General features: G+C 73.5%; 58 protein-coding genes and 1 pseudogene (1 of these 59 running past the window's edge). 28 read left to right on the top strand and 31 right to left on the bottom strand.

Annotation, left to right across the window (positions count from 1 at the left end; genetic code table 11):
• The 5 genes from AB0J71_RS16670 to AB0J71_RS16690 form a co-directional block, all read left to right on the top strand.
• Positions 1–124, top strand: partial view of a hypothetical protein gene (locus AB0J71_RS16670; RefSeq protein WP_364414789.1) — the 3' portion only. It extends 644 nt beyond the left edge of the window; the window shows 124 of its 768 coding nt (coding positions 645–768); the start codon falls outside the window, past its left edge; the stop codon is at positions 122–124.
• Between the two features lie 477 nt (positions 125–601).
• The gene (locus AB0J71_RS16675; RefSeq protein WP_352330772.1) at positions 602–802 is read left to right on the top strand and encodes a hypothetical protein; all 201 of its coding nucleotides are present in this window, start codon (positions 602–604) and stop codon (positions 800–802) included.
• 37 nt (positions 803–839) lie between these two features.
• Positions 840–1,580 (top strand): hypothetical protein, encoded by a 741-nt coding sequence (locus AB0J71_RS16680; RefSeq protein WP_352330774.1) that lies wholly within the window; start codon positions 840–842, stop codon positions 1,578–1,580.
• Entirely contained in the window at positions 1,577–2,761 is a 1,185-nt protein-coding gene (locus AB0J71_RS16685) for an FAD-dependent oxidoreductase (RefSeq protein WP_364414791.1), read from the top strand. Before AB0J71_RS16680 ends, AB0J71_RS16685 begins: the two co-directional genes overlap by 4 nt.
• Positions 2,762–2,788: 27 nt before the next feature.
• The gene (locus AB0J71_RS16690) at positions 2,789–4,627 is read left to right on the top strand and encodes a hypothetical protein (protein ID WP_364414793.1); all 1,839 of its coding nucleotides are present in this window, start codon (positions 2,789–2,791) and stop codon (positions 4,625–4,627) included.
• A 31-nt stretch (positions 4,628–4,658) separates the two neighbouring features.
• On the opposite strand, the gene AB0J71_RS16695 is transcribed toward AB0J71_RS16690, so the two are convergent.
• Positions 4,659–6,581, bottom strand: coding sequence for a Xaa-Pro dipeptidyl-peptidase (locus AB0J71_RS16695; RefSeq protein ID WP_364414795.1), 1,923 nt, complete (start codon positions 6,579–6,581; stop codon positions 4,659–4,661).
• A gap of 76 nt (positions 6,582–6,657) precedes the next feature.
• On the opposite strand from AB0J71_RS16695, the gene AB0J71_RS16700 reads away from it, so the two are divergent.
• Positions 6,658–7,647, top strand: coding sequence for an ADP-ribosylglycohydrolase family protein (locus AB0J71_RS16700; RefSeq protein WP_364414797.1), 990 nt, complete (start codon positions 6,658–6,660; stop codon positions 7,645–7,647).
• Positions 7,648–7,678: 31 nt separating this feature from the next.
• Positions 7,679–8,338 carry a FadR/GntR family transcriptional regulator gene (locus AB0J71_RS16705; protein ID WP_364414799.1) on the top strand — a complete coding sequence of 220 codons (660 nt, stop codon included), beginning with the start codon at positions 7,679–7,681 and terminating at the stop codon, positions 8,336–8,338.
• Positions 8,339–8,351: 13 nt separating this feature from the next.
• On the opposite strand, the gene AB0J71_RS16710 is transcribed toward AB0J71_RS16705, so the two are convergent.
• The 9 genes from AB0J71_RS16710 to AB0J71_RS16750 form a co-directional block, all read right to left on the bottom strand.
• The gene (locus AB0J71_RS16710; RefSeq protein WP_364414801.1) at positions 8,352–9,701 is read right to left on the bottom strand and encodes an NADH-quinone oxidoreductase subunit N; all 1,350 of its coding nucleotides are present in this window, start codon (positions 9,699–9,701) and stop codon (positions 8,352–8,354) included.
• Positions 9,698–11,161, bottom strand: a complete 1,464-nt coding sequence (locus AB0J71_RS16715; RefSeq protein WP_352322755.1) for an NADH-quinone oxidoreductase subunit M — start codon at positions 11,159–11,161, stop codon at positions 9,698–9,700. Before AB0J71_RS16715 ends, AB0J71_RS16710 begins: the two co-directional genes overlap by 4 nt.
• Before the next feature lie 3 nt (positions 11,162–11,164).
• Positions 11,165–13,054 carry a proton-conducting transporter membrane subunit gene (locus AB0J71_RS16720; protein ID WP_364414803.1) on the bottom strand — a complete coding sequence of 630 codons (1,890 nt, stop codon included), beginning with the start codon at positions 13,052–13,054 and terminating at the stop codon, positions 11,165–11,167.
• The gene (nuoK, locus tag AB0J71_RS16725; protein WP_352322753.1) at positions 13,051–13,356 is read right to left on the bottom strand and encodes an NADH-quinone oxidoreductase subunit NuoK; all 306 of its coding nucleotides are present in this window, start codon (positions 13,354–13,356) and stop codon (positions 13,051–13,053) included. The genes AB0J71_RS16720 and nuoK overlap by 4 nt, the downstream gene beginning before the upstream one ends.
• Entirely contained in the window at positions 13,353–13,850 is a 498-nt protein-coding gene (locus tag AB0J71_RS16730; RefSeq protein ID WP_364414805.1) for an NADH-quinone oxidoreductase subunit J, read from the bottom strand. Before AB0J71_RS16730 ends, nuoK begins: the two co-directional genes overlap by 4 nt.
• Positions 13,847–14,755 (bottom strand): NADH-quinone oxidoreductase subunit H, encoded by a 909-nt coding sequence (locus tag AB0J71_RS16735; protein WP_364414807.1) that lies wholly within the window; start codon positions 14,753–14,755, stop codon positions 13,847–13,849. Before AB0J71_RS16735 ends, AB0J71_RS16730 begins: the two co-directional genes overlap by 4 nt.
• 4 nt (positions 14,756–14,759) lie before the next feature.
• Complete coding sequence (locus AB0J71_RS16740; protein WP_364414809.1) at positions 14,760–15,818, bottom strand: hypothetical protein; 1,059 nt, start codon at positions 15,816–15,818, stop codon at positions 14,760–14,762.
• Positions 15,809–16,147 carry an NADH-quinone oxidoreductase subunit A gene (locus tag AB0J71_RS16745; RefSeq protein WP_352322749.1) on the bottom strand — a complete coding sequence of 113 codons (339 nt, stop codon included), beginning with the start codon at positions 16,145–16,147 and terminating at the stop codon, positions 15,809–15,811. Before AB0J71_RS16745 ends, AB0J71_RS16740 begins: the two co-directional genes overlap by 10 nt.
• Before the next feature lie 263 nt (positions 16,148–16,410).
• Complete coding sequence (locus AB0J71_RS16750) at positions 16,411–17,358, bottom strand: hypothetical protein (RefSeq protein WP_364414811.1); 948 nt, start codon at positions 17,356–17,358, stop codon at positions 16,411–16,413.
• A gap of 177 nt (positions 17,359–17,535) precedes the next feature.
• Here AB0J71_RS16750 and AB0J71_RS16755 point away from each other — a divergent pair, with 177 nt between their 5' ends.
• Positions 17,536–17,778 carry a hypothetical protein gene (locus AB0J71_RS16755; RefSeq protein ID WP_352322747.1) on the top strand — a complete coding sequence of 81 codons (243 nt, stop codon included), beginning with the start codon at positions 17,536–17,538 and terminating at the stop codon, positions 17,776–17,778.
• Positions 17,779–17,852: 74 nt separating this feature from the next.
• Here AB0J71_RS16755 and AB0J71_RS16760 read toward each other — a convergent pair whose 3' ends face one another.
• From AB0J71_RS16760 to AB0J71_RS16770, 3 genes are all read right to left on the bottom strand, one after another.
• Positions 17,853–18,494: a class I SAM-dependent methyltransferase gene (locus AB0J71_RS16760; RefSeq protein WP_364414813.1), complete on the bottom strand. Its 642-nt coding sequence runs from the start codon at positions 18,492–18,494 to the stop codon at positions 17,853–17,855.
• A 42-nt stretch (positions 18,495–18,536) separates the two neighbouring features.
• Positions 18,537–18,818: a metal-sensitive transcriptional regulator gene (locus tag AB0J71_RS16765; protein WP_352322745.1), complete on the bottom strand. Its 282-nt coding sequence runs from the start codon at positions 18,816–18,818 to the stop codon at positions 18,537–18,539.
• 72 nt (positions 18,819–18,890) lie between these two features.
• The gene (locus tag AB0J71_RS16770; protein WP_364414815.1) at positions 18,891–19,466 is read right to left on the bottom strand and encodes a nuclear transport factor 2 family protein; all 576 of its coding nucleotides are present in this window, start codon (positions 19,464–19,466) and stop codon (positions 18,891–18,893) included.
• A 375-nt stretch (positions 19,467–19,841) separates the two neighbouring features.
• On the opposite strand from AB0J71_RS16770, the pseudogene AB0J71_RS16775 reads away from it, so the two are divergent.
• Positions 19,842–19,955 (top strand): annotated as a pseudogene (locus tag AB0J71_RS16775) (hypothetical protein); the annotation flags it as partial.
• Here the strand turns inward: AB0J71_RS16775 and AB0J71_RS16780 are convergent.
• The 8 genes from AB0J71_RS16780 to AB0J71_RS16815 are packed head-to-tail and all read right to left on the bottom strand — an operon-like array spanning position 19,919 to position 30,230.
• Positions 19,919–21,007: a glycosyltransferase family 2 protein gene (locus AB0J71_RS16780; protein WP_364414817.1), complete on the bottom strand. Its 1,089-nt coding sequence runs from the start codon at positions 21,005–21,007 to the stop codon at positions 19,919–19,921. The pseudogene AB0J71_RS16775 and the gene AB0J71_RS16780 sit on opposite strands and share 37 nt — an antisense overlap.
• Positions 21,004–21,987 carry an iron-containing redox enzyme family protein gene (locus AB0J71_RS16785; RefSeq protein WP_352322742.1) on the bottom strand — a complete coding sequence of 328 codons (984 nt, stop codon included), beginning with the start codon at positions 21,985–21,987 and terminating at the stop codon, positions 21,004–21,006. Before AB0J71_RS16785 ends, AB0J71_RS16780 begins: the two co-directional genes overlap by 4 nt.
• Entirely contained in the window at positions 21,987–22,724 is a 738-nt protein-coding gene (locus AB0J71_RS16790; protein ID WP_352322741.1) for a class I SAM-dependent methyltransferase, read from the bottom strand. Before AB0J71_RS16790 ends, AB0J71_RS16785 begins: the two co-directional genes overlap by 1 nt.
• 47 nt (positions 22,725–22,771) lie before the next feature.
• A complete protein-coding gene (gene nirD / locus AB0J71_RS16795; protein ID WP_352322740.1) occupies positions 22,772–23,092 on the bottom strand; it encodes a nitrite reductase small subunit NirD in 321 nt (106 codons plus the stop codon).
• Complete coding sequence (gene nirB / locus AB0J71_RS16800; protein ID WP_352322739.1) at positions 23,089–25,518, bottom strand: nitrite reductase large subunit NirB; 2,430 nt, start codon at positions 25,516–25,518, stop codon at positions 23,089–23,091. Before nirB ends, nirD begins: the two co-directional genes overlap by 4 nt.
• Positions 25,515–26,909, bottom strand: coding sequence for an FAD-dependent oxidoreductase (locus AB0J71_RS16805; RefSeq protein WP_352322738.1), 1,395 nt, complete (start codon positions 26,907–26,909; stop codon positions 25,515–25,517). The genes nirB and AB0J71_RS16805 overlap by 4 nt, the downstream gene beginning before the upstream one ends.
• Positions 26,906–28,918, bottom strand: coding sequence for a molybdopterin oxidoreductase family protein (locus tag AB0J71_RS16810; RefSeq protein ID WP_364414819.1), 2,013 nt, complete (start codon positions 28,916–28,918; stop codon positions 26,906–26,908). Before AB0J71_RS16810 ends, AB0J71_RS16805 begins: the two co-directional genes overlap by 4 nt.
• 1 nt (position 28,919) lies before the next feature.
• Positions 28,920–30,230 (bottom strand): MFS transporter, encoded by a 1,311-nt coding sequence (locus AB0J71_RS16815; RefSeq protein WP_364414821.1) that lies wholly within the window; start codon positions 30,228–30,230, stop codon positions 28,920–28,922.
• Positions 30,231–30,443: 213 nt separating this feature from the next.
• Between AB0J71_RS16815 and AB0J71_RS16820 the strand changes: the two genes are divergently transcribed.
• On the top strand, positions 30,444–30,734 hold the full coding sequence (locus tag AB0J71_RS16820) for a hypothetical protein (protein ID WP_352322735.1): 291 nt from the start codon (positions 30,444–30,446) through the stop codon (positions 30,732–30,734).
• Positions 30,735–30,798: 64 nt separating this feature from the next.
• Here the strand turns inward: AB0J71_RS16820 and AB0J71_RS16825 are convergent, their stop codons facing one another.
• Entirely contained in the window at positions 30,799–31,305 is a 507-nt protein-coding gene (locus AB0J71_RS16825; protein ID WP_364414823.1) for a GNAT family N-acetyltransferase, read from the bottom strand.
• Positions 31,306–31,389: 84 nt separating this feature from the next.
• Between AB0J71_RS16825 and AB0J71_RS16830 the strand changes: the two genes are divergently transcribed.
• The 3 genes from AB0J71_RS16830 (at position 31,390) to AB0J71_RS16840 (ending at position 34,769) form a co-directional block, all read left to right on the top strand.
• The gene (locus AB0J71_RS16830) at positions 31,390–33,312 is read left to right on the top strand and encodes a hypothetical protein (RefSeq protein ID WP_364414825.1); all 1,923 of its coding nucleotides are present in this window, start codon (positions 31,390–31,392) and stop codon (positions 33,310–33,312) included.
• A gap of 85 nt (positions 33,313–33,397) precedes the next feature.
• Entirely contained in the window at positions 33,398–34,375 is a 978-nt protein-coding gene (locus AB0J71_RS16835) for an aldo/keto reductase (protein WP_352322732.1), read from the top strand.
• A gap of 88 nt (positions 34,376–34,463) precedes the next feature.
• Positions 34,464–34,769: a hypothetical protein gene (locus AB0J71_RS16840; protein WP_352322731.1), complete on the top strand. Its 306-nt coding sequence runs from the start codon at positions 34,464–34,466 to the stop codon at positions 34,767–34,769.
• Between the two features lie 86 nt (positions 34,770–34,855).
• On the opposite strand, the gene AB0J71_RS16845 is transcribed toward AB0J71_RS16840, so the two are convergent.
• Together AB0J71_RS16845 and AB0J71_RS16850 are read right to left on the bottom strand one after the other, a co-directional pair.
• Positions 34,856–35,074 carry a PLDc N-terminal domain-containing protein gene (locus tag AB0J71_RS16845; protein ID WP_352322729.1) on the bottom strand — a complete coding sequence of 73 codons (219 nt, stop codon included), beginning with the start codon at positions 35,072–35,074 and terminating at the stop codon, positions 34,856–34,858.
• Between the two features lie 202 nt (positions 35,075–35,276).
• Positions 35,277–35,972, bottom strand: a complete 696-nt coding sequence (locus tag AB0J71_RS16850; RefSeq protein ID WP_352322728.1) for a GntR family transcriptional regulator — start codon at positions 35,970–35,972, stop codon at positions 35,277–35,279.
• A gap of 113 nt (positions 35,973–36,085) precedes the next feature.
• Between AB0J71_RS16850 and AB0J71_RS16855 the strand changes: the two genes are divergently transcribed.
• Entirely contained in the window at positions 36,086–36,868 is a 783-nt protein-coding gene (locus tag AB0J71_RS16855) for an N-acetylmannosamine-6-phosphate 2-epimerase (RefSeq protein ID WP_352322727.1), read from the top strand.
• Between the two features lie 233 nt (positions 36,869–37,101).
• Positions 37,102–38,178, top strand: coding sequence for an ROK family protein (locus AB0J71_RS16860; RefSeq protein WP_364414827.1), 1,077 nt, complete (start codon positions 37,102–37,104; stop codon positions 38,176–38,178).
• A gap of 31 nt (positions 38,179–38,209) precedes the next feature.
• Here AB0J71_RS16860 and AB0J71_RS16865 read toward each other — a convergent pair whose 3' ends face one another.
• Entirely contained in the window at positions 38,210–39,139 is a 930-nt protein-coding gene (locus tag AB0J71_RS16865) for an ankyrin repeat domain-containing protein (protein WP_364414829.1), read from the bottom strand.
• A 341-nt stretch (positions 39,140–39,480) separates the two neighbouring features.
• Between AB0J71_RS16865 and AB0J71_RS16870 the strand changes: the two genes are divergently transcribed.
• The gene (locus AB0J71_RS16870; protein ID WP_364414831.1) at positions 39,481–40,167 is read left to right on the top strand and encodes an excalibur calcium-binding domain-containing protein; all 687 of its coding nucleotides are present in this window, start codon (positions 39,481–39,483) and stop codon (positions 40,165–40,167) included.
• Between the two features lie 81 nt (positions 40,168–40,248).
• On the opposite strand, the gene AB0J71_RS16875 is transcribed toward AB0J71_RS16870, so the two are convergent.
• Complete coding sequence (locus AB0J71_RS16875) at positions 40,249–40,479, bottom strand: hypothetical protein (protein ID WP_352322723.1); 231 nt, start codon at positions 40,477–40,479, stop codon at positions 40,249–40,251.
• Between the two features lie 139 nt (positions 40,480–40,618).
• On the opposite strand from AB0J71_RS16875, the gene AB0J71_RS16880 reads away from it, so the two are divergent.
• The 3 genes from AB0J71_RS16880 to AB0J71_RS16890 are packed head-to-tail and all read left to right on the top strand — an operon-like array spanning position 40,619 to position 42,450.
• Positions 40,619–40,999, top strand: coding sequence for a metalloregulator ArsR/SmtB family transcription factor (locus tag AB0J71_RS16880; protein WP_352322722.1), 381 nt, complete (start codon positions 40,619–40,621; stop codon positions 40,997–40,999).
• Positions 40,996–41,688 carry a cation transporter gene (locus tag AB0J71_RS16885; RefSeq protein WP_364414833.1) on the top strand — a complete coding sequence of 231 codons (693 nt, stop codon included), beginning with the start codon at positions 40,996–40,998 and terminating at the stop codon, positions 41,686–41,688. Before AB0J71_RS16880 ends, AB0J71_RS16885 begins: the two co-directional genes overlap by 4 nt.
• Positions 41,689–41,721: 33 nt before the next feature.
• Complete coding sequence (locus tag AB0J71_RS16890; protein ID WP_352322720.1) at positions 41,722–42,450, top strand: sulfite exporter TauE/SafE family protein; 729 nt, start codon at positions 41,722–41,724, stop codon at positions 42,448–42,450.
• Positions 42,451–42,531: 81 nt separating this feature from the next.
• On the opposite strand, the gene AB0J71_RS16895 is transcribed toward AB0J71_RS16890, so the two are convergent.
• The 3 genes from AB0J71_RS16895 to AB0J71_RS16905 all read right to left on the bottom strand — a co-directional run bounded on the left by AB0J71_RS16895 (position 42,532) and on the right by AB0J71_RS16905 (position 45,037).
• The gene (locus AB0J71_RS16895) at positions 42,532–43,668 is read right to left on the bottom strand and encodes a DUF6596 domain-containing protein (RefSeq protein WP_364389872.1); all 1,137 of its coding nucleotides are present in this window, start codon (positions 43,666–43,668) and stop codon (positions 42,532–42,534) included.
• Between the two features lie 38 nt (positions 43,669–43,706).
• A complete protein-coding gene (locus tag AB0J71_RS16900; RefSeq protein ID WP_364414835.1) occupies positions 43,707–44,114 on the bottom strand; it encodes a YciI family protein in 408 nt (135 codons plus the stop codon).
• 323 nt (positions 44,115–44,437) lie between these two features.
• The gene (locus tag AB0J71_RS16905; RefSeq protein ID WP_352323174.1) at positions 44,438–45,037 is read right to left on the bottom strand and encodes a hypothetical protein; all 600 of its coding nucleotides are present in this window, start codon (positions 45,035–45,037) and stop codon (positions 44,438–44,440) included.
• Positions 45,038–45,367: 330 nt separating this feature from the next.
• Between AB0J71_RS16905 and AB0J71_RS16910 the strand changes: the two genes are divergently transcribed.
• The 3 genes from AB0J71_RS16910 (at position 45,368) to AB0J71_RS16920 (ending at position 47,666) form a co-directional block, all read left to right on the top strand.
• Complete coding sequence (locus AB0J71_RS16910; RefSeq protein WP_364414837.1) at positions 45,368–46,252, top strand: DUF2268 domain-containing putative Zn-dependent protease; 885 nt, start codon at positions 45,368–45,370, stop codon at positions 46,250–46,252.
• Between the two features lie 10 nt (positions 46,253–46,262).
• Positions 46,263–47,021 (top strand): TipAS antibiotic-recognition domain-containing protein, encoded by a 759-nt coding sequence (locus tag AB0J71_RS16915; RefSeq protein ID WP_352323176.1) that lies wholly within the window; start codon positions 46,263–46,265, stop codon positions 47,019–47,021.
• Between the two features lie 87 nt (positions 47,022–47,108).
• Positions 47,109–47,666 carry a DUF6624 domain-containing protein gene (locus tag AB0J71_RS16920; RefSeq protein ID WP_364414839.1) on the top strand — a complete coding sequence of 186 codons (558 nt, stop codon included), beginning with the start codon at positions 47,109–47,111 and terminating at the stop codon, positions 47,664–47,666.
• 57 nt (positions 47,667–47,723) lie between these two features.
• Here AB0J71_RS16920 and AB0J71_RS16925 read toward each other — a convergent pair whose 3' ends face one another.
• Both AB0J71_RS16925 and AB0J71_RS16930 read right to left on the bottom strand, forming a co-directional pair.
• Positions 47,724–48,983, bottom strand: a complete 1,260-nt coding sequence (locus tag AB0J71_RS16925) for a serine hydrolase domain-containing protein (protein ID WP_364414841.1) — start codon at positions 48,981–48,983, stop codon at positions 47,724–47,726.
• A gap of 138 nt (positions 48,984–49,121) precedes the next feature.
• A complete protein-coding gene (locus AB0J71_RS16930) occupies positions 49,122–49,532 on the bottom strand; it encodes a hypothetical protein (RefSeq protein WP_352323179.1) in 411 nt (136 codons plus the stop codon).
• A 434-nt stretch (positions 49,533–49,966) separates the two neighbouring features.
• Here AB0J71_RS16930 and AB0J71_RS16935 point away from each other — a divergent pair, with 434 nt between their 5' ends.
• The 6 genes from AB0J71_RS16935 (at position 49,967) to AB0J71_RS16960 (ending at position 55,071) form a co-directional block, all read left to right on the top strand.
• A complete protein-coding gene (locus AB0J71_RS16935; RefSeq protein WP_352323180.1) occupies positions 49,967–50,881 on the top strand; it encodes a DMT family transporter in 915 nt (304 codons plus the stop codon).
• A 139-nt stretch (positions 50,882–51,020) separates the two neighbouring features.
• Entirely contained in the window at positions 51,021–52,508 is a 1,488-nt protein-coding gene (locus AB0J71_RS16940) for an AMP-binding protein (protein WP_364414843.1), read from the top strand.
• A 75-nt stretch (positions 52,509–52,583) separates the two neighbouring features.
• Positions 52,584–52,853, top strand: a complete 270-nt coding sequence (locus tag AB0J71_RS16945; RefSeq protein ID WP_352323182.1) for an acyl carrier protein — start codon at positions 52,584–52,586, stop codon at positions 52,851–52,853.
• On the top strand, positions 52,850–53,224 hold the full coding sequence (locus tag AB0J71_RS16950; protein WP_352323183.1) for an ectoine synthase: 375 nt from the start codon (positions 52,850–52,852) through the stop codon (positions 53,222–53,224). Before AB0J71_RS16945 ends, AB0J71_RS16950 begins: the two co-directional genes overlap by 4 nt.
• Positions 53,225–53,239: 15 nt before the next feature.
• The gene (locus AB0J71_RS16955) at positions 53,240–54,406 is read left to right on the top strand and encodes an acyl-CoA dehydrogenase family protein (protein ID WP_352323184.1); all 1,167 of its coding nucleotides are present in this window, start codon (positions 53,240–53,242) and stop codon (positions 54,404–54,406) included.
• Complete coding sequence (locus tag AB0J71_RS16960) at positions 54,403–55,071, top strand: transglutaminase-like domain-containing protein (RefSeq protein WP_352323185.1); 669 nt, start codon at positions 54,403–54,405, stop codon at positions 55,069–55,071. The genes AB0J71_RS16955 and AB0J71_RS16960 overlap by 4 nt, the downstream gene beginning before the upstream one ends.
• The last annotated feature ends 10 nt before the right edge of the window (positions 55,072–55,081 follow it).

The raw sequence follows: 55,081 nt of genomic DNA on the forward strand, positions 1-55,081 counted from the left end.
GCCGCGTGCGGGGCTGACCGAGCGCATGGTCTGCGTCAGCGTGCCCGACAGCGTGCCCGACAGCGTGTCCGACAGCGTGTCCGACAGGGCCGCCACCGCGCTCGACCCGGAGACGGCGCGATGACGCCGCTCCCCCTCCCCCGCCGGGCCTGGCCGCCCACCGGCCCGCCCGCACCGCCCGCGCCGCGCGCGGCCGTGCCGGCGGCCCTCATGCGGCCGGCTCCGGCGCTACCCCATCCCTCCGGCACCGTGCGTCACGTGCCCGACAAAGTCGGCACGGTGCTGTCGGCCGGCGCGGTAGCGGCTGGCGTGCCGGCCAAACCAAGGGGTAGTGCCTGGGGCCGGCTTTCCTCGCGGCCGTCCGCCCGTGATCGGGCGACGGCCTCCCCGGCCGGGGAGGCGGGCCCGCCCGGCTCCCCGGCCGGCGCCACCGGCACGGCGGCGACGCCGGGCGCGACGATCGGCGTGACGGGCGCCACGGCTCTGATCGACCGCCCCCTCAGGGGGCCGGCGCCCGCGCGGGCCCCCGTGCCGGTGGCCACGACGTCCGCGGGCCGCGCCCGGCCCGCGTCCCCCGGATCCGCGACCGACAGGAGTGATCATGCTTACCGACGAGGTGTCCAGGCGGCAGCCGCACGAGGTGCACGCCCGGGGCGCACGACCCCAGCCCGCCGAGCCGAGGAGCGAGGGCCGGGACGAGCCGCCGCGGGCCGAGGCCCCGCCGCGCACCGTCCACCGGCTGCGCCGGATCCGGCAGGTGTCCGTGCAGGCGATCGGCGAGATCGACCAGGCGCTGGCCTGACCGTCATGCGGACGGTCCCCGACCCGGAAGGTACGAGATGAGCCGCGGCAGGGTGGGCGTGATCGTCGCCCCCGCCAATCCCTCGGCGGAGCCCGAGCTGACCCGCCTGCTCGGCTCGCGTGCCGACATGCACGTCACCCGCTTCCCCGTGCACCGGGGAGTGTCGCTCGCCGAACGGCTGGAGAGCTACAACGAGGCCCTGCCCGGCATGGTCTGCGCGTTCGACGGCCTGCCGCTCGACGCCCTGGTCATGGCCTGCAGCGAGTCCCGCTACCTGCTGGGCCCCGACGACGACGCCGACCAGTGCGCGCGGCTGTCGGCCTCGACCGGCGTGCCGTTCGCCTCCTCCACGCAGGCCACCAGGGAGGCGGTGGAACACGCCGGCGTGAGCGACATCGTGCTGGTCTCGCCGTACCAGCCGTGGCTGACCGAGCTGGCCGAGCGTTTCTGGAAGACGGCGGGGCTCAACGTCACGCAGGTCGTGCAGGTGCGGGCGGCCAAGGGCGGCTACTCCTCCTACGCGGTCACCCCGGCCGAGCTGATCACCCAGGTCGAGCGGGCCGAGGTGCCCGGCGACGCGGTGCTGCTGTTCACCGGCACCGGCATGGCCACGCTGCCCGTGCTCGGGCCGCTCAGCGCCGGCAACGACCGCATGCTGCTCACGTCCAACCTCTGCACCGCCTGGTGGGCCCTGTCGCGGGCCATCGGCGAGCACGTCACGCTCAGCCGCGTGCCCTACCGCCGCCAGATGGCGGAGCAGGGGAGGCGCCCCGCATGAACGGCGTGATCGTCGTCGGGGCCGGCCCGGCGGGGCTGACCGCGGCACTCTCGCTGGCCAGGGCCGGGATCCCGGTCACCGTGCTGGAGCGGGAGAACGAGCTCGCCGGGCAGGCGCGGGCCTGCACCTTCCATCCGGCCACGCTCGACCTGCTCGACGAGCTGGGCGTGGCCTCGCAACTCGTCGCCAAGGGCCGCGTGGTCGACCGGGTGCAGTGGCGCGACCGGTCAGGGATCGTGCTGGCCGAGATGGGCATGAACCGGCTCAACGGCCTGACCAAGCACCCGTTCAGGGTCCACGCCGACCAGACCGCGCTCACCCCGCTGCTGCTGGCGGCCCTGAACGCCTACCCCGACGTCGACGTGCGCTTCGGCACCCGCGTCGACGGCGTCTCCGAGGGCGGCACCGGCATCCGGGTCCGCGTCGGCCAGACCTGGACGCGGGCCCGGTACATGATCGCCGCCGACGGCGGCCACAGCACGGTGCGCGGCTCGCTGGGGCTGCCCTTCCCGAGGTCGGCCTACCCGACGCAGGCGCTGCGGGTGTTCACCGACTCGCCGCTCGACCGGCTGCTGCCCAGCCTGGCGCCGCTCACCTACGTCCGCGACGTGCAGCAGTCGTGCACGCTGCTCGCGCTGCCCGACCAGTGGCGGATCATCTTCAGGATCCCCTGCGACGCCACCGAGCCGCTGTCCTCGCCCAACGTCTCGATGCTGGTCCGCCGCGCCCTGCCGGGGGCGAGCGGGCCCATCCACGTGACCGGGGCCGACCGGTTCGGGCTGTCCAGGGGCGTGCTGACGTCCTACCGCTGCGGGCGGGTGCTGTTCGTCGGCGACGCCGCGCACCTGACGTCCACGGTCGGCGGCCTGAACATGAACGCCGGCATCCACGACGCCGTCGAGGTCGGCCAGGTGATCGCGGCCGTGCTCGGCGGTTTCGCGCCGCCCACCGCGCTGGAGGCGTGGGCGTGGCGGCGGCGGGCCGTGCTGCTGCAGCGGGTGATGCCGCGCGGCGAGACGCGGCCGGCCGGCGTGCGCGAGCGCGACAGCGCCCGGCTGGCCGCGGCGATGGCCGGGCTGCGGGCCATCGCCGGCGATCCGGAGGCCACGCGGGCCTATCTCGCGCAGGCCTCGCTGCTCGACACCGTTCCCGGCTCCGCCGGTGGGGCCCGGCCCGTCTGAGACACCGCTGAGGAGGTGCGACACCGCATGTGGCGAACGCTCTCGGACGAAGCGCGCCAGGCCATCCGCGAGCTGTGCGACACGCACGGCTCCCGCCTCTACGACTACTGCCGCACCGAGCTGGCCGCGGGCGACGCCGAGCAGGCGGCCGCCGGCGCGCTGGTGTCCGCCCACCTCTACGCGGACCGGCTGCGCGACCCCGCCCTGCACCGGCCCTGGCTCTACGCCCTGGCCCGCGCCCACCGCGCGTTCGTGGCCAAGCCGGCCAGCATCGGCTCCTGGTCGCGTCCGGGGCGGATGTCGGAGCTGCTGCCCGAGGCGCTGCTGTCCCTCGACCGCCCGCTGCGCGAGCTGCTGGACCTGTCCCTGCGCCACGGCCTGTCCGACGCCGAGCTGGCCACCGTCTTCAGCCTGAACCAGGACGAGGTCAGCGCCGTGGTGGCGCGGGCGGCCGACGCGCTGGAGGGCTGGTTCGCCGCGATCATCGCCGCGCGCGGCCGTACCGGATGTCCTGATCTGACCACGCGGGTGGCGGCCTGGGTCACCTCGCCGGGCCGCCGGGCCCGCGCCCGGATCAGCCGGCACATCCAGGGCTGCGCCGCCTGCCGGGCCGCGCCCCGCACCATGTCGGCCGCCACGCTGCTGCGCCGGCTGCCGATCGCGGAGCTGCCCGGCACACTGACCAACCGGCTCGCCTCGGCGCAGCCGCTGCCCGGAGAGGGACCCCTCTGGCGGGCGGACGGCTTCCCCGTGCTGGCACGCACCCTGGTGGAGCCGTTCGCGGCCCCGCCGGGCGTGGGGGCGACGTCGATGCCCCCGGTCGCCGACCCCACGACGGCGACACCGGGAAACCCCTGGTCGGCGGCGGGCGCGGCCGCCGCCGACCAGGAGCCCCCGGGGCGGGCGGCACGCGGGCGGCACCCGTTCACGCCGACGAGCCGCGCCCGGCCCTTCCGCGGCGGCTCCCCGGGCGACAAGCTCGTCTACGACAACCGCGCAGAAGGCGGCCTCAGCGGCACCGTGGTCGGCGGCCCGGTGAACAGCCCGGTGAACAGCCCCGTGACCGGCCCGTTGAGCGCGCCGATCGGCGGCGGTGAGGCCGGTGGCGGTGACGGCGCCGCCGCCCCGCCCGGCGCGATGATCATCCGGTACGGCGGCATCGGCTGGAACGGCGAGCCGGGCGGACTCGACCGGCTCGACGGCGAGGCGCCCTGGCAGGAGTTCTGGCGGGAGCAGCCGGAGGAGCCCGAGGAGGAGAGCGAGGCCCCGATCCGCACGGTGGCCAGGCTGGGCCTGCTGCTGGGCGTCGGGCTGCTGGTGGTGGGCCTGGTGTGGGCCGTGCTGAACGCGCGCGCGCATCCCGCGGTGGTCACCAGGGCGGCGGCGCAGGCGGCCGTCCCGGCCGAGACGCCGACGCGCTGGACGGCCGCGATCGGCCCGGCCGCCGGGTCCGCGCTGTCGTCCCTGGACCGGAAGGCCGACCTGCCGAAACCGGCGGCGCCCACGGCCCGGGTGTCGCCCCGGTCGGCGTGGCTGGGGTCCGGGCGGGCCGGGGCGTTCTCGCTGGCCTGCACCGCGACGTGCCGGGTCGTCTCGGCCACCGGCACGCGCGGCATCGTCGTCGACGGCACGACCTTCCGCGTCCTCGACCCGCGTTCGCGGCCCGGTTGCCCGGGAGGGCCCGACGTGCGGCGCGGCCGGATCACCATCGTCTGGACGGGCCGCGCCACCGGCGACGGCCTGCGCACCGGCGGCACGGCGACCGCCGGCGGCACGCTCACCCTGAAGGTGGCCTGGACGGTCGCCAGGGACAAGGGCGTGCGGCGGCTCGACGCCGGCGGCGTCCGCTGGAGCAACTGCCGATGAGGCCCCGGACCGGCCGGGGCCCCACGCGCGGCTAGAAGAACCGGAACCCGGGCTCGGGCTCGGGCAGGTCGAGCTGTCGCGGCCCTCTGAACGTGGCGCTGTCCTCGGGCACGTCGGCCAGCGGCGTCCCGAGCACGAACGGCACGGACACGCTGCTGCGGGTCAGGTCGACGGTGACGGTCGCGCCGGTGCCCTCCTCACTGGTGTAGGTGGTGTCGGTCCCGGCCAGCACCAGGCCGATCCGGTGGCCCTTCCTGAAGGTGTAGTCCTGCGGCAGCGTCTGCCACCTGACCGTCCCGTACGTGCCGACGGGCAGCGGCTGGGGCCGGCTGAGCGAGTCGCGGTTCTGGACGTCGATCCAGCCGCGGGCGACGATCTCCAGCGGCCGGGTGGCCACGTTCGTGGTGACCTTCTTGTAGCAGGCGTCGTCGGCCGCGGTGCTCTCGCCGTGGCAGTCCTCCTCGGTGAGCGTGGTGACGCCCTGGCCGCGCCGCCAGTCGACGCGGGTGTCCTCGCCGAAGTCGACGAGCAGGGCGGTCAGGTTGGCGGTGGGCTTGTCGAGCTTGACCCGCAGGTCAGCGGTGGGGGTGCCGGACAGGCGCAGGTCGAGCGGGAGCGCGCCGGTGGTGAAGGCGGCGCGGCCCGGCTTGGCCGTGCCGACGTCGGCCACCATCTCGGTCTCGCTCAGCGCGAGGTCGGTGAAGGTGGCGGTGCTGTTTCCGCGGGCCTTGAGCAGGCCGAGCGAGCCGTCGGCGGCGGGCCGCAGCACGGCCTTGAGCGCGTACGGGGCCGGCCAGTCGCGCTGGGTGGTCCACTGCGCCGGGCCGAGCTGCACGTCGGCGCGGGGCTCGTTGGTGATCCCGTTGCGGACGCCGTGCAGCCAATGGTCGAACCAGCGGTGCAGGGTGTCCACCCACAGGTCCCTGCGGCCCTCGAAGTCGAACGGGTCCACGTGCTGGTACTGGCCGACCCAGATCTTGCGCGGCACGTTCCGCTGGGCCAGGGCCTGCCACCAGGCGGAGAAGTTGTCCGGCCGGACGTTGAGGTCGTTGACCGTGTGCACGACGAAGACGCTGGCCCTGACCTTCGAGACGTCGCCGAGCAGGCCCTTGAGGTAGTCGCGTTCGTTCCAGAAGGCGTTGTAGTCGCCGGTGTCGTCGCCGTCCTCGGCGTCCATGCGGTCGCGGACGGCCTGGCACTTGGCCTCGGGGTCGGTGTCGACGTAGTTGGTCAGCCAGGAGGCGTAGTCGTAGTTGTAGACCACGCCGTTCGAGCGCTGGTACTTGTACCAGGAGCTGATGGCCGAGATGGGGACGATCGTCTTCAGGCCCTCGACGCCGGTGGCGGCCACGGCGTTGGCCAGCGTGCCGTCGTAGGACTTGCCGATCATGGCGGCGTCGCCGGTGGTCCAGTCGGCCACGGCGGGGGTGCCGTCGGCCCTGACCGCCTTGGCGCGGCCGTTCAGCCAGTCGATGACCGCCTTGCCGCCCAGCACGTCGGCCTTGCCGCCCATGTCGGGGCAGCCGTCGGACCTGGTGGTGCCGAGCATGTCCACGTTGAGCACGGCGTAGCCGCGCGGGACGAAGTAGTTGTCGTAGAACAAGGGGAATTTCGTGACATTTCCGGAGGCGTCGTACTGCTTGCGCTCCCCCTCGTTCCCGCGCCCGGAGTTGTCGTAGTACGGACTCTCGTCGATGATCACGGGCACCTTCAGGCCCGGACCGGACTCCTTGGGACGGATGATGTCCACCCTGACCCGGTCGGGCGCGCCGTCGAGGTCGCTGTCCACGGTGGACTCGACGTACACGTGCTCGCGGACGGCGTCGGCGTAGGAGAAGACCGGCTGCGTCCGGCCGTCCTTGACGGTGATCGTGGGTCCGGCAGCGGCCTGTGCCGGGGTCGCGATCGCCAGGGTGAGGGCGACCGCGAAGAGGGCCGGGCGTAATTGTGGCACGCGTGACCTCCGTGACAAGTGTCGTAATTTCTCCCGCAATCTCTCACTCGCCCAGAAAGCTGACAAGATCCCACCTATGGAGGCACAGGATCGGATCCGGGGCTGCCTGCTCGGCGGCGCGATCGGCGACGCCCTCGGGGCGCCCATCGAGTTCGAGTCGTTGCGGGAGATCCGCCGGCAGCACGGCCAGGACGGCGTCACCGGCTATGTCACCACCTGGCGGGGCAGGCGCGCGCTCGTGACCGACGACACCCAGATGACCCTGTTCACCGTCGAGGCGCTGATCCGCGACCGCACGCCCGGCGAGGTGCGGCAGGCGTACCTGCGCTGGCTCGACACCCAGGAGCACCAGGCCCCGCCGCCCGCCGACCGGCCGCACCGGACCGGCACCCTGCGCGAGGAGGGCTGGCTGTACTCCCGGCGGGCCCCGGGCAACGCCTGCCTGTCCGGGCTGCGGCAACCCTTCCCCGGACCGTCGCCGTCCGGCGCGACCGGCCCGGTGAACCCCGGCTCCAAGGGCTGCGGCACCGTCATGCGCTCGGCGCCGTTCGGGCTGCTCGCGCCGTACGACGCGGACGCCGCGTTCGAGCTGGCGGCGGTCTGCGCGCAGATCACCCACGGCCACCCGACCGGCTACCTGGCCGCGGGCGCGTTCGCCGCGATCGTCGCCCGGGTGATGGCCGGCGAGCCCCTGGAGGCCGCCGTCGGCCACGCCCTCGGCCTGCTCGGCGGCCGTCCGGGGCACGAGGAGACGTCCCTCGCCCTGCGCGCGGCGCTCGACCTGGCCGCCTCAGGCCCGCCCTCCGCCGAGCGGGTCGAGACGCTGGGCGGCGCGTGGGTGGCCGAGGAGGCGCTGGCCATCGGCGTCTACTGCGCCCTGGCCGAGCCCTCGCCCGAGCGGGCGCTGCTGCTGTCGGTCAACCACTCGGGCGACAGCGACTCGACCGGCTCGGTCTGCGGCAACCTGGTGGGCGCGCTGCGCGGCGCGGACGCGCTGCCGGCCGCCTGGGTGACACCGCTGGAGGGCCGCGAGACGATCGAGCGCCTGGCCGCCGCGCTCCTCTAGGCTGGAGGCTCACCGGGACGGAAGAGATCGCATGCGAAACGTCGCGCGGACCTCGCTCGTCGATGCCGCCATCGAGGAGCTCCGCAGGGAGATCACCAGTGGGGTGTGGCCGGTCGGGACGAAGATCCCGTCCGAGAGCCGGCTCGCCGAGAGCCTCGGCATGAGCCGGTTGTCGGTGCGCGAGGCGGTGCGGGTGCTGGCCCACGCCGGGCTGCTGCAGACCAGGCAGGGCGACGGCACGTACGTCACCGCCACCGACGAGTCGCAGGTGGCGCTGCGCCGGCGGCTCGACCGGGCGGCCGCGATGGACATCATCGACGTGCGCCGCGGGCTCGACCTGGTGGCCGCCCGGCTGGCGGCGGTCAAGCGCACCGGCGACGACGTGGCCGCGATGCGCGAGGCGCTGGCCCGCCGCGGGTCGGCCGCGGGAGCGGGCGACCTCGACGGGTTCGCCGACGCCGACGCCGACTTCCACCTGCTGGTGGCCGACGCCGCGCACAACCCGCTGCTGGCCGACCTCTACCGCAGCATGCGCGACGCGCTGCGCGACAGCGTCCGGGACCAGGAGCAGGCCGCGCTGGCGCCCGACCCGTCGCACGACGACCTGCTGGCGGCGATCGAGGCGGGCGACGCGGCCAGGGCGGTCGAGGTCTCGGTCGCCATCCTCGACGCCCAGGAACGCGACCTGTGACCCGCGCGCCGGGTCAGCGGGCGATCAGCACGGCGAGCCCGGCGGCCGGGCCGAGCAGGATCGAGGCGGCGGCGCACACCTGCGCGACCGGGCTCGATCCGGCGGGGTGCGCCGGGCCGTCCGCGGCGAAGACCGGGCGGATCCAGCGCAGGTAGTAGAACAGGCTCGCGACGGTGTTGGCGGCGGCGACCACCGCGAGCCAGGCGTACCCGCCGTCCCAGGCGGCCGCGAACATCAGCAGCTTCCCGGCGAAGACCGCGGTCGGCGGCGTCCCTACCAGGCCGAGCAGGCACACCACCAGCGCGAACGCCGTCCAGGGCGAGCGGCGGCCGAGCCCGGCGTAGTCGGCCAGCCGTTCGGCCCCGGTGGCGACCACGACGGCGAACGCGCCCAGGTTGGTGACCGCGTAGGCGGCCAGGTAGACCAGCAGGGCGGGCGCGGCCAGGGCGGTGCGTCCGGCCACCGCGACCGGGACCAGCAGGTAACCGGCCTGGCTGACCGTCGAGTACGCCAGCAACCGCCGCACGTTCTCCTGCTGGAAGGCGGCCAGGTTGCCCAGCGTCATCGTCACGGCGGCCAGGACCGCGAGCAGCGCGGGCTCGTCCAGCACCGTCGTCGCCAGCCGGTACAGCGCCACCAGCGCGCCGATCTTGGGCACCGTGGTCACGAACGCGGCCACCGGCGCCGACGTGCCCTCGGTGACGTCGGGCACCCAGAAGTGCGCGGGCGCTCCGCCGGCCTTGAACAGCGGCCCGGCCAGCAGCAGCACCGCGCCCACGGCCGGGGCCCGCGCGGCGGGGTAGGCGGTGGCGCCGGACCAGCCGTACACGACGGTGGCCCCGGCCAGCATGAGCACGCCGAGGAAGGCGCCCATCAGGTAGTACTTGAGCGCCGCCTCGGTGCCGGACGCGTCCTTGGCGAACCCCGCCAGCGCGTACGCCGGAACGCTCGCCAGCAGGTACGCCGCCACCAGCACGAGCAGGTCGTCCGCCCCCGCCATGAGGACGGACCCCAGCGCCGCCAGCACCATCAGGACGTACAGCTCGCTCTCCCTGCCGTCCCCCCTGACCCGGCCGGTCGCCAGCCACACGGCCAGCAGGGTGGCCAGGCAGACGATCAACCGGGCGGCTCCGGTCGGCGGATCGACGGCGTAGGCGTCGAAGGCCACGACGGCGGGGCGCGGCAGGGCGGCGGCGCTCGCCGCGGCGGCCCCGGCCAGCGCCGCCATGCACGCCCAGGCGGCGACGCGCTGCCGCCCGCGGGCCACGAACAGCCCCGCGAGCAGCGCCGTCACCGCGCCCAGCAGCATCAGCACCTCGGGCAGCATCGCGGTCACCGCCGCGCCGCCGTGCGGTGCGCTCATCGGCCCGCCAGGGCGACGACGGCACGCGCGGCGGGCTCGATCAGGTCCAGCAGCGGACGCGGCGCCAGGCCGATGACCAGGGACAGGACGAGCAGCGGGGCGATCGCGCCCAGCTCGCGCGGCCGCACGTCGGTGACCCGCGGCGTCAGCTCGCCCGGCTCGCCGAGGAACGCGCGTTGCAGCGCCCGCAGGAACAGCGCCGCGGTGACCAGGATGCCGGTCACGGAGAGCGCGCCCGCGACCACGGCCCCCGAGCCGATCACCCCGGTGAAGATCTGGAACTCGGCGATGAACCCGGACAGTCCGGGCAGCCCGAGCGAGGCGAACACCGCCACCGCCGTCAGCCAGGCCAGCACGGGCGCCCGTCCCGCGATGCCGCCGTAGCGGCCGAGCGCGTAGCCGCCCGCGCGGTCCCACAGCACGCCGGTGATCAGGAACAGCGCGCCGGTGACCAGGCCGTGGCTGACCATCTGGGTGACCGCGCCGCTGACCGCCAGCTCCTTGGCCCGCGCCGGCCCGCCGGCCAGCCCGGCGGCGCCCAGGGCGAGCACGACGTAGCCCATGTGGTTGACCGAGGTGTAGGCGACGAGCCGTTTGAGGTTCTCCTGGGCGAGCGCCACCAGGGCGCCGTACAGGACGCTGACCAGGCCGATCACGATGACCAGCCAGGCGTAGGCGCGCCACGGGCCGGGCAGCAGCGGCACGGCGATGCGGGCCAGCCCGTACGCGCCCATCTTGAGCAGCACCCCGGCGAGGATGGCCGACCCGGCGGCCGGGGCGTCGGTGTGCGCGGGCGGCAGCCAGGTGTGCACGGGCACGACCGGCGTCTTGACCCCCAGGCCGATCCCGATCGCGAGCAGCACGGCCGCGCCCGCGTCCGGCGGGCGGCGGGTGAGGTCGGCCAGGTCGAACGTGTGCGGGTCGGCGGCCAGGTAGAGGCCGATGAAGCCGAGCAGCAGCGCCAGCGAGCCCAGGAAGGTGTAGAGGAAGAACGTCAGCGCGGACCTGGCCCGGTCGCCGTGCCCCCAGCCGACGATCACGAAGTACATGCCGACGATCGACAGGTCGAAGAAGACGAAGAACAGCAGCAGGTCGAGTGCCGCGAACAGCCCGGTGGAGACGGTCTGCAGGAACAGGAACAGCGCCGCGTGCGCCTTCGGCCTGGTGGGCTCGCCCAGCGAGTGCACGGCGCAGAGCAGGAACAGCACCGCGGTCATGGCGATCAGCGGCAGCGACAGGCCGTCCACGCCGACGTGGTAGCCGGCCCCGGCCGTCGGGATCCAGCGCAGCCTGGTCTCGTACGCCAGGCCGCCTCCGTACCCGGCCCACAGGGCGACGACCAGGGCGAGGTCGGCGGCGGACGCGGCCACCCGGATCAGGCCGGCCGCCCGTGCCGTGACGCCCGGCAGGAGGAACAGGGCGGCGGCGGCCAGCGGCAGGAACACGACGACGTCGAGCACGCCTCACCTCACGATCGCGAACACGACGGCCAGCACGACGAGGGCGACGGCGGCCTGGGCGAAGTAGGTGTGGACCTGCCCGGTCTGGGGGCGTCTGGCCAGCCCGCCGAGGCGTCGCACCGCGCCGCCGGCCCGCCGGACGAGCGCGTCGAGCCCCGACTCCAGGGGGCTTCCGGCCAGCCGCGCGGCCCGCAGCCCCGCCCGCGCGACGGCCTCGACCGCGCCCTGCACGACCCGCTCGTCGAACCAGGCCGCCCACCGCGCCGCCCCCAGCAGCGGCCGCCACACCCCGGCCCGCGCCGCCCGCTCCAGCCCCAGCCAGCCCCCGAGCACCCCGCGCACGCGCGGAAGCACAGCCGTCCCGGGCGGCGCCGCGATCGCGGCCTCGCCGGGCCGCACCGCGATCATGAGCGTCCCGGGCCGCACCGCGATCACGCCGGTCACCAGGGCGAGCGCCAGGACTCCGGACAGGGCCAGCTCGCCCGCCGTGAGGCCGGGCGCGCCCGGGTCGCCCACCAGCCGGGACCACCAGCCGTGCACCGCGGGCAGCCCGACGACGCCGAACCCGGCCGCCACCAGGGCGAGCACCGGCAGCGGCAGCAGCTCGGGCCAGGCCACCCGGCCGGTGGCCCGCCGCTCGCTCCCGGCGCCGGTCGCCGCGTCGGCGGGCCGCCAGACCGCGGCCAGCGCCTTCCCCGCGTACAGGGCGGCCGCCAGCCCGGCGGCGAAGGCCACCACGCGCGGTCCGGGTTGCCCGACCCCGCCCAGGACGGCGTCCTTCGTCACCCACAACGACAGCGGCGGCACCCCGGCCAGGGCCGCGGCCCCCACCCCGAACACCACCCCCACCAGCGGGAACCGACGGGCCGCGCCGTGCAGCCCGGCCAGGTCCTTGGTGCCGAGCGCCGCCAGCCAGGTCCCCGCCGCGAGGAACAGCAGGCTCTTGACGGCGGCGTGCGCGACCAGGTGGGCCGTCCCGCCGGAGACCGCCGACTCCCCCGCCGCCAGCACCATGAACCCGACCTGCGCGCAGGTCGAGGCGGCCAGGAGCTGCTTGAGGTCCCGCTGCGCCAGCGCCACCAGGCCGAGCAGCAACGCGGTCACCGCACCCGTCCAGGCCGCCACCGCCGCCGCCCAGCCGGTGGCCGCGAGCAGGGCGTGCAGCCGCAGCAGCAGGTACGCCCCCGCGACCACCATGGTCGCCGCGTGCAGGAACGCCGACACCGGGCTCGGGCCCGCCATCGCCCGCGACAACCAGAACGCGAACGGCCCCTGCGCCGACTTGCCCAGCGCGGCCAGCACGACCCCGCCCGCCACCACGTCCCGCCACGGCGGCGGCAGCCCCGGCAGCCCGGCGAGCGCCAGGCCGCCGCCCGCGGCCAGGGCCGCGCCGGAGGCGACGTACAGGCCCAGGTCGCCGGCCCGGGTGGTGACGAAGGCGACGGCTGCGGACCGTACACGCTCGCGGTCGCGCCACCGGTAGCCGATCAGCGCGTACGACATCGCGCCCATGACCTCCCAGCCCATCAGCAGCAGGACGAGGTCCGTCGCGGTCACCGTGGCCAGCATCGCGGCCAGGAAGATCAGCATCAGCCCGTGGAAGCGCCCCGACCGCTGCTCGGCCGCCGCGAACACCAGCACGGCCAGCCCGACCGCCGCCACGGTGACCACCATGACCGCCGAGAGACCGTCCACGGCCAGCCCTTCGCCGAGGATCAGCCGGGCGGTGGCCGAGGGCCTGGTCGCCGCCGCGTGCCCGGCCAGCGCGAGGGTGAGCGCGGCCGTGGCGACGGACAGGGCGACGGACAGGGCGGGCGCGGCGCGGCGCACCGGGATCAGCAGCGCGCCGGCGGCGGCGGGCAGCGCGGGCAGCAGCCACAGGGACGGGCTCATCCCTTGAGGTCTCCGGCGGCGTCGGTCGTGTCCACGTCGCGGGCGCGGAAGACGGCCGTGGTGACGGCGAAGCCCATCGCCATCTCCAGGGCCATCACGGTGACCGCGACCAGGACGAGGACCTGGCCGTCCGCGGCGGCCGGGGCGACGTGGTACCAGAAGCCGCCGGCGGCCGCGATCACGCCGTTGATCATCAGTTCGAGGCCCATCATGAGCATGACGATCGACTGCTGGGACAGCACGCCGTACAGGCCGACGGCGAACAGGGCGGCGGCCAGCAGCAGGAAGGCCTGGAGCGTCACCGGTCGTACCGTCCCCGGTGGGTGGCCAGCAGCACGGCCGAGATCATCGTCGCCAGGATCGCCACCCCGACGACCATCATGACCAGCATCTTCGGCCCCATCAGGGACAGGCCGAGCGCGTGCGTGGGGTCCGTCGGCGGCCGTCCGCGCCGGCTCGGCGGGCGGACGAGCAGCGCCCCGGCGGCCAGCAGGACGAACACCGCCGCGGCGACGGCCGCCGCGCCCCGCCGGTTGTGCACCATCTTCATCGGCATGAGCCCGGCCGGGTTCATCATGTACATGATCATGAAGACGGCCATGACCAGCATCTCCATGACCATCATGAGGACGACCAGCACCCCCAGGTACTCCAGGTCGATCAGCAGCAGCGTCCCGCCCACGGCCAGCAGCGAGACCAGCAGCGCGAACGTCGCCCGCGCCATCGAGTCCACCGCGAACACCGCCACCCCACCCGCCACCGCGACGACCGCCAGCGCCCAGAACGCCACGTTCACGGCAGCACCGCCAGCGCGACCACGAGCAGTTGCACGAGCGTGGCCGGGATCAGCACCACCCACGCGAACTGCACGAACCGGTCCATCCGCACGACCGGCATACGATGCCCGGCCAGTACCAGCACGGCCAGCACCGCCGCCGTCTTGACCGGCCCCCACACCCAGCCGGGCAGCACGGGCCCCGCCGCGCCGCCGAGGAACAGCGGCACCGCCCCGGCCGCCGCCACGACCAGCAGCGCATGGCGTCCGGCCAGGAAGACCAGCCGGTCGGGGCCGCCCAGCTCGCCCGGCACGCCGCCGCACACGTCCCGCCCGACCGGCTGCCCCATCGGCCCCCAGAACGCCATCGCCACCGCCGAGACGAGATAGACCACGAACGCGACCGGCATCCACGCCACGAACCACCACCCGCGCTGCGCCGCCACGAGGTCGGCGAACCGCAACGATCCCGCCCCCACGCCCGCGGTGATCAGCACGAACATGTGCGGCAGCTCGTACGCCAGGCCCTGGATCAGGAACCGGTAGCCGCCGACCAGCGGCCACACGGCGTTGACCCCCCAGCCGACCAGCCACAGAGCCCCCCAGACGCACACCTCCATGGCGTTGAACCACACCACCCCCGCCCCCAGGTCCAGCACCGCCGCGCCCCCGACCGGCAGGACGACGGCGGCCAGCAGTGCGGCCGCCGGCAACACCACGACCCCGGCCCGGGTGAGCAGGACGTCGGCCCGGTCCGTGCGCCGCCGCTGCTGCACCACCAGCCGCGCCCCCTCCCTGAACGGCGCCACCGCCGCCGCCCGCCACGAGCCGCGGCGGCCCGCGCCGAGCGCCGCGTCGAAGGCCGCCGCCCCCCACGTCAGCACCGCCATCCCCGCGGCCGTCCCCCAGACCGTGCCCGCGACCATCGATTCACCCGTCCCTGGCTGCCGACGGCAACCGGTCGAGGTCCGGATCGAGACCGGCCACGATCAACCGGGCCACGGCGAGCTCGGTCCCGGTCAGCAGGCCGGGCAACAGGGCCAGCACGCCGTCCACCGGGACGTCCCCGCCGTCCTCAGGCCCGGAACGCCCTCCGGTCAGGGCCTCCACGTCGTCGAGCCACCGGCGCGCCCGATCCAGGGTGTCCCCGCGCAGCCGCCGTGGGGCGCCGGGGCCGAGTTCCCCCGTGCCGCGCAACATCCACCGCAGCACCCGTGACCGGCGCACCCGCCGCGTGAACCGGACGCATCGGCGTCTTCCCCGCTCGTCCAAGGCGCCCGCGAGCAGGCGGTCGCGCAGGCGCCGGGCGTCCGCCGCGGCGGCGGGCCATCCGGCCACGCCGAGCAGCCTGCCGAGACCGTCCAGCCGGGCCGCCGCCGTACGCCGCCGGGCTTCCTCCTGGCTCGCGCCCGGTCCGGGCGTCCAGAACGCGTCCCCCGTGCCGTCGGCCGGCAGGGTCCGCACCCGCGCCTCCTGGATGACATCCCCTTGCAGGACGGTCTCCACCACCAGCCCGGCGGGCCAGTCCGCGAGCACGGGACCCAGCGGCACGTGCAGCCGGTCCAGCTTCAGCCCGTCCCGGTCGGCCCCTCGGTCGGCCATGGGCGTGCCGTCCGGGGCGTCCCCGGACGTGCCCGCGGCCAGGACGCCGGCCTCCCGCCACTGGCGGGATTCGTCCCCCAGCACGCGGACGGCGTCGTCCAGCGCGGCCACGACCTCGTCGGCCGGGACGTCCGGCGGCAGTTCCACCAGCGCCCTCGGCACCGGGACCGTCCCCCGGACCTGCCGCACGGCCGCCGCCAGCTCCGCCCCGGGACGCCCGCACACCACCATCACGCTCGCCTCCGCCGCCGACGCCGCCACCGGCCAGCCACGACGGTCCGCCTCCGCCTCTGCCAGCAGCCGCGCGCCCGTCCCGTACGGGCAGGCGACGAGGAGCACCCGGGGGCGCAGCGCCGCCTGCCGCAGCAGCCACCCCCTCAGGCCCACCGGAACGCCCCTTCCCGCCACGCGTACAGGACGCCGACCAGCAGCAGCCCCAGGAACGCGAACATCTCCAGCACCGCCGGCAGCCCCACCTCGGCCACCACGAGGGCCCACGGGTACATGAAGACCATCTCCATGTCGAAGGCGAGGAAGACCAGCGTCACGGCGTACCACCGGACGTGGAAGCGGGACACCGCGTGCTCCCGGGGCCGCGCCCCGGACAGGAACGGCTCCACCCGCACGACTCCCCCGGGCGACAGGGCCAGGGAGGCCAGGTACACCGCGGCGACCCCGGCGGCGAGCAGCGCCACGAGCCCCAGCACAGCGCCCACCGCTCTCACCTGCCGCAGAGCCCGAAGATCAGAATCACCTGCCCCTCACGGTAGCAATCGGAATCCGACTTGCCCGCGACCGACATCCCCCCTCACCAGCACGAACGCGGCCGGGCCGGCGACCGGAGGGGTCAGTGCGGGAGGCCGAACCGCCCCCGCCGGACCGCAGCCTCGCCGCCGCCGGACCGCAGCCTCGCCACCCACGCCGGACCGCAGCCTCGCCACCCAGTCGCGGCGCAAGCCGTGCGAACCACACAAGGAGCTCACATGTCGCCGTCGTCCGCCTCCGGGGCGCCGGTCACCGTCGTCATGCCTGACCTGTCCTGGCGGCGCTGACCGCCGATGACGAGGGTCTCCGTCGAGCCGTCCTCGTCGGGAGGGTCGGCGGCGGCGGCGTTCCGGCGCGCGCCGGCCGGTCGTTCCGCTCGTCCCGGTCGTCCCGGTGTGCCGCGAAGGCGAGGCAGGCGGGACGCCACGAGCGCCACCAGCGCGCCCGCCACCGCCGCGGGCGCCAGCAGGTACGCCGGAACCCCGCCGCCCGGCGCCTCTCCGGCCGGAACCCGCGCCGCCGCACTCCCCGCGGCCCCGCCTCCGGCCTCCATCCCGGCCTGCACCTCGGGCTGCGTCCCCGTCGGGCCACCGGCCTGCGTCCCGGTCGGCTCACCGGGCGGCGCCGGTGTGCTCTTGCCCGGGGCGAAGCCCGGAGGCCGGACCGCGCCCCATGGGTCCTTTCCATCCCCGCCGAACGTCGCCACCTTGTCCGGCGGCACCGGGTCGGCCAGCAGCCGCCCAGGGACCGTGAGCGTCCCCACGGCGTACGGCTCGAACCAGCCCTGGAGGCCCTCCACCCGCCACACCCCGTCCGGCACGGCCACCGACGTCGCGTAGTGTCCGGCCTCGGGCAGCGGGGTGCCGGGGAAGGTGACGCTCCTGCCGTCTGCCCTGGTGAGGCGCAGGCCGACCGGGTCCAGCTCGCCCGCGTACGGATGCGTGCCGTGCTGCAGCACCCAGAACCCCACCGTGTACGTCTTCCCGCCCGCGAACGCCGCCGGCGGCGGATCGAGGTAGGTCACCGCCCATCCCCCACGCGAGGACGCGGACGCCGCCCCCGCCCACCACCCGGACACCACCAGGACGCCCAGCACGGCGGCCGTCAGGGCAGCCACCAGAGCGGCCGGCCTGCCGACCGGTATGACCATGTTTCTCGTCATCACGCACCTCCGACCTCCCTACACCGCCCGGCCCCGCCAGGTTCCGCCCGCGAACCGGCGGAGCAGCCGAACGATTTCCCACCGGACGGTGCGACAATTCCCGGTGCGGCGCGCACAATGGAGTCAGCACGAAGGAATCAGGGCGAGAATTCGGCGAGGAGCGAGGAGGCTTACGCCGTGTCCGCCACCGGAGGCGAATATCTGACCGCGATGCTCGACGTTCTGGTTTACGAGAACGTTCTGGTCGCCTGGCGCCGCGCGCCGGGTGGTTATCTGATCGTCACGCACGAGGGCGAGGAGGTCCGGCTGACCGCGCAGCAGGCCGGGATGTGGGCACAGGGGGCGTTCGCCGTTTATCTGGCGTTGGTGGATCAGCGCCGTATCACGCCCCGCATCCCCGGTGACACCACAACGCAATAACCCGCATCAGAACAAAAACCCATTTTTCCAGATTTGTCGCCACAGCGGCCGTGAAGAACCGTCCGGGCTACCGGTCAAGCCGGTTTTCTGGCGCGTCCGAGAATGTGCGGCAACCTCGGCGACAACGCCAACGGCCGGAACGCGAACCGTTCGCGCTCCTCCACCACCAGCCCGCTGTCGGCCATGGCGCGCTCGGTGTCGCGGTTGAGGCGGCACCCGCCGGCCATCCGCCGCCACAGCGGCGTCACGAGGTCCTGCACCAGCGCGCCGGCGGCCCGCGAGGAGCGCACGTGCTCGTAGAACCGCACCTCGCCGCCGGGCCTGAGCACCCGGGACACCTCGCCGAGAACCGCACGCTGGTCGGGCACCGAGCACAACACCAGCGAGAGCACCACGGCGTCGAAGGAGGCGTCCGCGAACCGCAGGTCGGCGGCGTGCCCGGCGACCACGGTCACGGGCACCGGCGCGCCGGCCGCGGCCCGGCCGGCCAGCCCGCGCAGCCGGTCCTCCGGCTCGACGGCGACCACCTCGCGCACCGTCGCCGGGTAGTGCGCGAAGTTGAGCCCGTTGCCCGCGCCGACCTCCAGCACCCGCCCGGCCAGCCCGGCCAGCAGGCGCCGCCGGTGCCCGGCCGCGCCCCGCCGCTCGGACTCGGCGCTCATCCGCTCGTACGCCTGGGCGAAGCGGGGGTTCTGGAACCGCGTCAGGTCCTGCACGTCCCCACGCTAACCCGCCCGCGCGCGCCCCGCGTGGATCCGTCACGACCGGACGAGGCGGGCGATGGCGTCGGCCGCCTCCTTGACCTTGGCCTCCGCCTCGGCCCCGCCCTTGCGCGCCGCCTCGACCACACAGTGCGCCATGTGCTCCTCCAGCAGCGACAACGCGAACGACTGCAACGCGCTCGTCGTCGCCGAGACCTGCGTCAGGATGTCGATGCAGTACTTGTCGTCCTCGACCATGCGCTGGATGCCCCGCGCCTGGCCCTCGATCCGGCGCAGCCGCCGGAGGTGGTCCTGCTTGCCGTCGGTGTACCCGGCCATCTCCCGGTCCTCTCGCTCGCTACACCGACCGCAACACGGTACCCCCCTACCGTATTCCGGAGCAGGGCCGGGTCAGGCGCCCTGGTTGTTCATGAAGCGCGAGATCAGCCACTGGCCGCCCTGGTGCGTGAGCATGAACAGCTCGCGGTAGGTGGTGTCGCCCTGCTTGCTGGTCGCGCGCGCGAAGGCGTCCTGGCTGCCCGCGCTCCGCGTCTCGTCGATGGTGTGCGTGGCCGACTTCAGGTCGGCGCCGTCCTTGAGCAGCTTCTCGTAGAGGCTGCGGACGGCCTGCGAGCCCGTGGCCGTGGCCTGCCCGTCGAAGGCCACCACCGCGTCGCCGGCGAACGTCTTCACGACCGCGTCCACGTTGCCGGACTTCAGAGCGTCGAAGTAGTTCTGGACGGCGGCGCGCGGCTGGGTGGCCGCCGTCATGGTGCCGGTCGGCGTGGCGGTCTCGGTCATGGTCTCGGTCGTGGTCGGCGACTCCATGCCGGTCTCGGTGGGCGTCATCATGGTGTCGGTCGGCGTGGCGGGGCTGGCCTCCCCCTTCATCGCCTGCGTGTTGCTCCCCGCGGAGCAGCCCGCGACCAGGAGGACGGGAACGATCGCGGCCAGCAGGAGTGCCCTGCGCTCAGAAATCTTGCTCATGGCCGGGTTGATGCCCTCGCCGGTCGTTCCCGAATGCCCGGTTTAGGCACTCCGCACGACCCCTTTACCTCATGTCGGTATTACTCACGGTAACGCTTCACTGTCATTGGAGAGACCGTTCAGAGCTGTGATCGTTGCCGACCCGAGACCGGGCGGGGTAGGGCCGCCTATAGCGTCCCTCCAGTGCGGCCAACACAGGCGAACCCGGAACCACTGCCCCAGCGTGAGGACGCCGAACGCTGTGCCAGCGTCCGGTCCGGGCGGCGGTGCGTCCTTCCCGCGGCGCACCCCACCCCGCACGTGTACCCGCCCGTGGAGGCCTTGTAGCGACGTCCTCGCAGGTGAGGGGGCCCGCCGGCGGGGCAGGTGACGACGATGGACGAACCGACGACCACCGTCACGCCCTGTGCGGACGGCCCGCTGCTGATCAGAGGCCCCTTCGAGCTGCTGACTCAGGACGGCGAGCCGATCGACCCGGGAAGGGCCACGGTCGCGCTGTGCCGGTGCGGCCGATCCTCGACCAAGCCGTTCTGCGACGGCTCGCACAAGTCCGTCGGCTTCCAGGCGCCGAGCGAGCCCGACCCGCCCGCCGACTCCTGAGCCCGCGCGCGCAGCCACCGCGCCGAGTGGGCGGCCCGCGCGAGCCGTCCCCCCGCGTACGGCACGCCGCCCGCGCAGGCCGCGCCCACCGCCAGCCAGGAGCACACCGCCCGCTCCAGCACCCACACCGGCGCGAACAGCGAGGCGCCGGCGGGGAAGACCCGCCGCCCGCCGGCCCGCCGCCGCCCGGCCTCGGCCAGCGCGACGACCGCCCCGGCGGCGGCCAGCAGCGGCAGCGGACGGCGTACCAGCGCGATCGCGGGCAGCACCGCCAGGAAGGACGCCAGCCGCACCGGCTGGGCGAGGTCGTCGTAGGCCTGCCGCACCCGCTGCGACCAGAACCGCCGCGCGTCGCACGGCAACCTCCGGACGTACAGGCCGGGCGGGCGCAGCTCGCGTCCGCCGTGGGCGCGCACGGTGCGGACGAGCTCCAGGTTCTCGAACAGCACGTCGCCGTCGTAGCCGCCCATGGCCAGGAAGAACGACCGCCGGACGCCGAACGTGCCCGGGTAGTCGGCGCCGAACGCGCGGTTGAGCAGGGTGCGGGCGGTGTCCCAGCGGGCGTGCCAGGGGGCGGGGTCGAAGTAGTTCTGCGGCCTGACCAGCTCGGCGCGGGCGAGCAGGTCGTGCATCTGGGCCAGCGCGGGCAGGTCGTAGCGCACGTCGTCGTCGGCGATCACGACCCGGTCGCCCTCGGCCAGTCGCAGCCCGGTGGTCACGCCGTTGACCTTGCCGTTGGCGAAGGACAGGCCGGCCGCCGGGCTGACGTGCCGGACCAGGCAGCGCCAGCGGCGGGCGTGGCGGGCGTACAGCTCGGGCCGGCTGCCGTCGACCACGGTCACGCGTACGTGCGGCGCGAGGGCCCGCAGGTACTCGGTCAGCTCGTCGAGGCCGAAGTCGTCCTGCCAGCGCAGCGGGACCACGTAGTCGAGGTCGATCATGCGGGCACCTCCTGGCCGAGCAGCGAGGACGCGCCGCGTTCCCAACGGCCCATGACGTGCTCGGCCCAGCGGCGTTCGAGGGCCAGGGCGCAGGCGGCGCCGTACAGGACGTCGCCGGTCAGGGCGGGGAAGGCGGCCGCGAACCCGCCGCACAGGTCGGCCGCGGCGATCTGCTCGTGCACGGCGTCGGCCTGCACGTGCTCCTCGTAGAACCGGGCCGCCGCCGCGTCGCCGCCGAGCCGGCGCAGGCCCGCGGCGTAGCGGCGGTTGGGCAGCGACGAGGTCATCTCGATCGCGGCCAGGTGGCCGACCAGCGCGCCGCGCAGCCGCCGGTGCAGCCCGAACAGCGACATGGCGTTGGTGACGGCCAGGGTGACCGCGGGGACCCGGGGCAGGTACGCGCCGTAGGAGTCGTCGAGGCCGAGGCCGCGCATGGTGTGGCCGAACAGCTCGCAGTGCATGCGCTCGGGCCGGCCGCCGCCGTACTCGTCGGCCTGGATCTCCACCAGGGCCGCCTTGGGCCGGCCGCGCAGGCGCGGGATCGCCCACGTGTGCGGGTCGGCCTCCTTCAGGTGGTAGATCGAGCGGTGGATCACGAACTCGCGGAAGGCGTCGATCCCGGCCTCGCGCTGGAGGTGGAGCGAGAGCGACGGGCCGTCGTCGTCCTCGGCGGTCAGCGCGGTGAGCGCGCGCCGCACCTCGCCGGGCGGCACCGGCGCGGGACGCGGCACGGCCCCGGCCAGCTCCCGCTCGAAGCGGTCCTCCAGCAGGCCGCGCAGGCGCAGCAGCGACGGCTCCCACTCCCAGCGGTCGTCCACCTCGTCGAAGCCCTGGTAGTGCAGCTCGTAGCAGGCGAACAGGGCGAGCTGGAGATCCTCCTCGCCGTCGGGGCCGGGCGCGTCGGGCAGCGTCGCGGGCGGCCGGGCGAGCCGGTCGAACAGCAGGTCGGTGAGCTGGCCACGGGCGGGCGGCAGGCGCATCAGGGGGCCTTGCGGTAGACGGAGACGTGCGCGCGGCTCTCGTCGGTGAACGGGGTGCCGACCCAGTCGGCCCAGCGGTGTTCCAGGGCCATCCCGGCCAGCCTGGCCATCAGGTCGAGCTCGCCGGGCCAGGCGTAACGGTGGTTGGCGGGCAGCAGCCGCACGCCCTCCCCGGTCAGCCGTACGCGGGTGGTGCGCATGTGCTGGGTGGCCGGGGCGAGCCTGGCCGCCTCGATGAGGACGACGTCCTCGGCCAGCGACAGCAGCCGCAGCGCCGAGCCGTCGCGGAAGGCGGCCGGGTCGGGCACCCACGCCTCGACCACGAACCGCCCGCCCGCGCGCAGGTGCCGGGCCGCGTTGGCGAAGCAGTTGACCTGCGCCTCCTGGGTGGGCAGGGCGAAGATCGTGTTGATCGCGAGCACCACGAGCGCGTACGAGCCCTCGACCCGCATGGTGGAGAAGTCGCCCACCGTCACGGGGACGGCCGCGCCGCCGGGTTTGGCGCGCAGCTCGCGGGTCATCTCCGGCGAGGCGTCGATCCCGGCGACGGACAGGCCGCGGGCGGCGAGCGGCAGCGCCAGCCGTCCGGTGCCGATGCCGAACTCCAGCACGGGACCGCCCTCGGCCAGCGTCGCCAGCCGCTCGACGGCCGCGGCGGTCGGCAGCTCCGTCACCGTGGCGTCGTAGATGTCGGCGATCCCGCGCCCGTAGGCGGAGGCGTCGTAGGCCACACGCACCTCCCGTCCCCCGTGTTCCAGCAGGTCAATGCCCCTGCTCTGATCGGCTAAACGCTCACCTCCACCCGCCCGGCCGCCACCCGGACGGCGTAGACTGGCACCTGGACGGCCTCCTCGTCCAGGCACGCCCCCGACACCAGCGAGAAGACCTGCTTGTGCAGCGGCGAGGCCACGGTGGGCTCCCCCCGCCTGGTGCCGACGATGCCGCGCGAGAGCACGTACGCGCCGCTGAACGGGTCGAGGTTGTCCAGGGCGTGCACGTGCCCCTCGTAGGTGCGGAACAGCGCCACCTGCCGGCCGCCGACCAGCGCGCAGACGCCGCGCTCCGGCGGCAGGGCGGCGTACTCGCAGACCGGGGTCCAGCTCATCGGGCCATCACCGGCCTGATCTGGCCGCGCTCGGAGGCGAACACGATCGACGGGTCGGGCACGCCGGGCGCGTTGACGAAGCTGACGAACCTGCCGAGCTTCTCCGGGTCGTCCAGGGTCGCCGCCCACTCGTCGGCGTAGGTGGCGACGTGCTGTTCCATCTGGGCGTCGAGGTCGGCGCAGATGCCGAGCGAGTCTTCCATGATCACCTTCCGGAGATGGTCGAGGCCGCCGTCCAGCGACTCCAGCCAGGCGGCGGTGCGCTGCAGCCGGTCGGCGGTGCGGACGTAGAACATCAGGAACCGGTCGATCGTCCTGATCAGGTCGCCGGTGCTCAGGTCGGTGGCCAGCAGGTCGGCGTGGCGGGGCCGGAAGCCGCCGTTGCCTCCGACGTACAGGTTCCAGCCCTGCTCGGTGGCGATGACGCCGAAGTCCTTCGACCTGGCCTCGGCGCACTCGCGGGCGCAGCCGGACACGGCCGACTTGAGCTTGTGCGGCGAGCGCAGGCCGCGGTAGCGCAGCTCCAGGGCGATGGCCAGGCCGACGGAGTCCTGGACGCCGTAGCGGCACCAGGTGGAGCCCACGCACGACTTCACCGTGCGCAGCGCCTTGCCGTAGGCGTGGCCGGACTCGAAGCCGGCCGCCACCAGCCGTCGCCAGATCTCCGGCAGCTGCTCGACCCGGGCGCCGAGCAGGTCGATGCGCTGCCCGCCGGTGATCTTGGTGTAGAGCCCGAAGTCGCGGGCGACCTCGCCGATCACGATGAGCTTGTCCGGCGTGATCTCGCCGCCCGGGATGCGCGGGACGACCGAGTACGTGCCGTTCTTCTGGATGTTGGCGAGGAAGGCGTCGTTGGTGTCCTGCAACGCGGCCCGCTCGCCGTCGAGCACGTGCCCGTGGTGCAGCGAGGCCAGGATCGAGGCCACCGCGGGCTTGCAGACGTCGCAGCCGCGCCCCTGCCCGTGCTCGGCGATGAGCCGGGAGAACGTCGTGATCTCCCGCACCCGGACGATGTCGAACAGCTCGGCCCGCGAGTACGCGAAGTGCTCGCACAGCGACCTGCCGACCTCGACCCCCGACTCCTCCAGGAGCTGCCGGAGCATCGGCACGCAGCTCCCGCAGGTGGTGCCGGCCCGCGTGCACGCCTTGAGGCCGGGCACGTCGGTCACGCCCAGCTCGGCCACGGCGTGCCGGACGTCCCCCGCGCACACGTTGTTGCAGGAGCAGACCTGCGCGTCGCCGGGCAGGTCGAGCGGCGCCCCGGAGCCGCTGAACAGCAGGTCGGAGGGCGGCGCGGGCAACGGCTTGCCGACGAACGGTCGCAGCGCCGCGTACGGCCCCGCGTCCCCCACGCAGATGCCGCCGAGCAGCGTGCGGGCGTCGTCGCTGACGAACAGCTTCTTGTAGATCCCGGCGACCGGGTCCATGTAGGTGACGTCGAGGGCGCCGTCCATCGCGCCGAACTGGGCGACCTCGACGCCGAGCAGTTTCAGCTTCGTGGAGGTGTCCCCGCCCGCGAACGAGGACGTCCCGCCCATGATCCGGTCGGCGGCCACCTCGGCCATCGTGTTGCACGGCCCGACCAGGCCGTGGACCGTGCCGCCGGCCAGCGCGCACTCGCCGATCGCGTAGACCGACGGGTCGGCGGTGCGCATCCCTTCGTCGACCACGACGCCGCCCCGCTCCCCCACCTCCAGCCCGCACGCCCTGGCCAGCTCGTCGCGCGGCCGGACGCCCGCCGAGAACACCACGACCTGGCCCTCGATCAGCGTGCCGGACGGCGTGCGCACCCCGGCGACCCGGCCGTCCGGCCCGGTGACGACCTCCTGGACGCCCGAACCGGCGTGCACGCCGAGCCCGAGCGCCTCGATGTGGCCCTTGAGCACCGCGCCTCCGCCCTCGTCCACCTGGCGGGGCATCAGCCAGGGGCTCATCTCGACGATGTGCGCCTTCAGGCCGAGCGTCCGCAGCGCGTCGGCCGCCTCCAGGCCGAGCAGGCCGCCGCCGACCACGACGCCTTCGGCCGCGTGCCCGGCGGCCGCCCGGATGGCGTCCAGGTCGTCGATGGTGCGGTAGACGTGGGCGTGCTCGCGTCCGGGCACCGGCGGCACGAACGGCGCCGACCCGGTGGCCAGCACGAGCACGTCGTACGGCTCGACGGCCCCGCCCTCGACGGTCACCGTCCGCGCCTGCCGGTCCACGGCGACGGCCCGGCTGCCCAGCCGCGTCACGGTCCCGGCGGGCACCGGGTAGGTGAGGTCGGCCACGGTGGCCCCCGACAGGTACGAGGTCAGCGCCACCCGGTCGTAGGCCGGGCGCGGCTCCTCCCCGATGACGGTGATCCGCCCGTCGAAGCCCCGGCTCGCCAGGGTCTCCACGAAGCGGTGCGCGGCCGGGCCGTACCCGACGACGACGATCCTCCTCATGCCGGCACTCCTTCCTGATCGCACAACCAGCCGACGATGCCCTCCACGGCGTCGCGGCAGGTGCCGCAGCCGGTGGTGGCCCTGGTGGCGGCGGCCACCCCGGCCACGTCGCGGGCGCCCGCCTCCCAGCACGCCCGGATCTGGCCCTTGGTCACGTTGTTGCACCGGCAGACCTCGGCCGCGTCCGGCATCAGCACCGGGCTGCCCGCGACGGGCGCCGGCGACAGGCCCGGGAACAGCAGGCCCGCGCGGTCGCCCGGCACCGGGCCGCCGCGGTCGAACAGCTGGGTGAGGGTGCCGACGGCGTCGCTCTCGCCCAGCAGGATCGCGCCCACCAGCCGCCCGTCGCGGATGACGAGCTTGCGGTAGGTGCCGCGGGCGCGGTGGCTGAAGCGCACCACCTCGGCGTGCTCCTCGCCGAGCTGCGTCTCGCCCATGGCGGCCAGCTCGACGCTCCTGGCCTTGAGCCTGGTGACCAGCCGGGAGCCGCGGTAGCGGGCCTTGCCGCCGGTGATCACCTCGGCCGCCACGGCGGCCTGCTCCCAGGCGGGGGCGACCAGGCCGTACACCGTGCCGTCGTGCTCGGCGCACTCACCGACAGCGAAGATCGACGGGTCGCCGGTGCGCAGCTCGTCGTCCACGACGACGCCGCGCCGCACCTCCAGGCCCGCCGCGGCGGCGAGCCCGGTGACCGGGCGCACCCCGCAGGCCAGGACGACCAGGTCGGCCTCGACCAGCTCGCCGCCGGCCAGGCGGACGCCGTCCGCCTCGACCGCCGCCGCGCTGACGCCGGTGCGGGCCGCCACGCCGAGCCCGGCCAGGGTCTCGCCGAGCACCTCGCCCGCCTCGGCGTCGAGCTGGCGTTCCATCAGGTGCCCGGCCAGGTGCAGCAGCGTGACCGGCAGGCCGCGCCCGGCCAGGCCGCGGGCGGCCTCGACGCCGAGCAGCCCGCCGCCGACGACGGCCGCCCGGCGCGCCCGCCCGGCCGCCCGCACGATCCGCTCACAGTCCGCCAGCGTGCGGAACGGCACGGCCCGCCCGACGCCGGGCAGCGGCGGCACGACCGCCTGGCTGCCGGTGGCCAGGACCAGCAGGTCGTACGGCTCGCGCCGCCCGTCCGCGGTCACCACGTGCCTGGTGTCGCGGTCGATGCGGGCGACCTCGGCGCCGGGCACGGCCTCGACGCCGTGCGCGGCGTACCAGGAGGGGTCCACCAGGCGCACCTGGTCGGGCCGCGCGCTCCCGGCCAGCACGTCCGACAGCAAGACCCGGTTGTACGGCGGGCCCGCCTCGGCCCCGAACACGGTCACCCGCATCCGCGGGTCGCGCGCCCGCACCTCGCTGACCAGGCGTGACCCGGCCATCCCGTTCCCCACGACGACGAGCCTCATGAGTCCCTCTCCACCCTGACCGCGCAGACCTTGAACTCCGGCATGCCGGAGACCGGGTCGAGCGCCGGGTTGGTCAGCCGGTTGGCGCCCTCCCAGTGGAAGGGCATGAACACGGTGTCGCGCCTGATGGCGTCGCTGATCCTGGCCACCGCCCTGCTGCGGCCCCTTCGGCTGCTGACCCGCACCAGGTCGCCCGCGGCGACGCCGAGCTGCGCGGCCAGGTCGGGATGCAGCTCCACGAACGGCTCGGGGGCGGCCCGCACCAGCGACGCGATCCGGCGGGTCTGGGCGCCGCTCTGGTAGTGGGACAGGACGCGGCCGGTGCTCAGGTACACCGGGTAGTCCGCGTCGGGCTCCTCGGCCGCGGGCCGGTGCTCGACCGGGACGAACCGGGCGCGGCCGTCCGGGTGGGCGAAGCGGTCCAGGAACGGCCGGGGCGTGCCGGGGTGGTCCTCCGACGGGCAGGGCCAGAACAGGCCGGTCCCGGCGGCGATGCGCTCGTGGGTGATGCCGGAGTAGTCCGCGACGCCGCCCGCGGTGGCCCGGCGCAGCTCGTCGAAGACGGCAGCCGGGTCGGTGTCGAAGCGGTGGCCGAGCCGGGCGGCCAGCCCGGCGATGACGTCCAGGTCGCTCCGGACGCCCTCCGGCGGCGCGACGGCCCGGCGGCGCAGCAGGACGCGGCCCTCCAGGTTGGTCATCGTGCCGCTCTCCTCGGCCCACTGGGTGACCGGGAGCACCACGTCGGCCATGGCGGCGGTCTCCGAGCGCACCACGTCGGCCACGACCAGCAGGTCCAGCCCGGCGATCCGGCCGCTGACGTGCCCGGACGCGGGCGCCGACACCACCGGGTTGGACCCGAACAGCAGCAGCGCCCGCGGCCCCCGCGGGGTGCCGAGCGCGTCCAGCAGCTCGTACGCCGACCGCCCCGGCCCCGGCAGGTCCTCGGCCCGCACGCCCCACACCTCCGCGACGTGCGCGCGGGCCGCCGGGTCGTCGATCCTGCGGTAGCCGGGGAGTTGGTCGGCCTTCTGGCCGTGCTCCCTGCCGCCCTGGCCGTTGCCCTGGCCGGTCAGGCAGCCGTAGCCGGAGCCGTACCGGCCGGGCAGGCCGAGCGCCAGGGCGAGGTTGATGAACGCGGTGACGGTGTCGGTGCCCTTGGCGTGCTGCTCGGCGCCGCGCCCGGTCAGCACGTAGGCGTTCCGGGCGGCGGCCAGCGCGCGGACGGCCTGCCGCATCCGGTGCACCGGCACCCCGGTGACGCGCTCGACGCGTTCGGGCCACCAGGCGGCCAGCGAGGTGCGCACGGCGTCGAACCCGGTGGTCCTGGCGGCCACGTAGCCGGCGTCCACGAGGTCGTCGGCGATCGCCAGGTGCAGCAGCCCGAGCGCGAGCGCCAGGTCGGTGCCGGGCGTGGGCTGCAGGTGCAGCCAGGCCAGCCGGGCCGTCGGGGTGCGGCGCGGATCGACGACGATCAGCCGCGGCCCCGACAGGTGCCGGACGAACGGCGGCATGGTCTCGGCCACGTTCGCGCCGGCCAGCAGCACGACGTCGGCGCCGGCCAGGTCGGTGACCGGGAACGGCAGGCCCCGGTCCATGCCGAAGGCCCGGAGGGAGGCGGCGGCGGCCGAGGACATGCAGAAGCGGCCGTTGTAGTCGATCTGGCTGGTGCCGAGCGCGACCCTGGCGAACTTGCCGAGCTGGTAGGCCTTCTCGTTGGTCAGCCCGCCGCCGCCGAACACGGCCACGGCGTCGGGGCCGTGCTCGGCGCGGATGGTGCGCAGCCGGGCGGCGACGTGGTCCAGGGCGGTCTCCCACTCCACCGGCTCGCCGTGCAGGAGCGGCGTGGTCAGGCGTTCGCCGTTGGTGAGCAGCTCGGCCGCCGTCCAGCCCTTCTGGCACAGCGCGCCGGGCGCGTTGGCCGGGACGTCGGTCCTGGGGGTGATCTCCAGTGCCGGGCCGATCTCCATGCCGCACTGGAGGGCGCAGTAGGGACAGTGTGTCTTCGTCATGTCAGACCCGGGCGTGGGCGAGGCTGGCGACGACCGTGACGCCGACGGTGCGCGTGTAGCACCACCAGGTCAGCGCCAGGCAGGCGGCGTAGAAGGCGGCGAAGGCCAGGAACGCCGGCGCCGGGTCGCCGGCCGCGGCGAACGCCATGCCGAAGGCCCGGTTGACGAGGAACCCGCCGAGCGCGCCGACCGCCGAGATGACGCCGATCGCCGCCGCGGCCTGACGCCTGCCGTGCAGCAGCGCCTCCGGGCCCGCGCCACGCTCGGCGACCGCCTTGGCGTGGAAGATCGCCGGGATCATCCGGTACGTCGAGCCGTTGCCGATGCCCGCGGTGAGGAACAGCAGCTGGAAGGCCAGGAAGAACGGCCAGAAGCCGCCCGCGGCGGCGGCCGCCCAGGCCAGCAGCACCCCGGCGCCCATGGCCGCGAAGTTCCACTGCGTCACCCGCGCGCCGCCCAGCCGGTCGGCCAGCCAGCCGCCCACCGGCCTGATCAGCGAGCCGAGCAGCGGCCCGGCGAAGGCGACCGCCGCGTACGGCGCCTCGGGGAACAGGCTCTTGCTCAGCAGCGGGAACGCCGTCGAGTAGCCGATGAACGACCCGAACGTGCCGACGTACAGGACCGACATGATCCACGTCTGCGCCCGTCCGGCCACCGCGAGCTGTTCGCGCGGCTCGGCCCTGGCGCCGGCCAGGTTGTCCATGAAGAACCACGCGCAGGCCGCGGCCACCGCGATGAACGGGATCCAGAACCAGCCGGCGGCGGCCGTCCCGAGCGAGCCGATCACCAGCGGCACGACGAGCTGCACCGAGCTGACCCCGACGTTGCCGCCCGCCGCGTTCAGCCCGAGCGCCAGCCCCTGCCTGTCGCGCGGGTAGAAGTAGGTGATGTTGGCCATGCTGGAGGCGAAGTTCCCGCCGCCCACCCCGGCCAGCGCCGCGATCACCAGGAACAGCCAGTACGGCGTGCCGGGATCCTGCACCGCCACCCCGAGCAGCACGGCCGGGACCAGCAGCAGCGCCGCACTGGCCACGGTGAAGTCGCGCCCGCCGAACCGGCCCGGCCCGAACGTGTAGGGCACCCGCAGCACGGCCCCGACCAGGTTCGGCAGCGCGACGAGCCAGAAGAGCTGGTCGGTGGAGAAGTCGTAGGCCCCCATCCTGGTGGCCACGACGCTCCACAGGGTCCAGACGGTGAACCCGAGATGCTCGGCCACGATGGAGAAGACCAGGTTGCGCCGGGCGACGTGCCTGCCGGTCCGCTGCCAGAAGGCCGGGTCGTCGGGGTGCCACTCGGTGATCCAGCGCGCCATCGATCTCTCCTCCGCTCGGCGTCGGGAGCACCACGGTAGGAGGGCCGCGTTACGCGTTCGGGCAGCCGGCGAGGCTGCGGCGGTTACGGGGGATTCACCGCGGTAACAGGACGCGCACAAGCGTCACCGGCGAAACACGCCGGTAATGATCGGAGTTCTGGCTGGTTACGTGGCCTTCCCGGGGGTAACAGCACTCATGGCAAGGGGGGAATAATGATCAAAAAGCTGCACCAGATGGGCATCAAGTCAGGCCACATGTACGCCGCGGGGCTGGCGTCCATCGGCCTGTCCTTCGCTTCTTGGATGATCTCCAAGAACCAGGAGGGCGCGGGCCTCGACCGGGCCGACCGGTGGGGGATCTTCATCGGCGAGTGGGCGCCCACGTTCTTCGCGATGGGCGTCGCGCTGCGGATCGAGGAGACGCACAAGGACCTCGAAGAGCGGGGCACCGAGATGTTCGACAGCACGCAGGGCCAGCGGTCCCGCTCGCACGTCGGAGTGTGACGAGGAGGCCGCGCAGGTCACGCCGGGGGGCCGGCCTGCGCGGCACACCTGTTCACCGGCGGTCTCAGCGGGACAGGCGCTCCAGCGGCTCGTCGGTCAGCCGGTACTTCAGCCACTCGTCCTGCCGCTCGGCGCCGAGCTTGTCGTAGAAGGCGATGGACGGCTCGTTCCAGTCGAGCACCGACCACTCCAGGCGCTGGTAGCCGCGTTCGGCGCAGATCTTCGCCAGTTCCGCCATCAGCGCGCGGCCATGGCCGCCGCCCCGGTGCTCGGGGCGCACGTACAGGTCCTCCATGTAGATGCCGTGCACGCCGCGCCAGGTGGAGTAGGTCAGGAACCAGATCGTGAAGCCGACGGGCTCGCCGTCCTGCTCGGCCACGTGCGCGAACACGGCGGGCTGCTCCCCGAAGAGCGACGTCCGCAGCATCTCCTCGGTCACGCGCACCTCGTGCGCGGCGTTCTCGTACGTGGCCAGCTCAAGGATCATGCGCACGACGGCGGGGACGTCTGCTGGGGTGGCGGGGCGAATCATGCGCACAGGGTAGCCAGCGCGTTCGGCTGAACCGTCCACCGCCCCCGCACGTCGTTATGGCAGAACGGTATTCGGGGGACCGTCTGGAAGCTCAGCCCGGATGACCGAATGGGGACGGAAACCGTGGGCGTTTTAGAGGAGCTGGGGGTTCGCCTGCCCCCGTATCCGGACATCAGGCTCGCGCTCGTGCTCGGTGAGCGCGCTTTGTACGTGAACGGGGATCTGCAGACCGCCAGGCGCTGGTTCGACTCGGCCTACCGGCAGGCCGAGGCGTGCGGCGACGTGCCCGCCCTGGCCAGGGCGGCGCTCGGCCTGGGCGGGGTGTGGGTGCAGGAGCACCGCACGTGCGCGGAGTCGGAGACGGTGCGCGCGCGTCAGCGGCACGCGTTGTCGCTGATCGATCCGTACTCGTCGCTGGCGCTGCGGCTGCGGATCAGGATGACCGGGGAGGAGGACTACGGCGCGGGCGGGCACGAGGAGATCCTCCGGCTCGTCGCGCGGGCCAGGAGCGCGGGCGATCCGGCGGCGCTGGCCGAGGCGCTGAGCCTGGCCCATCACTGCCTGCTCGGCCCGGAGCACGGGCCGGCCCGGCTGGAGCTGGCCAGGGAGCTGATCGGCCAGGCGGCGGTCACCCGGCGCAGGGGCGACCTGCTGATGGGCCTGCTGTGGCGGACGGTCGACCTCTACCTGGCGGCCGACCCGCACGCCGGACGCGGCCTGGAGGAGCTGCGCGGCCTGCTGGCCGAGCACGACCACCTGGCCGTCGGGTTCGTGACCGACGTGATCAGGGTGATGCTGGCCATCAGGGCGGGCCGGTTCGAGCAGGCGGAGAAGATGGCCGGCGACTGCTTCGAGCGCGGCGTCCAGGCCGGCGACATGGACGCCACCGGCTGGTACGGCGGCCAGATCGCCGCCATCCGCTGGTACCAGGGCCGCACGGCCGAGCTGCTGCCGGTGCTGGCCGACCTGGTCAGCTCGCCCACGCTCAGCCCGATCGACAACTCCTACCTGGCGGGCCTCGCGCTGGCCGCGGCCACCTCGGGCGACCGCAGGGCGGCGGCCGGCCACCTGGCCCGGCTGCGCGGCCGGGACCTGGCCGACCTGCCGAGGTCGAGCACGTGGCTGTTCTCGATGTACTGCGTCGTCGAGACCGCCCACCTGCTCCAGGACGCCGGCGCCGCCGCCGAGGCGTACGCGCTGCTGCTGCCGTTCGCGGCTCTGCCGGTGGTGGCCAGCCTGGGCGTGCTCTGTCTCGGCTCGGTGCAGCACAGCCTGGGCATGGCCGCGCTCACGACCGGCGACGTGGACCGCGCCGCCGGGCACCTGACGGAGGCCGTCCGGGCCAGTCTCGCGCTCGGCCACTGGCCCGCGGCGACGCTGTCGCGCTGGCGGCTCGGCCAGGCGCTCGCGCTGCGCGACGGGCCGCAGGACAAGGCGGCGCGGGCCGCCCAGAACGCCGCCGCGCAGGAGGCCAGGGAGCTCGGCATGGTGCTGCCGGCCGTGGTCGGCAGGGCGGGCGCGGCGCACGCGGCGTTCCGGCTGCGCAGGCACGGACGGCACTGGCAGGTCGAGCACGGCGGGCGGCTGGTGGTGGTCGAGCACAGCGTCGGCATGCAGCACCTGGCGACCCTGATCGCCAACCCGGGGCGCGAGATCCTGGCCGCCGACCTGGCCGCGGGCGCGCCGGCGCAGGACAGCGAGCCGGCATCGGCGCAGCCGGTGCTGGACGACCTGGCCAGGGAGACCTACCGGCGGCGGCTGACCCAGTTGCAGGCCGACATCGACGAGCTGGAGGCGATGAACGATCTGGAACGGGCCGCCGCGCTGCGGCTGGAGCGGGAATGGCTGGTGGCCGAGCTGTCGGCGGCGACCGGGATCGGCGGGCGGGCGCGGCCGTTCACCGGCACGGAGGAACGCGCGCGGATCGCGGTGGGCAAGGCGATCAGGCGGGCGATCTCCCGCGTCTGGTCGGCCGACCAGGCGCTGGGGGACGAGCTGCGGGCCACCGTGCACACGGGCGTGCGGTGCAGCTACCGGCCTCGCTGACGGCGGTACGGGCGTGCCCCCACGGCGCGCCCGTACCTTTCGTCCGGGACACTGGTCGCAGGAACCAGACGAACGGACAAACAGCATGGAACATCGCACACTCGGACGTACGGGACGCCAGATCGGCGTCGTGGGCCTCGGCGCCTGGCAGCTCGGCGCCGACTGGGGCGAGGTGAGCGAGGACGAGGCGTTCGCCACCCTGGAGGCGGCCGTGGGAGCGGGCGTCACGTTCGTCGACACCGCCGACGTCTACGGCGACGGCCGCAGCGAGCAGATCGTCGGCCGCTTCGCCAAGGCGCATCCCGGGCTCACCGTGGCCACCAAGATGGGCCGCCGGATGGCGCAGGTGCCGGCCAACTACGTGATGGACAACTTCCGCGCCTGGAACGAGCGCTCCCGGCGCAACCTCGGCGTGGACACCCTCGACCTGGTCCAGCTCCACTGCCCGCCCACCCCGGTGTACTCCTCCGACGCGGTCTTCGACGCCCTGGACACGCTGGTCGCCGAGCAGAAGATCGCGGCGTACGGCGTCAGCGTGGAGACCTGCGAGGAGGCGCTGACCGCCATCGCCAGGCCGGGCGTGGCGACCGTGCAGATCATCCTCAACGCGTTCCGGCTCAAGCCGCTGGAGCGGGTCCTGCCCGCCGCCCGCGCGGCCGGGGTGGGCGTCATCGCCCGCGTCCCGCTGGCCAGCGGCCTGCTGTCGGGACGCTACGACGAACACACCGTGTTCGCCTCCGACGACCACCGCACCTACAACCGGCACGGCGAGTCGTTCGACGTCGGCGAGACCTTCTCCGGCGTGGAGTTCGGCACCGGCCTGGAGGCGGTGCGGCGGCTGGCCGGGCTGGTGCCCGAGGGGGCGTCCATGGCCCAGTTCGCGCTGCGCTGGATCCTCGACCAGCCCGGCGTCTCGGTCGTCATCCCCGGCGCGCGCAACCCCGGCCAGGCACGCTCCAACGCGGCGGCGGCCGACCTGTCCCCGCTCCCGGCGGAGACGCTGGAGGCCGTGCGGGCCGTCTACGACGAGCTGATCCGGCCGCAGGTGCACGACCGGTGGTGAACCGTTGACGGTACGGCTTCCCGGCTCTAATGTTTAGGAAACTTTCCTAAGCAATTCTCGCCGCGCGCATACCTCCGAGGAGCCCCGCATGAACGCGAGAAGACGGACCGCCGGCTGCGCCGCCCTGGCCGCGGGCCTGGTCCTGCTGGGCGCCCCCGCCGCCTCCGCCGCGCCCACCGGCTGCACGTACCAGCTCAACCAGGCCGAACGCTGGGCCACCAGCTACTGCCCGAGCGGCACCGGCGAGCACCGCATCCACGTGATCCAGCGTCACTTCCTGCCCGAGGTCGGCCTGATCCCGATCGAGGGCCCGTGGGTGCCGGCCGGGCAGACGTCCTACACCGGGATCACGCCGCACACCACGGTGAGCGTCTGGGTGGACACCCGCGGATGAACCCCAACGGATACGGCGGTTTCCGTCCGCACACGACCATGAACGCCAACGGCTACGGCGGTTTCACCGCCCACTGACGCGGGGCTTCACCGCCTACGGCCCCTGCGCCTGCCGTACGCCAGGTAGGCGATGGGGCCGAACGGCTGCACGAAGATGCCCAGCCACCAGACGCCCTTCCAGCCGTGGATCTCCCGCTGCGGCCGCCGCCACAGATCCACGGCGGCGGCCCCGGTGAGCACCAGCTCCGCGGAACCGAGCCCGAGCAGCACCGCCCGCCGCCGGCTCGACATGTCACTCCATCGCATGGCCGAACACTCCGATCGACCTCTCTACTGCATGTCTACTGCATGGCCGGACACTCGGGCCGACCTGCCTGGGGATGATCCCGTCCTTCTGTCCTCTCTGAGGACAATCTCGTCCTTCTGCCCTCTCTGAGGACAATCCCGTCCTTCCGTCGTCTACCCCACCCGTCGGCTCCCGGCAAGCCCCCTTCGCCCCGGCCCGCCCTCACCGCCGGATCGCGATCTCGTACGAGTAGCGGTCGCCCCGGTAGATCGACTTGGCCGCCTCGACCGCCCGCCCCCGCTGGTCGTAGGCCACCCGTTCGACCAGCAACGCCGGCGCCAGCGGCGCCGCCTCCAGCAGCTCCGCCTCCTCCGGCTCCAGCACCGTGGCCCTGATCGACTGCTCGGCCCGCTCCAGCCTGATCCGGTACGCCCCCGCCAGCACCTCGTACAGCGACCCGCCGAGCGGCCGATCGAGCAGTCCGGGCACGAACGCGGCCGGCACGTGGGCACGCTCCAGGCACATCGGCGAACCGTTGGCCGTACGCACCCGGCACAGCCGCACGACCGCGTCCGCCGGGCTGATGCCGAGCGCCTGCCCCACCCGCGCCCCCGCGGGCACCTCGGCCGCCTCCAGCAGCCGCGACCCCGGCTCCAGCCCCCGCCCCCGCATGTCCTCGCTGAACGACGTCAGCTCGATCGTCTTGGCGATGCTCCGGTGCGCGACGAACGTCCCCGCGCCCTGGACGCGGTAGACCCGCTGGCCCGTCTCCAGCCGGTCGACCGCCCGCCGCACGGTCAGCCTGCTGACCCCGAACTCCTCGGCGAGATCGCGTTCGGCGGGCAGCCGTTCGCCCGGCTTCAGCTCGGTCTCGATGAGCGTGAGCAGATGGTCTGTGAGCCGGCCGATCTTCGTCACGGTGGTCATCCTCGGTCAGGGGGTCCTCTTGACGCTCCGATCGTAATTGGGCTATACCAATCGGGCAACTGAGGTGGAACTTCTGCCTATGCCGAAAGATTGGGCTGTACCAAATGGATGTGGTGACCGCGATCGAAGGCGGCCTGGTCGTGAGCTGCCAGGCCCCCGAGGGCCACCCCCTCCGCGACCCGCACACCATCGCGCTCCTCGCCCGCTGCGCCGAACTCGGCGGCGCGGCCGGTCTGCGCGTGAACGGCCCCGAGGACGTCCGCGCGGTCAAGGCCGCCACGGACCTCCCCCTGATCGCCCTCGCCAAGGTCCCCCGCCCCAACGCCCGCCCCCTGATCACCCCCACCTTCGCCCTGTGCGAATCCCTGGTACGCGCCGGCGCCGACATGGTGGCCCTGGAGGTGACGGCGGAGGCCGAACCGGCAGCGGGCGACCTGCCGTCCCTGGTCGAACGGGTATGGAAGGAACTGGGCGTGCCCGTCATGGCCGACGTCTCGACAGCAGAGGAAGGACTGCTCGCCTGGAACCGAGGCGCAGCCCTGATCTCCACCACCCTCTCCGGCTACACCCCCTACACCGCCACAGATCCCGCCCCCGCCGCCGATCCCGCGCTCCCCGTGAGGGCCGACGCCGCTGATTCCGCCTCCCGTCCTGGGACCGGGTCCGCCCCTCGGCCCGGGGTTCCGTACGAGCCCGACCTCGACCTGGTCGGGCAACTCGCCGCCCTCGGGGTCCGCACGGTCGCCGAGGGCCGGCTCCGCACCGACGCCCACGTGGCGGAGGCGTTCGCCAGAGGCGCCTGGTCGGTCGTGATCGGCGCCGCCATCACCGACCCCCTCGCCCTAACCCGCCACCTCACCGCAGCCACCCCCCGGGGACGCCGGTGACCCCCACCCCACCCCGCACCCACCCTCACCACACCGGCAACCCCATGCCCACCTCAGCACGCCCCCCAGCCGCCGCCCACACCGCCTCCCCGCACAGCACCACCCAAGTCCCCGCAGCCGAACACCCCCACCCAAACAGCACCGCGAGATCCCTCCCGGAAGGCACCCCGGCGGTACACACCCACCTGAACAGCGCCCCCACCGTGCGACGCCACACCACCAGCACCCCAACCGTGCGACGCCGCACGAACGGCATCCCCGTCGTGCTCGGCATCGACATCGGCGGCACCAAGACCGCCGCCGCCCTGATCCCGGCCTCGGCCACTCGGGGCGAGACGGAGATCCACCTCCCCGCCCGCGTCCCCACACCCGCCGACGGCGGTGCCGCAGCGGTGCTGGCCGCCGCACTGGAGCTGGCCGAAGACCGCCTCACCCAGGCACGCGCCGCCGGAATGGACGTCATCGCCTGCGGCGTCGGCAGCGCCGGGACGATCGACGACAACGGCGTGGTCACGCACGCCACCGACGCCCTGCCCGGCTGGCGGGGCACCGACCTGGCCACCGCCTTCACCGACCGGCTCGGCCTGCCCGTCACCGTGCTCAACGACGTGCACGCCTGGGCGCTAGGCGAGGCCCGCCACGGCGCGGCCCGAGGGAGCCGCCTGGCCCTGGTCCTCACGATCGGCACCGGCGTCGGCGGCGCCCTCGTACGTGACGGCGAACTCCTGCGTGGCCGCAACGGCATGGCCGGCTCGCTCGGCCACACCCCGGCCGTCCTGCCCCCGGACGCCGACGCCGACCGCCCGTGCCCCTGCGGCGCGACGGGCCACCTGGAGGCGTACGCGTCGGGCCCGGCGATCCTGTCGGCCTACCACGCCCGCGGCGGCACCGCCCCCGACTTGGGATCCCTCTCCGCAGCCCGACACAACACCGGTTCCCCCTCCACACCGGGACACAACACCGAGCCCCCCGCCCTGCGACACCCGGCCGAAACCACCGACCCGCGGAGCCCCCTCGGAGCCGCCGGCCAGCAGGCTGGGCCGGAGAACGCCGCCCCATTGGCCCGCGAGGTGATCCGCGAGGCCGCCGTCATCCTCGGCCGATCGATCGCCTCCGCCGCCACCCTCCTGGACCCGGACGTGATCGTCCTGGGCGGCGGCGTCATCGGCCTCGGCGAGCTCCTGGCCGTCCCCCTGATCGAGACGATCCGCCGGTACGCGCCCCGCGGTCTCGGGTCCGTCCCCGTCCGGCTCTCGACCCTGGGCTCACACGGAGCCGTGCTGGGCGCGGCCTCGGCCGCCCGGCCCTGACTCCGGAGCAACACGCACCGGCCGACCGGCGTCAGCCGCGAGGCGGGAGGTGCAGCCAGATGTCGGGCGGCCCCAGGACGGGCCGGGCGTCAGTGAGCCGCAGCCCCGTGTACGCGCAGCAGTACGCCACCCCCTCCCCCTGGTAGAGAAAGGCGTTCAGCACCTCGTCCGCCGAGCTGTCCGGCGACACCCAGCCGCCGCCCGGATGGGCGTCCCACTCCTCGACGACCCCGTCCCGCGAGCTGTAGCCCTGGTTGCCGCCCTTCGGGTCGGCGTACATCGCGTAGCAGACGGTCCCGGCCGAGAGGCGGTTGATCAGGTCGGCGCTCGTCATCTCGGCGCCCCGGCGCCGGCTGAGCACGCATCCGCCCGGCACGTCCGTAGCTCCCACCAGACCGTCCCCCTCGCCCGGGTACGGCTCGTCGAGCACCCCGTCGATCCCGGCTCCCTCGGCCACCGTCGCCCCGAGCCGCCGCGCGGCCTCCGCTGCGGTGACGCCCGCGACGCACACCAGCCCCAGCCCGTCGTACTCGAAGTCGCCCAGGGCCTCGATCAGCCGCTCGGCCTCCACGACGGCGGCGTTCTCCGCCTCCGACAACGTGGGCCTGTCGCGCGGGAAGGGGAAGAACAGGCCCGGATTGGGACCGGCCAGGCTGAGCCGCCCCGGCGACCAGCCGCCCGTCATCGGCCGCCACGGATCGGCCCCGACGGCGACCAGGGCGAGCGCGTTGTCCCTCTGCTGGGCGAACACGGCCCGCCAGAGCGCGCTGTGCCCTTCGTACGCGGCGTCGACGTCGCCGACCCGGCGGGCCAGCTCGGCGACCACCTCGGGCGAGCCGTACTCGGCCGCGAGGTGGAGGGGCGGCCCCTCGTGCCACAGGTCGGCATGCGGATCGGCGCCGGCGTCGAGGCGGGCGCGGATCTCGCTCAGATCGGACCAGTCATCCCAGCTCAAGCCCACCCATGCGGCTTCCTTGGCGACAACCACGACACTCCCCCAGAGGCAGGCAGCTTATCGAACACCAGTACGAGCATATCGCGGCTCCGGCGCCGGCCCGCCTCTGACAGCCCGCCCGGCCCCGCCCGCGCAACCGTCCGCGCGAGGCAGGCCGAGGAGGGCCGCACAAGCCTCTGACCTCGGACGTCGGCCACCCCAAGGGGGCCGGCGACCAGTCAAAACCCTAAGCGCAGCGTCGCCGCACCTCGACCAGGAGTGACATAGCCGTGCCCTTCCGGCGGTACACCCCTGTCTCCGTCGGCGCGTCTCCTCACGTCCGGACCATCCGTCCCTGGAGTCACGCCATGCCTACGAACGCGAGCACGGTCAGGATCGTCACCGCCACGGCCGCCGCCCTGCTGCCCCTCACCCTCGCCCTGAGCACGCCGGCCGATGCGGCCGCCGTCCCCAAGGGCACGGTCGCGGCCCGGGTCGTCAAGATCGTGGACGGCGACACCGTCGACGTCGTGCGCGGCACCACGAAGATCCGCGTGCAGCTGCTCGGCGTGGACACGTCCGAGCGCGGGCGATGCTGGTCCAGGGCGGCGACCGCCCGCACGGCGGCGCTCCTGCCGCCCGGCACGACGGCCCACCTGCTCACCGCCAAGACGCCGGGCCGCCCGCCCTCGCACGTGTGGAACGCCAAGGGCGTGCACGTCAACCGCAACCTGATCCGTTACGGCTACGGCAAGGCCGTCTTATCCAAGCCGGACGACAGCTACAAGAGCCTCTTCCGCTCGGAGCAGGCCAAGGCCAAGGCGGATAAGTTGCGGATCTGGTCCGGCAGGTGCGACACGTCCACCTCCACGCCGGCCCCGACCCTGAAGCCGACCCCGTCCCCCACGCCGCCCCCGCCCTCCGGCACCGACCCGCGCTTCCGCACCTGCGCCGAGGCGAACGCCGCCGGCTACGGCCCGTACCGCCGCGGCGTCGACCCCGAGTACGCCTGGTACCAGGACCGCGACGGCGACGGAGTCGTCTGCGAACGCTGACCCGCGCGAGCCCGCCGCCCGTCCCGCTGAAGCCTCCCGGCCGACCGGCCGGGAGACAGGCCGGGCGGCACGGGCGCCGGGTCAGCGGGCAGAACGCGCCAGGATCGCCGCCTCGACGCGCAGGCCGACCCCGACCAGCGCGACGACGAGCAGGAACGCCAGCCAGGTCAGCGGCGGGCTCGACCACTGCAGCAGCATGAACGCGGCCGAGGCCAGCCCCGCCGCGATGCCGGTCGTCCCGAGCACCCGAAGGATCGTGACGGTCTCGCGCTCATCGGTGGCGGGACGGCCCCGCCGCCCTGGTTCACTCACAAAAGCGAGCCTCCCAGACGCCCGCTCCACCCCGAAAGACGTCCGACGAACACTTCCCAACAGACACCGGAAGGCGGCCGACCTCCAGGCGAGCACCGCCGCCTCGCCATAGATGCCGGATTCGGGCTAACATCGCCATATGGCGATTGATCCTGAAGGTGGCCGTTGTGTCAGTGCCGACATCGCCGCCGGCATCTCCCCCGCGGCCGCGCTGTTCCACTCCCTGGCCGACGAGACCCGGCTGCGCATCGTCCAGCGCCTGGCCCGCGGCGAGGCCCGCGTGGTCGACCTGACCACCCAGCTCGGCCTGGCCCAGTCCACGGTGTCCAAGCACCTGGCCTGCCTGCGCGACTGCGGCCTGATCGACTACCGCGCCGAGGGCCGCCAGTCGTTCTACTCCCTGACCCGTCCCGAGCTGATGGACCTGCTCGCCTCCGCCGAGCAGCTGCTGGCCGCCACCGGGCACGCCGTGACGCTGTGTCCTACCCCCGCTGGGGTCGCAGAGGAGCCGGTGTCGTGACCGCCGCCCACGTCACCACCCCGGCGCGCCGGACGGCCCTGCGGCGCCGCATCCGCCTGCTGGTCGCGGCCACCATCACCTACAACGTGATCGAGGCGGTGGTGGCCGTCACCGCCGGCACCCTGGCCTCCTCCGCCGCGCTGGTCGGGTTCGGCCTGGACTCGGTGGTGGAGGTCGCCTCGGCCGCCGCGGTGGCCTGGCAGTTCTCCGCGGCCGACCATGAAAGGCGGGAGCGGACCGCACTGCGCGTCATCGCGATCTCCTTCTTCGCGCTGGCCGCCTACGTCACCTTCGACGCCGTCCGCACGCTGCTGGGGGTGGGCGAGGCCGAGCATTCGACGCCCGGACTGATCCTTGCGGCGTCGTCGCTGGTGATCATGCCGTTCCTGTCCCACGCACAGCGCCGTGCCGGACGCGAGCTCGGCTCCGCCTCCGCGGTGGCAGACTCCAAGCAGACCCTGCTGTGCACGTACCTGTCCGGCGTGCTGCTGGTGGGGCTGGCGCTCAACAGCCTGTTCGGCTGGTCCTGGGCCGACCCGGTCGCCGCGCTGGTGATCGCGGCCGTCGCGGTCAAGGAAGGCCGCGAAGCCTGGCGCGGCGACGCCTGCTGCGCCGTCCCGGCCGGCCCTGAGGAGCAGGCGGACGGACCCGCCGCCGGCTGCTCCTGCTGCTCCGCGCCCGGTGAATGACAGGCCGCGCATCCCCGGAGAGAGGTGAGGGGCGTGAACACCGTCCTGGTCGTGGTCGTCATGGTGGCGGCGACGTTCGCCACCGCGACGCTGTCGGCGGTGGCCGGGTTCGGCGGCGGGGTGCTGCTGCTGCCGGTGTTCGTCGCGGTCCTCGGCACCCGGGACGCGGTCGCGGTGCTGACCGTCGCGCAGCTCGCCGGCAACGGCAGCCGGGTGTGGTTCAACCGGGACGAGGTCGACCGCCGTCTGGTGGGCGTTTTCGCGGCGGGGGCGGTGCCCGCCGCAGCGGCCGGCGCGCTGGTGTTCGCCGCCGCCCCGCTGGCCGCGCTGACCCGGGTCATCGGAGTGTTCCTGCTGGTCATGGTGGTCTGGCGACGCAGGCGGCCGCATGGCGTCCGGCTGGACGACGCGGCGTTCGCGGCCGTCGGAGCCGTGTCCGGGTTCGGTTCGGCGCTGGTCGGCTCCATGGGGCCGCTGGTCGCCCCGTTCTTCCTGGCCCGCGGCCTGCTGCGCGGCGCCTACATCGGCACGGAGGCCGCGGCGGCTGTGGTGATGCACCTGACCAAGCTGGTCGTCTTCGGTGCGGCCGCCGTGCTCACCACGTCCGGCGTCGCCACCGGGCTGGCGCTGGCGCCGGCGAGCGCGGCCGGGGCCTGGGCGGGCAAGAAGATCGTCGATCGGCTGCCCGCCGGCGCGTTCGTGGCGGTGGTCGAGGTGGGGCTGGTCGCGTCGGGGCTGGTGCTCGTCGTCACCGGAGGCTGAGGATCCGGCCGCCCGAAGCCGGACGACGTCAGGCCCAGCCCCTCACGCCCCGCGCAGCCGGACGACGTCAGGCCCGGACCTTCACGCCCCGCCCAGCCGGGCCGCCTGACGGGTGAGATGGTCGCGTTCGGGGAGGGTGGGCGCCGATCGGGCGGCCTCGGTGTAGAGCCGTGCCGCGGTGTCCGGGTCGCCGGCGCGTTCGTGCAGGTAGGCCGCGACGGCGGCGTGGCGGGGCAGGGCCGGGTCGAGCTCGGCCAGGGCGGCCAGCCCGGCGTGCGGGCCGTCGGCCTCGCCGACGGCGACGGCCCGGTTGAGGCGGGCCACCGGGCTGTCGGTGAGGCGCACCAGCTCGTCGTACCACTCGACGATCTGCGCCCAGTCGGTCTCCCCGGCCGTCGGGGCGTCGGCGTGCAGCGCGGCGATGGCGGCCTGAGCCTGGAACTCGCCCACCCGCTCGCGGGCGAGGGCCGCCTGGAGCACGTCGACGCCCTCGGCGATCAGGCGGGTGTCCCACAGGCCGCGGTCCTGCTCGGCCAGGGGCACGAGGCTCCCGTCGGGAGCGGTGCGGGCCGGACGCCGGGCGTGGTGCAGCAGCATGAGCGCGAGCAGGCCCGCGACCTCCTCGTGCTTGATCTTCGCCGCGAGCAGCCGGGTGAGCCGGATCGCCTCGGCGGCGAGGTCGACGTCGCCGGAGTAGCCCTCGTTGAAGACCAGGTACAGCACGCGCAGCACGGTCGCGACGTCGCCGGGCTGGTTGAACCGCACGCCGGAGACGGTGCGCTTGGCCCGGCTGATCCGCTGCGCCATGGTCGCCTCCGGCACCAGGTACGCCTGCGCGATCTGACGCGTGGTCAGCCCGCCGACCGCGCGCAGCGTGAGCGCGACGGCCGAGGCCGGCGTCAGGGACGGGTGCGCGCACAGGAAGTACAGCTGGAGCGTGTCGTCCACCGCCTCCCCGGGGGCCGGCGGGGGCTCGCTGTCGACGCGGGTCTCGCGGTGCCGCCGGGAGGCGTCGGCGCGGGCGGCGTCGAGGAACTTGCGCCAGGCCACGGTGACCAGCCAGCCCTTGGGGTCGCGGGGCGGGTCGTCCGGCCACACGCGCACGGCCTCGGTCAGGGCGTCCTGGACGGCGTCCTCGGCCGACGCGAAGTCCGCGCCGCGGCGGACGACGACACCGATCACCGCGGGCACCAGCTCCCGCAGCAGCGCCTCGTCCACTCGGCCACCAGATGCGTACCGGCCAGGAAACGACTCGTTCACTCGTCCACCAGATGCGTCCCGGGCAGGAAGGGCCGCACCTCCAGCCACTCGTGGATCGGCTCGCCGCCCGCGCCCGGAGCCGCGGACAGCTCGCCGGCCAACTCCAGCGCCCGTTCGTAGCTCGCGACGTCGATCACCATCCACCCGGCGATCAGGTCCTTGGTCTCGGCGAACGGACCGTCGGTGACCGGCGGCCGCCCCTCGCCGTCGTAGCGGACGAACGTGCCCTCGGGCGAGAGCCCCTGACTGTCGACGAACTCACCGCTCTCCTGCAGCCGGGCGGCGAAGTCCCGCATGTACTGGACGTGGGCCGCGACCTCCTCCGGCGTCCACTGGCCCATCGGCACGTCGTTGACCGCCGCCGGCGCGCCCCGGTAGTGCTTGAGCAGCAGGTATTTGGCCATCAGGTTCTCCTTCGAACTGTCCGGCCCAGTCTGGCCGGATTCCGCCACGCGGCAAAACTCGGTTCGACGTTGACGTTGCGGCAGGGGAAAAGGGGCCGACATGGTCTGAAGGAGTCGAACGGGGAGCCTTCCACCGCTCTGCGGCCGATTCGTTGGCCGGAGCATGCACAAGGGCAGCCATGATGCGAGCGCCTCAGAACTCTCCCTTGCCTGCCCCCGCGCCTCGGAGCCATCCCCGCGCGTGCGCGGCCTCCTCCTGCTCCTGGTGCGCCTGGATCGAGGGGAAGGCGCGCATCAGGTACGCCTCCTAGCGGGGGGTGCACTTAGCCGGAGCTCTCCCTGATGGCATAGCGGGTGTGCGTGCCGTCGAGCCACGCGTCGTCGATCTCCCTGCCGGTGATCCGGCCGATGAGGCGCAGGGCCGAGGTGACCTCCGCGTACGCGGTGTCGCCGAAGAAGGACAGGCCGTCGAGGTAGTCGTCGAGCGCGTCGGGATCGCTACCGTCCCGCTCCTCGGGATCGCCGACGACCAGGGAGGTGACTAGTTCCCCGCCGACAAGGTACTGGAGGTCTTCCACACCGTCGAGGTCGTGCAGTGGCCAGCCGAGGCTGAGCAGCCTGCCCTTCTCGCCGGAGAGCCGCGCCCAGGCGTCCCACTCCCAGAGCCGGTTCCCGTCGAGCTGGATCGCCAGGATCCAGCCGGGGGCGTAATCGCCGATCCAGACGACTCCGCCCTCTTGCCCGCGATACTCGCCCGTCACGATCTCCCGGATGACGCCGGGCCGGGCGGTGTCCGGGTCGGCGCCCAGCCGGTGCGCCGCCTGCTCGACGGTGAGCCCCTCGCACCAGACGCCGCGGAAGGGGGTCTCGAAGTCGATGCCGTGCGCGGCGAGCCGATTCCACAGATCGGTGTCGTGATCCATGCGTTCTCCTTCGAGGTGGAGGCCGGGGGCGCGACGACGTCGCCTCCGCGCCCCCGACCGGCGTCACTTGGCGATTCTGGCCATGATGCAAGCGCCTCAGAACGTTCCCTTGCCTGCCCCGCGCCTCGCGACCATCCCCGCGCGTGCGGCGGCAATTTCGTCGCGGTCGTGATGGACAAGATCTTCAAGCCGCAGGCCAGGTAGAGCCAGTGGCTCCCCGTTTGGCTCCCTAGGATCAGCAGTAACGCCCGACTCCCCTTCTGAGCAGTCACGAAAGCCGGATCGTGCTGATTTGACGTTGACGTTGCGTCAACTTTTAGCATCGGGGCCATGTCGATCACCGTTCTTGACACCTGCTCCGCCATGCGGCGGATCCTGCTGGCCCCGATGGCGGACCGGGCCGGTCTGCTGCGTTCGATGCTGGAGCCCAATGCCGGCATGTACCGCTACCACCCGGGCGAGGTCGATCTGGTGTCCGTGCATCTCCAGACGTCCGGGTTCCCCATCGACCGGGACGAGGAGCGTTGCCTCGACGCGCTGGACACCCTGGAGGCGGCCGGCGCCTGGGAGCGGATGCAGCGCGCGCTCGACGACGCTCTCGCCGTGCTGCTGGAGGCGACGCCGGGGCTGGAGGTGCCGGACATCATCGTGCTGTTCGTGCTCGGCGACCCGGCTGACGAGCATTTCATGGGGCCCTGCAAGGGGCTGACCGGGTTCGGCGGCATCTCGGGCAACATCGCCATCACGTTGTGGCCCTTCCCCGAGAACGTGGAGCGGCTGGAGGCCACCGCCGTGCACGAGCTTCACCACAACCTGCGATGGAGCTCGGGCGGAGTGGTGTGGGATCCGATGACCGTCACGGTCGGCGAGCACATCGTCGGCGAGGGCCTGGCCGACGCCTTCGCCCGCCAGCTCTACGGCGACGAGCTCGGCTACGCCCGCATCGGCGTGCCGCACCTGCACGACGACGCGGTCTTCGCCAAGGTGCTCACCGGCCTCGACGTGACGGGCATGGAGAACTTCACCGCCTGGGTGCACGGCGACCCCGGGGCCAAGCACCTCGGCGTCACCCCGGTGGGCCTGCCGATGGGCGCCGGGTACGCCGCGGGCAACCGGCTGGTCGACGCCTACCTGGCGGCGACGGGCCAGACGGCGGCGCAGGCACTGCACGCCGACAGCGCGGAGATCATCGCGACCACGCTCCGCCGGGGGTGACACTGGAACGATGGAGTGGACGATCCAGGAGCTGGCGGCCAGGGCCGGCGTCAGCAGCCGCACCCTGCGGCACTACGACAGCGTCGGGCTCCTGATCCCGTCCCGGGTGGGCGCGAACGGTCACCGCCGCTACGACTCCGCCGCGGTCCTGCGGCTGCAGCGAATCCTGCTCCTGCGCCGGCTCGGCATGGGCCTGCCGGCCATCGCCGAGGTGCTGGCCGAGGAGGTGGACGCGGCCGACGGGCTGCGCGCCCACATCGCCGCGCTGGAGAAGGAGCGCGACCGCGTCGACCGGCAGATCAGGTCCGTGCGTCACACGCTGGACGCCCTGCTGGCGGGGGCGGAACCGCGGATGGACGTCATGCTGGCCGGCTTCAACGACCACCACAAGGACGACGTGATCGCACGCTGGGGCGAGCGCGCGTTCCAGGTGAGCAACGACTGGTGGCATGGCAAGACGCTCGACCAGCAGCGGGCCTGGAAGCGGGCGGCCGAGGACCTGGTCGCCGCGTGGGTCGCCGCGGCGCAGGCGGGGGTCTCGCCCACCTCCGACCGCGCCCAGTCGCTGGCCGCCCGGCACGTGCGGTGGCTGAGTCAGATCCCGGGCACGCCGACGGCCGAGGGCGATCGGGAGCGTTCGATCGAGATGGTGAGCTGCCTCGGTGACATGTACGTCGACGACCCCCGCTTCGCCGCCATGTACGACGACGCCGCCGGGGCGAGGTTCGTCCGCGACGCGCTGCAGGCGTACGCGCGTACCCAGATGTGAGCGCGCGTACCCGGATGTAAGCGCGCGTACCCGGATGTAAGCGGCCATCCCTCGCGTCCTGGGACGGACGGAGGGATGATCGAGGGCATGCGGGTCTTGTCCCTGTGGCTGTTCGCGGCGTTCCTCATGGTCACGGCGTGCGGTGACGACGCCCCGAGGAACCCCGCCCTGCGGGCCGAACTGTTGAAGATGCTCAAGGCGGACCAGGGGCTGCGCACCCTGGAGTCCAGCCAGGAGGACTGGGACCGGACCGAGAAGGCCAACACCGAGCGTATGCGGCAGATCCTCGACGCCTACGGCTGGCCGGGGTACGAACTGGTCGGCAAGGACGGCGCGCAGGCGGCCTGGGCGCTCGTCCAGCACGCCGACCGCGACCTGGCCTTCCAGCGCCGGGGCCTGGAGATGATGCGGCGGGCGGTGGACGACGGCGACGCCGACCCGTCCGACCTGGCCTACCTGGTGGACCGGGTGCGGGTGGCGGAGAAGAAGCCCCAGGTGTACGGGACGCAGTGGGAGACCACCCCCGAGGGCCGATGGCGGCCCCGCACCCCGATCGAGGACGAGGCGCGGGTCGACGAACGGCGCGCGGAGGTGGGTCTCAAGCCGCTGAAGGACTACCTGAAGGAGCTCCAGTCGGTGAAATGAGCACCTGAAGCTCGCGATGTGCTCAGCCGTAGGGATTTCCCGGCCCTCGCGGCGTCCTCAGAAGTAGCGGGAGGTCAGGTCCGTCGTGGGCCAGGAGGAGACGGTGACCTTGTTCATGTCGTCGTCGAGCGCGTCGAAGTCGAGCGACCCGGTCTCCTCCCTGCGGTTGAACACGACCGCGTAGCTGAAGCCGTTCTGCAGGCGGGCCAGGTAGGAGTACGTGCCGGGCATCGAGCCGTCGTGCCAGGTGTTGAGGTGGCCGGTGACCTGGCGCACCCACCAGCCGCCGCCGTACCAGGATCCGTACTGGTTGACGCCGATCTCCGGCTTGGCGACCAGCTTGGCGATCGAGGCCGAGCTCAGCACCGTGCCGGGCCGGTCGAAGGCGAGGGTCCAGCGGACCAGGTCGACGGCGGAGGCGAGCCAGCCGCCGTTGGCGTCCTGGTTGGGCATGTTGAAGCCGCCGTACTGGTAGGGGACGACGGCGCCGGAGGCGTCCACCACCGACTTGTTGGTGTACTGCGACTCGTAGGCGACCTCGCCGGGCGCGGCCTCGCTCCGCAGGCTGCGGCCGAGCCGCATGCGGGTGATGCCGAGCGGCTGGAGCAGCTTGGTCTTGACGTACGACTCGTACGACATGCCGGAGACCTTCTCGATCACCCGGCCCAGCAGCAGGTAGCCGTAGTTGCTGTAGACCATCTTGCTGCCCGGGTCGAAGTCGAGCCGCCGGGCGGTGGCGTACTTGACGATGTCGGCGTGGCTGATCGGCAGCGGCACGTCGAGCGCGGCGGAGATGGTGTGGTCCAGCCAGAGCTGGTCCTTGGAGACGCCGCGGTCCCAGCCGCCGAGGTGCTGCATGAGGCGCAGCACAGTGACCTGGCCCATGCGCTCGTCGAGCGGGGTGAGCCCGAGGAGCTGGGTGACCTTGGCCGACAGGCTGAGCTTGCCGTCCTGCACCAGCCGCATGATCGCGGCGGAGGTGATGTTCTTGCTCAAGCTGGCGATCCGGAACAACGACGTCGGCGAGACCGCGGGCAGCGCCTTGGAGAAGTCGTTGTAGCGGTAGCCCCGGGCCAGCACGATCTTGCCGCTCTTCATGATGGCGAGCTGCGCGGCGGTGATCCGCCGGTCCAGCACGAACTTCTTCAACAGGTTGTCGAAACCGGCCAGCGAGGCGGGCGCGACGCCCGACATCTCGACCCCGGGCATGGACCGCGCCATCCGGGCCGCCTGGGCCGCCGTGCCGGGTGCGAGGATCGCGGCAGGAACCGCGATCGCGCCGGATTTGAGAAGATTTCGCCGGGACAGCAGCGTCACGTCAGGGCCCCCAAGTCACATCCGTACCATTAGGGCCCGTATCTTACGGACTTTTCGGTCATCCTTGACAAGGTTCTGCCAGATCGCGTCCGGCCGCAGCCCGGCGACCTCGCCGCCGGGCCGGCGCGCCGAACGGGGTCAGACCCGGGTCATCGTGGACTGGTAGCCGCCGCCGGGCCACTCCCAGGCGCCGGTGTTGGTGTTGCCGTCCTCGCTGAACTTGCCGACGAAGCGGGCGGGCGAGCCCTGGTCGCCGTACCAGATGGTCAGCGTGTCGCCGCTGACCTCCCAGGTGTACTTGAGGATCTCGGCGGACTGGCCGAACAGGTGCGACTTGAGGGTCTTGCTCTCCTCGTCGTAGCCGATGTACTCCACAGCCTTGGTGTCGGCCAGGTCGACGTGCTGGACGAGGAAGTTGCCGCCCTCCAGCCATTCGAAGCGCACGGTGCCGGCGTCGGTCGCCTTGCCGTCCTCGACGTTGCTGACGCGCCAGGTGCCGATGAGCACGTCGAGCTGCCGGAGCGCGGGATTGGGGGATTTATCGGTCATGGGTGGTTTCCCTCCGTTTCAGGGTGACAGTGCACGGCTTGGCGCGGCGGGACCAACGGCCCGGTGCCGTCCGGCGAGGGCCGGTGATTTCGCGACTGACCTGCGAGGACACCGATCGGCGGCACTCCGGTCGCGCGTCCAGCATCCCTTGGCGCCGAGCCGATTGTCCACTGAAAGAGCACGTTGAAAGAAGCCGCGACACGGACGCCGTGCGATTCTCGGGAAGAATTGCTTTCGTGCGGGAATTGTCGCGCGGCAGCGAATAGGCTGGAGGATTTTCATGGATTCGCCGTCGGTCTTCCGCAGGCCGCCGGCCCGCATCCCCGGCGCCGCTCCCGCCTCTCCGGCTGCTCCCCCGCCCTCCGCCTGAGCAGATCGTCCATGAGCAGACATTTCATGAGCAGGCCATCCATCTCGACCCCAAGGAGACGCATGTGAGCCGCCGTGGCTGGGTGCTGTTCGCCCTGATGTCCGTGATCTGGGGCATTCCCTACCTCCTCATCAAGGTCGCGGTCGGCGGCGTGCCGGTGCCCGTGCTGGTCTTCGCGCGCACCGCGATCGGCGCCGCGCTGCTGCTGCCGCTGGCGATCCGCGGCGGGCAGCTGGCGATGGTCCGGCGGTACTGGCGGCCGGTCTTCGCGTTCGCCTGCCTGGAGATCCTGGCGCCCTGGTGGCTGCTGTCGGACGCCGAACGGCGGCTGACCAGCTCGACCAGCGGCCTGCTGATCGCCGCGGCGCCCATCCTCGGCGTGGCGCTGGCCCGCCTGAGCGGCGGCAGCGAACGGCTCGGCAGGGCCCGCTGGACCGGGCTGGTGATCGGCCTGGCCGGCGTCGCCGTGCTGGCCGGGCCGCACCTGGGCGGCGGGGACGCCTGGGCGATGGGCGAGGTGCTGCTGACCGCGCTCTGCTACTCGATCGCCCCGCTCGTCGCCGACCGATACCTGCGGGACCTGCCCACCATCCCGCTGACCGCCGCCTGCCTCACCCTGGCCGCGCTGGTCTACACGCCCGCCGCGATCTGGACCTGGCCGTCCGCCATGCCCAGCTGGCAGGTGCTGGCGGCGCTGGGCGGCCTCGGCGTGGTCTGCACCGGGCTGGCGTTCGTGGTGTTCGTGGAGCTGATCAAGGAGGCCGGGCCGTCGCGGGCGCTGGTGTCCACGTACATGAACCCGGCGGTGGCGATCGTCGCCGGGGTGCTGATCCTGGACGAGCCGCTGACCGCCCTGATCGTCGTCTCGTTCGCACTCATCTTGGGCGGCTGCGTGCTGGCCACCCGCGCCGAGGAGGAGCCGCCCGCCCCGGCGGCCGGCCCGCCGGAGCGGGCCGAAGAACTGGAAGTACGGTCCTGACCCGTTCTCGTGGTCGAGGCGTTGCAGGAAGCTGCCGGACCCGGGCAATTAGCTGAAACCCGCATTCCCGATTCCGCGGTCGCACATCGAACAAAATCATTGGTATCCGGCAACCAAGAAATCGATGGGTGACCTTCCGATGACCACAGAACTGCTCCGCGATTTCATCGCGCACGCCGAGAGAGAACCCTCGGCACCGGCGCTGCGCACCAGGACGGAAAAAGTCAGCTACGCCGAACTGGCCGCCATGGCCGGACGGGCCCAGAAACAACTGGACGCATTTCCAGCGGGCCCGGTGGCGGTGCTCGCCCGTAAGTCGCCGCAGGCGGTCGCGCTCGTGCTCGGCTGCCTGGCGGCCGGGCGTCCGCTGCTGCTGCCGCCGATCGACCTCGGCACGGTCGCGCTCGGCGAGTTGTGCGCGCGGGCGGGCTGCGTCGAGGTGCTGGCCGCCACGCCCGAGGACGCCGCCGAACATCCCGACGTGGTCACCGCCGTGATCGGCGGGCCCGACGGTGAGCACCCCGGCGGGCCGGCTGTCCCCGAGCCGGTGGCGGTCCCCGAGCCGGTGGCGGTCGCCGGCCAGGACACCGCGTTCATGCTGACCACGTCCGGCTCGACCGGCACCCCGAAGATCGTCCCGCTGTCGGCGGGCGCGATGGCGCGGTTCACCGAATGGGCCGGCGACGCGTTCGGCCTCGGCCCCGGGGAGGTGGTGTTCAACTACGCGCCGCTCAACTTCGACCTGTGCCTGCTGGACGTGTGGGCCACCCTGCGGCACGGCGGCTGCGTCGCGCTGGTCGACCCCGCGCTGGCCGCCAACCCGCGCTACGTCTGCGAGTTCTTCGCCGCCTGCGGGGTCACCGTCGTCCAGGGGGTGCCCATGCTGTACCAGCTGCTGGAGGAGGGCGTCTTCCCCGGCGTGCGGCACGTCATCGTCACCGGCGACCACGCGCCGGCCCCGCTGCGCGCCGGCCTGCCGCGCCGGTTCCCGCGCGCCCGGCTGCACAACGTCTACGGCTGCACCGAGACCAACGACAGCTTCTGGCACGAGTTCGACGCCGCCGAGGCGGCCGGGCCCGCCCCGCTGCCGATCGGCCGCCCGCTGCCCGGCGTCGTCGTGGCCTTCGGACCTGATCTGGCCCCCGTCCCGCCGGACGACGGCGGCACCGAGCTCCTGGTCTGGACGCCGTTCCAGACCGAGGGGTACGTGACCCCCGACCCGGCGGCGGCCACCGGCAGGTTCGTGACCGGGCCGGACGGCCGCCGCTTCTTCCGCACCGGCGACCTGGTCCGCCGGGACGCCGCCGGCCGGCTGTTCCTCGTCGGCCGGGACGACTTCCAGCTCAAGGTGCGCGGCATCCGGGTGAACCTGGAGCAGATCGAGCGGGTGCTGCTGGAGCACGACGACGTCCTGGAGGCGGCCGTCGTCCCGGCCGTGGACGGCGCCGAGACGCGGCTCACCGCGTTCGTCCGCGGGACGGGGCCGGGACGGCTGTCGGGGCTGCGCCTGCGCACGCACTGCGCGATGCGGCTGCCGCGGGCCGCGATCCCGTCCGCCATCAGGCTGGTCGAGCAGCCGTTCCCGCGCACCTCGACCGGAAAGGTGGACCGAAAGCGCATCGGCTGACACGCAAAAGCCTATTGCGGGCACGCGCATTCTCGGAGATGCGTCCGCGTGCGCGCGCGTGTGATGCTGCCTTTCGTGGACATCACACACCAGATTAAAGAATTCGTGGTGACCGAGTATCTTCCCGATACTCCGCCCGACGAACTCGAGGCCGACTACGACCTTTTCCGCAACGGGGTCATCAGCAGTCTGGGCCTGTTGAAGCTCATCGGCTGGATCAAGGACCGGTTCGACGTCCCGGTGGACGAGCTGGACATCGCCCCGGAGAACTTCCGGACCGTGGCCGCCATTCGTGAATTCGTCGGAAAAGCATTATCAGCACCAGCAGAACGGACACTGCAATGATCATCCGCAAGATCTCTGACGTGACGCCGGTCGAGTGGGGGAACGGCCTGAGCCACCGCTTCCTGGTCGAGCGCGACGGCATGGGCTACTCGCTCACCGACACGATCGTCTGGGCCGGCACCAGTTCCCCCCTCCAGTACCGCAAGCACCTGGAGGCGTGCTACTGCATCAGCGGGCGCGGGGCCGTGATCGACGCCGACGGCCGCCAGCACGTCCTGGAGCCGGGCACCATGTACGCGCTCGACCAGAACGACCCGCACCACCTGATCGCCGACCCGGGTGAGGACCTGCGGCTGATCTGCGTCTTCTCCCCCGCGCTGCAGGGCGACGAGCGCCACCAGCTCGCTGAGGCTGAGTTCTCCCACTACTGACGGATCTGGTCACCCATGGACGAGTGGAGCGACACACACCGCGAGCTCAGGGCCGAGTTCGCGGACTGGTACGAGGTGCTGGGCGAAGGCCACCTGGACGCCGACCGCGACGCCGACCGGACCGCCGGCCTGCCGGCGCACAAGTGGGAGCAGGTGCGCGCCTCCGGGCTGCTGCGCCTGCCGTTCTCCCCCGAATGGGGCGGCCGCGGCCTGGACCTGCTCAGCACCATGTACGTCCTGGAGGGCCTCGGCGAGGGCTGCCGGGACGGCGGGCTGTGCTTCTCGCTCTGCACGCAGATCGTGAGCGCCGGGATCCCGCTGCAACGCTTCGGCAGCCCCGAGCTGAAGGCCCGCCACCTGCCCGGCATCTGCGACGGCACGACGATCACCGCGCACGCGATCACCGACCCCGGGGGCGGCTCCGACGTGCTGGGCATGGGCATGACCGCCAAACCCGACGGCGACGACTGGATCCTCGACGGCGACAAGGTGTTCGTGACCAACGGCCCGGTCGCCGACCTGATCGTGGTCTACGCGGTGACCGACCGCGACCTGGGCCCCTTCGGCCTGACCGCCTTCCTGGTCGAACGGGACACCCCGGGCCTGCTGACCGGCCCGGACGTGCCCAAGATGGGGTTGCGCACGTCCCCGCTCGGCGAGCTGACGCTGCGCGACTGCCGGGTCCCGGCCGCCAACGTGGTGGGCCGGCCGGGCATGGGCTTCACCGTGCTGGAGCACGTGATGCGGTGGGAGATCCTGTGCTCCTTCATCGTCCAGGCCGGCGCGATGCGGCACCGGCTGGACCGCTGCGTCGAGCACGCCTCCCGGCGCCGCCAGTTCGGCCGGCCGATCGGCTCGTTCCAGCTGGTCGCCGGCCAGATCGTGGACATGAAGATCGGCGTGGAGACCGCCCGCCGCTGGTTGTACGACGCCGCGCGCGGCTTCGCCGCCGGCCGGGACGTCGCCACCGACATCGCGATCGCCAAGGTGGTCACCAGCGAGGCGAACGTCAGGTCGGCGCTGGCCGCGATCCAGATCTTCGGCGGCAGCGGCTACCTGACCGGGACCGGGCTGGAGAAGGAGCTCCGGGACGCGGTCGGCGGCACCATCTACTCCGGCACCTCGGAGATGCAACGGATCCGCATCGCCCGGATGCTCGGCCTCAAGGAGTCACACACATGACCGCTGACCTGGCCGCTGACCTGGCCGCCACGAAGTTCCTGGACGCCGGCCACCCCGTGGTGCGCGAGTTCGCCGAACGAGCCGTCGAGGGCGCCACCACACCCACCGAGCAGGCCGTACGCCTGTACTACAAGGTGCGCGACACCATCCTGTACGACGTCTACGACATCGACATGTCCCGCGACGGCCTGCGGGCCAGCACGATCATCGCCCGCGGCAGCGGCTTCTGCCTGCACAAGTCGGTGGTGTACGCCGCCGCCGCCCGCGCGCTCGGCATCCCGTCCCGGCTGGTGTTCGCCGACGTGCGCAACCACCTGGCCTCCGGACGGCTCAAGGAGCTCGTCGGCGGCGACGTGTTCCGCTTCCACGGCCTGGTCTCCGTCCAGCTCGAAGGCCGCTGGGTGAAGGCCACCCCCGTGTTCAACAAGATGTTGTGCCGGTTGTACCGCCTGAAGCCCCTGGAGTTCGACGGCACCGCCGACAGCGTCTACCACCCGCACGACGAGTCAGGCCGGCGGCACATGGAGTTCCTGCACTGGCACGGCGAGTTCGACGACTTCCCCTACGAGCTGGTCCTGGAGGGCTTCAGGACGTCCCACCCCGGGCTGCTGGGCGGCCGGGACCAGACCGTGAAGGGCTCGCTGACCGCGGAAGCGGGCGTCTGACATCCCTCGA

Source organism: Nonomuraea sp. NPDC049637 (genome assembly GCF_040675235.1).
Taxonomy (GTDB): domain Bacteria; phylum Actinomycetota; class Actinomycetes; order Streptosporangiales; family Streptosporangiaceae; genus Nonomuraea.

Coding starts and splice junctions, on each gene's coding strand:
- AB0J71_RS16675 (WP_352330772.1), top strand. CDS start 602: ATGCTTACCGACGAGGTGTCCAGGCGGCAGCCGCACGAGGTGCACGCC.
- AB0J71_RS16680 (WP_352330774.1), top strand. CDS start 840: ATGAGCCGCGGCAGGGTGGGCGTGATCGTCGCCCCCGCCAATCCCTCG.
- AB0J71_RS16685 (WP_364414791.1), top strand. CDS start 1,577: ATGAACGGCGTGATCGTCGTCGGGGCCGGCCCGGCGGGGCTGACCGCG.
- AB0J71_RS16690 (WP_364414793.1), top strand. CDS start 2,789: ATGTGGCGAACGCTCTCGGACGAAGCGCGCCAGGCCATCCGCGAGCTG.
- AB0J71_RS16700 (WP_364414797.1), top strand. CDS start 6,658: ATGGAGGCACAGGATCGGATCCGGGGCTGCCTGCTCGGCGGCGCGATC.
- AB0J71_RS16705 (WP_364414799.1), top strand. CDS start 7,679: ATGCGAAACGTCGCGCGGACCTCGCTCGTCGATGCCGCCATCGAGGAG.
- AB0J71_RS16710 (WP_364414801.1), bottom strand. CDS start 9,701: ATGAGCGCACCGCACGGCGGCGCGGCGGTGACCGCGATGCTGCCCGAG.
- AB0J71_RS16720 (WP_364414803.1), bottom strand. CDS start 13,054: ATGAGCCCGTCCCTGTGGCTGCTGCCCGCGCTGCCCGCCGCCGCCGGC.
- AB0J71_RS16735 (WP_364414807.1), bottom strand. CDS start 14,755: ATGGTCGCGGGCACGGTCTGGGGGACGGCCGCGGGGATGGCGGTGCTG.
- AB0J71_RS16750 (WP_364414811.1), bottom strand. CDS start 17,358: ATGACGAGAAACATGGTCATACCGGTCGGCAGGCCGGCCGCTCTGGTG.
- AB0J71_RS16765 (WP_352322745.1), bottom strand. CDS start 18,818: ATGGCCGGGTACACCGACGGCAAGCAGGACCACCTCCGGCGGCTGCGC.
- AB0J71_RS16770 (WP_364414815.1), bottom strand. CDS start 19,466: ATGAGCAAGATTTCTGAGCGCAGGGCACTCCTGCTGGCCGCGATCGTT.
- AB0J71_RS16780 (WP_364414817.1), bottom strand. CDS start 21,007: ATGATCGACCTCGACTACGTGGTCCCGCTGCGCTGGCAGGACGACTTC.
- AB0J71_RS16785 (WP_352322742.1), bottom strand. CDS start 21,987: ATGCGCCTGCCGCCCGCCCGTGGCCAGCTCACCGACCTGCTGTTCGAC.
- nirD (WP_352322740.1), bottom strand. CDS start 23,092: ATGAGCTGGACCCCGGTCTGCGAGTACGCCGCCCTGCCGCCGGAGCGC.
- nirB (WP_352322739.1), bottom strand. CDS start 25,518: ATGAGGAGGATCGTCGTCGTCGGGTACGGCCCGGCCGCGCACCGCTTC.
- AB0J71_RS16805 (WP_352322738.1), bottom strand. CDS start 26,909: ATGAGGCTCGTCGTCGTGGGGAACGGGATGGCCGGGTCACGCCTGGTC.
- AB0J71_RS16810 (WP_364414819.1), bottom strand. CDS start 28,918: ATGACGAAGACACACTGTCCCTACTGCGCCCTCCAGTGCGGCATGGAG.
- AB0J71_RS16815 (WP_364414821.1), bottom strand. CDS start 30,230: ATGGCGCGCTGGATCACCGAGTGGCACCCCGACGACCCGGCCTTCTGG.
- AB0J71_RS16820 (WP_352322735.1), top strand. CDS start 30,444: ATGATCAAAAAGCTGCACCAGATGGGCATCAAGTCAGGCCACATGTAC.
- AB0J71_RS16835 (WP_352322732.1), top strand. CDS start 33,398: ATGGAACATCGCACACTCGGACGTACGGGACGCCAGATCGGCGTCGTG.
- AB0J71_RS16840 (WP_352322731.1), top strand. CDS start 34,464: ATGAACGCGAGAAGACGGACCGCCGGCTGCGCCGCCCTGGCCGCGGGC.
- AB0J71_RS16845 (WP_352322729.1), bottom strand. CDS start 35,074: ATGCGATGGAGTGACATGTCGAGCCGGCGGCGGGCGGTGCTGCTCGGG.
- AB0J71_RS16855 (WP_352322727.1), top strand. CDS start 36,086: ATGGATGTGGTGACCGCGATCGAAGGCGGCCTGGTCGTGAGCTGCCAG.
- AB0J71_RS16870 (WP_364414831.1), top strand. CDS start 39,481: ATGCCTACGAACGCGAGCACGGTCAGGATCGTCACCGCCACGGCCGCC.
- AB0J71_RS16880 (WP_352322722.1), top strand. CDS start 40,619: ATGGCGATTGATCCTGAAGGTGGCCGTTGTGTCAGTGCCGACATCGCC.
- AB0J71_RS16900 (WP_364414835.1), bottom strand. CDS start 44,114: ATGGCCAAATACCTGCTGCTCAAGCACTACCGGGGCGCGCCGGCGGCG.
- AB0J71_RS16905 (WP_352323174.1), bottom strand. CDS start 45,037: ATGGATCACGACACCGATCTGTGGAATCGGCTCGCCGCGCACGGCATC.
- AB0J71_RS16910 (WP_364414837.1), top strand. CDS start 45,368: ATGTCGATCACCGTTCTTGACACCTGCTCCGCCATGCGGCGGATCCTG.
- AB0J71_RS16915 (WP_352323176.1), top strand. CDS start 46,263: ATGGAGTGGACGATCCAGGAGCTGGCGGCCAGGGCCGGCGTCAGCAGC.
- AB0J71_RS16920 (WP_364414839.1), top strand. CDS start 47,109: ATGCGGGTCTTGTCCCTGTGGCTGTTCGCGGCGTTCCTCATGGTCACG.
- AB0J71_RS16930 (WP_352323179.1), bottom strand. CDS start 49,532: ATGACCGATAAATCCCCCAATCCCGCGCTCCGGCAGCTCGACGTGCTC.
- AB0J71_RS16940 (WP_364414843.1), top strand. CDS start 51,021: ATGACCACAGAACTGCTCCGCGATTTCATCGCGCACGCCGAGAGAGAA.
- AB0J71_RS16950 (WP_352323183.1), top strand. CDS start 52,850: ATGATCATCCGCAAGATCTCTGACGTGACGCCGGTCGAGTGGGGGAAC.
- AB0J71_RS16955 (WP_352323184.1), top strand. CDS start 53,240: ATGGACGAGTGGAGCGACACACACCGCGAGCTCAGGGCCGAGTTCGCG.
- AB0J71_RS16960 (WP_352323185.1), top strand. CDS start 54,403: ATGACCGCTGACCTGGCCGCTGACCTGGCCGCCACGAAGTTCCTGGAC.